This is a genomic window from Xenorhabdus sp. KJ12.1 (assembly GCF_963876495.1).
Classification (GTDB): domain Bacteria; phylum Pseudomonadota; class Gammaproteobacteria; order Enterobacterales; family Enterobacteriaceae; genus Xenorhabdus; species Xenorhabdus stockiae.
Genome location: NZ_CAWNQH010000127.1, coordinates 1 through 57,671 on the forward strand (window position 1 = coordinate 1; position 57,671 = coordinate 57,671).

Annotated in this window: 48 protein-coding genes, 6 tRNA genes and 1 rRNA gene; 41 read left to right on the top strand and 14 right to left on the bottom strand. The window is 44.7% G+C overall.

Translation table 11 applies throughout. The features are described 5' to 3' along the window. The 3 genes from rrf to AACS92_RS19960 all read left to right on the top strand — a co-directional run. A 5S ribosomal RNA gene (rrf, locus tag AACS92_RS19950) occupies positions 1 to 111 on the top strand; the annotation flags it as partial. Positions 112 to 163: 52 nt separating this feature from the next. Further along, positions 164 to 240, top strand: a tRNA-Asp gene (locus AACS92_RS19955). A 7-nt stretch (positions 241 to 247) separates the two neighbouring features. Continuing rightward, a tRNA-Trp gene (locus tag AACS92_RS19960) sits at positions 248 to 323 on the top strand. Between the two features lie 151 nt (positions 324 to 474). Here AACS92_RS19960 and hdfR read toward each other — a convergent pair. Further along, a complete protein-coding gene (gene hdfR, locus AACS92_RS19965; RefSeq protein WP_099109287.1) occupies positions 475 to 1,311 on the bottom strand; it encodes an HTH-type transcriptional regulator HdfR in 837 nt (278 codons plus the stop codon). A 116-nt stretch (positions 1,312 to 1,427) separates the two neighbouring features. Between hdfR and AACS92_RS19970 the strand changes: the two genes are divergently transcribed. After that, positions 1,428 to 1,766: a DUF413 domain-containing protein gene (locus tag AACS92_RS19970; protein ID WP_099109288.1), complete on the top strand. Its 339-nt coding sequence runs from the start codon at positions 1,428 to 1,430 to the stop codon at positions 1,764 to 1,766. Between the two features lie 56 nt (positions 1,767 to 1,822). On the opposite strand, the gene AACS92_RS19975 is transcribed toward AACS92_RS19970, so the two are convergent. Beyond that, positions 1,823 to 3,349 carry a YifB family Mg chelatase-like AAA ATPase gene (locus AACS92_RS19975; protein ID WP_099109289.1) on the bottom strand — a complete coding sequence of 509 codons (1,527 nt, stop codon included), beginning with the start codon at positions 3,347 to 3,349 and terminating at the stop codon, positions 1,823 to 1,825. 563 nt (positions 3,350 to 3,912) lie between these two features. On the opposite strand from AACS92_RS19975, the gene AACS92_RS19980 reads away from it, so the two are divergent. From AACS92_RS19980 to ilvA, 6 genes are all read left to right on the top strand, one after another. Beyond that, positions 3,913 to 4,005, top strand: coding sequence for an IlvGEDA operon leader peptide (locus AACS92_RS19980; RefSeq protein ID WP_099109290.1), 93 nt, complete (start codon positions 3,913 to 3,915; stop codon positions 4,003 to 4,005). A gap of 137 nt (positions 4,006 to 4,142) precedes the next feature. Then, on the top strand, positions 4,143 to 5,789 hold the full coding sequence (gene ilvG / locus AACS92_RS19985) for an acetolactate synthase 2 catalytic subunit (RefSeq protein WP_099109291.1): 1,647 nt from the start codon (positions 4,143 to 4,145) through the stop codon (positions 5,787 to 5,789). Continuing rightward, complete coding sequence (gene ilvM / locus AACS92_RS19990) at positions 5,786 to 6,043, top strand: acetolactate synthase 2 small subunit (protein ID WP_099109292.1); 258 nt, start codon at positions 5,786 to 5,788, stop codon at positions 6,041 to 6,043. The genes ilvG and ilvM overlap by 4 nt, the downstream gene beginning before the upstream one ends. 25 nt (positions 6,044 to 6,068) lie before the next feature. Then, complete coding sequence (locus tag AACS92_RS19995) at positions 6,069 to 6,995, top strand: branched-chain amino acid transaminase (protein WP_099109293.1); 927 nt, start codon at positions 6,069 to 6,071, stop codon at positions 6,993 to 6,995. Positions 6,996 to 7,091: 96 nt separating this feature from the next. Then, positions 7,092 to 8,942, top strand: a complete 1,851-nt coding sequence (ilvD, locus tag AACS92_RS20000; protein WP_099109294.1) for a dihydroxy-acid dehydratase — start codon at positions 7,092 to 7,094, stop codon at positions 8,940 to 8,942. Positions 8,943 to 8,944: 2 nt separating this feature from the next. Then, positions 8,945 to 10,492, top strand: a complete 1,548-nt coding sequence (ilvA, locus tag AACS92_RS20005; RefSeq protein ID WP_099109295.1) for a threonine ammonia-lyase, biosynthetic — start codon at positions 8,945 to 8,947, stop codon at positions 10,490 to 10,492. A gap of 83 nt (positions 10,493 to 10,575) precedes the next feature. Here the strand turns inward: ilvA and ilvY are convergent, their stop codons facing one another. Further along, positions 10,576 to 11,487 carry an HTH-type transcriptional activator IlvY gene (gene ilvY, locus AACS92_RS20010; RefSeq protein ID WP_099109296.1) on the bottom strand — a complete coding sequence of 304 codons (912 nt, stop codon included), beginning with the start codon at positions 11,485 to 11,487 and terminating at the stop codon, positions 10,576 to 10,578. Between the two features lie 166 nt (positions 11,488 to 11,653). Between ilvY and ilvC the strand changes: the two genes are divergently transcribed. Then, positions 11,654 to 13,132: a ketol-acid reductoisomerase gene (gene ilvC, locus AACS92_RS20015; RefSeq protein ID WP_099109297.1), complete on the top strand. Its 1,479-nt coding sequence runs from the start codon at positions 11,654 to 11,656 to the stop codon at positions 13,130 to 13,132. A gap of 182 nt (positions 13,133 to 13,314) precedes the next feature. Here the strand turns inward: ilvC and AACS92_RS20020 are convergent, their stop codons facing one another. Next, on the bottom strand, positions 13,315 to 14,430 hold the full coding sequence (locus tag AACS92_RS20020) for a class II histone deacetylase (RefSeq protein WP_099109298.1): 1,116 nt from the start codon (positions 14,428 to 14,430) through the stop codon (positions 13,315 to 13,317). 245 nt (positions 14,431 to 14,675) lie between these two features. On the opposite strand from AACS92_RS20020, the gene rep reads away from it, so the two are divergent. Next, on the top strand, positions 14,676 to 16,706 hold the full coding sequence (gene rep / locus AACS92_RS20025; RefSeq protein ID WP_099109299.1) for a DNA helicase Rep: 2,031 nt from the start codon (positions 14,676 to 14,678) through the stop codon (positions 16,704 to 16,706). Positions 16,707 to 16,800: 94 nt separating this feature from the next. On the opposite strand, the gene gppA is transcribed toward rep, so the two are convergent. Further along, entirely contained in the window at positions 16,801 to 18,309 is a 1,509-nt protein-coding gene (gene gppA, locus AACS92_RS20030) for a guanosine-5'-triphosphate,3'-diphosphate diphosphatase (protein WP_099109300.1), read from the bottom strand. A 37-nt stretch (positions 18,310 to 18,346) separates the two neighbouring features. Then, positions 18,347 to 19,630, bottom strand: coding sequence for an ATP-dependent RNA helicase RhlB (rhlB, locus tag AACS92_RS20035; protein WP_099109301.1), 1,284 nt, complete (start codon positions 19,628 to 19,630; stop codon positions 18,347 to 18,349). A 134-nt stretch (positions 19,631 to 19,764) separates the two neighbouring features. Here rhlB and trxA point away from each other — a divergent pair, with 134 nt between their 5' ends. From trxA to AACS92_RS20130, 19 genes are all read left to right on the top strand, one after another. Continuing rightward, positions 19,765 to 20,091, top strand: a complete 327-nt coding sequence (gene trxA, locus AACS92_RS20040; protein WP_369800383.1) for a thioredoxin TrxA — start codon at positions 19,765 to 19,767, stop codon at positions 20,089 to 20,091. Positions 20,092 to 20,796: 705 nt separating this feature from the next. Beyond that, positions 20,797 to 22,056, top strand: a complete 1,260-nt coding sequence (gene rho / locus AACS92_RS20045) for a transcription termination factor Rho (protein WP_010845326.1) — start codon at positions 20,797 to 20,799, stop codon at positions 22,054 to 22,056. 352 nt (positions 22,057 to 22,408) lie between these two features. Beyond that, positions 22,409 to 23,497, top strand: coding sequence for a UDP-N-acetylglucosamine--undecaprenyl-phosphate N-acetylglucosaminephosphotransferase (gene wecA / locus AACS92_RS20050; RefSeq protein WP_099109303.1), 1,089 nt, complete (start codon positions 22,409 to 22,411; stop codon positions 23,495 to 23,497). 33 nt (positions 23,498 to 23,530) lie between these two features. Beyond that, positions 23,531 to 24,586, top strand: a complete 1,056-nt coding sequence (gene wzzE / locus AACS92_RS20055) for an ECA polysaccharide chain length modulation protein (protein WP_099109304.1) — start codon at positions 23,531 to 23,533, stop codon at positions 24,584 to 24,586. 56 nt (positions 24,587 to 24,642) lie between these two features. After that, positions 24,643 to 25,773: a non-hydrolyzing UDP-N-acetylglucosamine 2-epimerase gene (gene wecB, locus AACS92_RS20060; protein WP_099109305.1), complete on the top strand. Its 1,131-nt coding sequence runs from the start codon at positions 24,643 to 24,645 to the stop codon at positions 25,771 to 25,773. Then, positions 25,770 to 27,032 (top strand): UDP-N-acetyl-D-mannosamine dehydrogenase, encoded by a 1,263-nt coding sequence (gene wecC / locus AACS92_RS20065; protein WP_099109306.1) that lies wholly within the window; start codon positions 25,770 to 25,772, stop codon positions 27,030 to 27,032. The genes wecB and wecC overlap by 4 nt, the downstream gene beginning before the upstream one ends. Then, positions 27,029 to 28,129, top strand: coding sequence for a dTDP-glucose 4,6-dehydratase (gene rffG / locus AACS92_RS20070; protein ID WP_099109307.1), 1,101 nt, complete (start codon positions 27,029 to 27,031; stop codon positions 28,127 to 28,129). Before wecC ends, rffG begins: the two co-directional genes overlap by 4 nt. Positions 28,130 to 28,147: 18 nt before the next feature. Continuing rightward, a complete protein-coding gene (gene rfbA / locus AACS92_RS20075) occupies positions 28,148 to 29,023 on the top strand; it encodes a glucose-1-phosphate thymidylyltransferase RfbA (RefSeq protein WP_099109308.1) in 876 nt (291 codons plus the stop codon). Then, on the top strand, positions 29,007 to 29,738 hold the full coding sequence (gene rffC / locus AACS92_RS20080) for a dTDP-4-amino-4,6-dideoxy-D-galactose acyltransferase (protein WP_099109309.1): 732 nt from the start codon (positions 29,007 to 29,009) through the stop codon (positions 29,736 to 29,738). Before rfbA ends, rffC begins: the two co-directional genes overlap by 17 nt. After that, complete coding sequence (gene rffA, locus AACS92_RS20085; RefSeq protein ID WP_099109310.1) at positions 29,725 to 30,891, top strand: dTDP-4-amino-4,6-dideoxygalactose transaminase; 1,167 nt, start codon at positions 29,725 to 29,727, stop codon at positions 30,889 to 30,891. The genes rffC and rffA overlap by 14 nt, the downstream gene beginning before the upstream one ends. Before the next feature lies 1 nt (position 30,892). Then, a complete protein-coding gene (gene wzxE, locus AACS92_RS20090) occupies positions 30,893 to 32,143 on the top strand; it encodes a lipid III flippase WzxE (protein WP_099109311.1) in 1,251 nt (416 codons plus the stop codon). Continuing rightward, the gene (locus tag AACS92_RS20095; protein ID WP_099109312.1) at positions 32,140 to 33,240 is read left to right on the top strand and encodes a TDP-N-acetylfucosamine:lipid II N-acetylfucosaminyltransferase; all 1,101 of its coding nucleotides are present in this window, start codon (positions 32,140 to 32,142) and stop codon (positions 33,238 to 33,240) included. The genes wzxE and AACS92_RS20095 overlap by 4 nt, the downstream gene beginning before the upstream one ends. Beyond that, positions 33,237 to 34,652 carry an ECA oligosaccharide polymerase gene (gene wzyE, locus AACS92_RS20100; protein WP_099109313.1) on the top strand — a complete coding sequence of 472 codons (1,416 nt, stop codon included), beginning with the start codon at positions 33,237 to 33,239 and terminating at the stop codon, positions 34,650 to 34,652. The genes AACS92_RS20095 and wzyE overlap by 4 nt, the downstream gene beginning before the upstream one ends. Beyond that, on the top strand, positions 34,639 to 35,376 hold the full coding sequence (gene wecG, locus AACS92_RS20105; RefSeq protein ID WP_099109314.1) for a lipopolysaccharide N-acetylmannosaminouronosyltransferase: 738 nt from the start codon (positions 34,639 to 34,641) through the stop codon (positions 35,374 to 35,376). The genes wzyE and wecG overlap by 14 nt, the downstream gene beginning before the upstream one ends. Before the next feature lie 256 nt (positions 35,377 to 35,632). Beyond that, positions 35,633 to 37,033, top strand: coding sequence for a bifunctional threonine/serine APC transporter ThrP (gene thrP / locus AACS92_RS20110; RefSeq protein WP_099109315.1), 1,401 nt, complete (start codon positions 35,633 to 35,635; stop codon positions 37,031 to 37,033). A gap of 148 nt (positions 37,034 to 37,181) precedes the next feature. Next, positions 37,182 to 37,258, top strand: a tRNA-Arg gene (locus AACS92_RS20115). A 75-nt stretch (positions 37,259 to 37,333) separates the two neighbouring features. After that, positions 37,334 to 37,409 (top strand) — tRNA-His (locus AACS92_RS20120). 16 nt (positions 37,410 to 37,425) lie between these two features. After that, positions 37,426 to 37,512, top strand: a tRNA-Leu gene (locus tag AACS92_RS20125). 39 nt (positions 37,513 to 37,551) lie between these two features. After that, positions 37,552 to 37,628, top strand: a tRNA-Pro gene (locus AACS92_RS20130). A 758-nt stretch (positions 37,629 to 38,386) separates the two neighbouring features. Here AACS92_RS20130 and hemY read toward each other — a convergent pair. The 4 genes from hemY to hemC are packed head-to-tail and all read right to left on the bottom strand — an operon-like array spanning position 38,387 to position 42,565. Then, entirely contained in the window at positions 38,387 to 39,595 is a 1,209-nt protein-coding gene (gene hemY, locus AACS92_RS20135; RefSeq protein ID WP_099109316.1) for a protoheme IX biogenesis protein HemY, read from the bottom strand. A 2-nt stretch (positions 39,596 to 39,597) separates the two neighbouring features. Next, complete coding sequence (hemX, locus tag AACS92_RS20140) at positions 39,598 to 40,779, bottom strand: uroporphyrinogen-III C-methyltransferase (RefSeq protein ID WP_099109317.1); 1,182 nt, start codon at positions 40,777 to 40,779, stop codon at positions 39,598 to 39,600. A 20-nt stretch (positions 40,780 to 40,799) separates the two neighbouring features. Beyond that, the gene (gene hemD, locus AACS92_RS20145) at positions 40,800 to 41,573 is read right to left on the bottom strand and encodes a uroporphyrinogen-III synthase (RefSeq protein ID WP_099109318.1); all 774 of its coding nucleotides are present in this window, start codon (positions 41,571 to 41,573) and stop codon (positions 40,800 to 40,802) included. Then, positions 41,570 to 42,565: a hydroxymethylbilane synthase gene (hemC, locus tag AACS92_RS20150; protein ID WP_099109319.1), complete on the bottom strand. Its 996-nt coding sequence runs from the start codon at positions 42,563 to 42,565 to the stop codon at positions 41,570 to 41,572. The genes hemD and hemC overlap by 4 nt, the downstream gene beginning before the upstream one ends. A gap of 659 nt (positions 42,566 to 43,224) precedes the next feature. Between hemC and AACS92_RS20155 the strand changes: the two genes are divergently transcribed. After that, the gene (locus AACS92_RS20155) at positions 43,225 to 45,810 is read left to right on the top strand and encodes a class I adenylate cyclase (protein ID WP_099109320.1); all 2,586 of its coding nucleotides are present in this window, start codon (positions 43,225 to 43,227) and stop codon (positions 45,808 to 45,810) included. A 130-nt stretch (positions 45,811 to 45,940) separates the two neighbouring features. Here the strand turns inward: AACS92_RS20155 and cyaY are convergent, their stop codons facing one another. Beyond that, positions 45,941 to 46,258, bottom strand: a complete 318-nt coding sequence (gene cyaY, locus AACS92_RS20160) for an iron donor protein CyaY (RefSeq protein ID WP_099109321.1) — start codon at positions 46,256 to 46,258, stop codon at positions 45,941 to 45,943. Between the two features lie 76 nt (positions 46,259 to 46,334). Here cyaY and lptM point away from each other — a divergent pair, with 76 nt between their 5' ends. The 8 genes from lptM (at position 46,335) to AACS92_RS20200 (ending at position 53,568) form a co-directional block, all read left to right on the top strand. Beyond that, complete coding sequence (gene lptM, locus AACS92_RS20165) at positions 46,335 to 46,550, top strand: LPS translocon maturation chaperone LptM (protein ID WP_241537915.1); 216 nt, start codon at positions 46,335 to 46,337, stop codon at positions 46,548 to 46,550. A gap of 36 nt (positions 46,551 to 46,586) precedes the next feature. Beyond that, a complete protein-coding gene (gene dapF / locus AACS92_RS20170) occupies positions 46,587 to 47,411 on the top strand; it encodes a diaminopimelate epimerase (RefSeq protein WP_099109322.1) in 825 nt (274 codons plus the stop codon). A 24-nt stretch (positions 47,412 to 47,435) separates the two neighbouring features. Continuing rightward, positions 47,436 to 48,140, top strand: a complete 705-nt coding sequence (locus tag AACS92_RS20175) for a DUF484 domain-containing protein (protein WP_099109323.1) — start codon at positions 47,436 to 47,438, stop codon at positions 48,138 to 48,140. Beyond that, positions 48,137 to 49,051 (top strand): tyrosine recombinase XerC, encoded by a 915-nt coding sequence (gene xerC / locus AACS92_RS20180; RefSeq protein ID WP_099109324.1) that lies wholly within the window; start codon positions 48,137 to 48,139, stop codon positions 49,049 to 49,051. Before AACS92_RS20175 ends, xerC begins: the two co-directional genes overlap by 4 nt. Next, a complete protein-coding gene (gene yigB, locus AACS92_RS20185; protein ID WP_099109325.1) occupies positions 49,051 to 49,767 on the top strand; it encodes a 5-amino-6-(5-phospho-D-ribitylamino)uracil phosphatase YigB in 717 nt (238 codons plus the stop codon). The genes xerC and yigB overlap by 1 nt, the downstream gene beginning before the upstream one ends. Positions 49,768 to 49,957: 190 nt before the next feature. Beyond that, the gene (gene uvrD / locus AACS92_RS20190) at positions 49,958 to 52,123 is read left to right on the top strand and encodes a DNA helicase II (RefSeq protein WP_445286140.1); all 2,166 of its coding nucleotides are present in this window, start codon (positions 49,958 to 49,960) and stop codon (positions 52,121 to 52,123) included. Positions 52,124 to 52,262: 139 nt separating this feature from the next. Continuing rightward, positions 52,263 to 53,213, top strand: coding sequence for a magnesium/cobalt transporter CorA (gene corA, locus AACS92_RS20195; protein ID WP_099109327.1), 951 nt, complete (start codon positions 52,263 to 52,265; stop codon positions 53,211 to 53,213). 157 nt (positions 53,214 to 53,370) lie between these two features. Beyond that, positions 53,371 to 53,568: an AbrB family transcriptional regulator gene (locus tag AACS92_RS20200; RefSeq protein ID WP_099109328.1), complete on the top strand. Its 198-nt coding sequence runs from the start codon at positions 53,371 to 53,373 to the stop codon at positions 53,566 to 53,568. Positions 53,569 to 53,622: 54 nt separating this feature from the next. Here AACS92_RS20200 and rarD read toward each other — a convergent pair whose 3' ends face one another. From rarD to AACS92_RS20215, 3 genes are all read right to left on the bottom strand, one after another. Beyond that, on the bottom strand, positions 53,623 to 54,513 hold the full coding sequence (rarD, locus tag AACS92_RS20205) for an EamA family transporter RarD (protein ID WP_099109329.1): 891 nt from the start codon (positions 54,511 to 54,513) through the stop codon (positions 53,623 to 53,625). Between the two features lie 302 nt (positions 54,514 to 54,815). Next, positions 54,816 to 55,601: a hypothetical protein gene (locus AACS92_RS20210; RefSeq protein ID WP_099109330.1), complete on the bottom strand. Its 786-nt coding sequence runs from the start codon at positions 55,599 to 55,601 to the stop codon at positions 54,816 to 54,818. Between the two features lie 460 nt (positions 55,602 to 56,061). Continuing rightward, positions 56,062 to 56,547: a thioesterase family protein gene (locus tag AACS92_RS20215; RefSeq protein ID WP_099109331.1), complete on the bottom strand. Its 486-nt coding sequence runs from the start codon at positions 56,545 to 56,547 to the stop codon at positions 56,062 to 56,064. Positions 56,548 to 56,805: 258 nt separating this feature from the next. On the opposite strand from AACS92_RS20215, the gene pldA reads away from it, so the two are divergent. Further along, the gene (gene pldA, locus AACS92_RS20220; RefSeq protein WP_099109332.1) at positions 56,806 to 57,666 is read left to right on the top strand and encodes a phospholipase A; all 861 of its coding nucleotides are present in this window, start codon (positions 56,806 to 56,808) and stop codon (positions 57,664 to 57,666) included. Positions 57,667 to 57,671: the final 5 nt, after the last annotated feature.

Below are 57,671 nucleotides of genomic sequence, written 5' to 3' on the forward strand. Positions count from 1 at the left end.
CGGCAATAGCGCGGTGGTCCCACCTGACCCCATGCCGAACTCAGCAGTGAAACGCCGTAGCGCCGATGGTAGTGTGGGGTCTCCCCATGTGAGAGTAGGACACTGCCAGACAACAATTTATCAGTGTTGCCAGCCCAAAAGGCAGCATGAAACAGTATTCGGTGGTGCGGTAGTTCAGTTGGTTAGAATACCGGCCTGTCACGCCGGGGGTCGCGGGTTCGAGTCCCGTCCGCACCGCCACCGATTTAGGGGCGTAGTTCAATTGGTAGAGCACCGGTCTCCAAAACCGGGTGTTGGGAGTTCGAGTCTCTCCGCCCCTGCCAGTTAATAACTAAGTAATAATTTATAGTTTTCAGATTAATAGCCCAGCTAATTTTAGCTGGGTTTTTTCTTTTTGTTTTTTTGCATTAATAATCCCTTCACAGCTCTTTTGCTTAGAGTTTTATACGATCTAAGACTCTAGACTGAATCTCATCAATTTGTCACTGGAGCTTTTTCAACAGGTATTTTTAATAATTGTTGGATAAGTGTATGTTGGTCGCTATTTTGTAACCACACGGCATATAGTGGTCGTTTAATTTGCTCATTATCTGGTGCTATAACAAGTTTTGAATACTCTTCAAGCCAGTGAACTGGTAGGAATGTCGCAGCATTGACACTTTCCAATAGCTCTCTGGCAATATGCGCTGAGGTAGTGGTTATGATAGGAGGGGGATCACTTTTTAGAATCAGTTGCTCTTGTTGGTGAAAATCTGCTCCCCATTCCAGCTTTATATAATTTTCTATACCTTGTTCAATATTATTTTGAGTAGTTAGTAAAACAAGCTGAATACTCCCGATCAGCTGACTCTGGAATTCATCCATTTTTGGTGGCTCTGTTGTGATTAAAAGATCTAATTCACGAGAGTGTAGCTGTTTAACAAGAGATTGCCGTGTGGAGACGCGTGATTCGATTCTGATTCCCTGATTATCGCAATAAAACATATTCAACCAAGGGGTTAGATAAGCTTCCCACAGAGATGCAGTAGCGCCGATAGAGAGCTCTGTATGTTGTGAGACATAGCTGATCTCCTTTTTCGCTAATTGCCAGGTATTCATTAACGATTCTGCATAGGGAACCAGACGTTCACCCGCAGCTGTCAGGCGAATATTATTGCGATGTCGTGTGAATAAATTAGCACCAAGTTGATTCTCCAGTTGTCGGATCCGAAAGCTAACGGCGGATTGTGTTAGATAGAGTGATTCAGCTGCCCGACCAAAGTGACGAGTCTTACTGACTTCCAAAAAGGTTTTCAGTAATTCGGTGTCCACATGCATCTCCAATAGTTTTTGTCGTTATGATTTAAATATTTTGTTTTACAGAATGTCAAGCCTCCCTAATACTCCGCGCCATAATTAGTATGACAGTAGAGTTAGGAGTGTGTCAGATGGCTGAAAGCTTCATCACGACTAATCGTTTTTTTGATAATAAACATTATCCACGCGGATTTTCCCGTCACGGTGATTTCACCATCAAAGAGGCCCAATTGCTAGAACGTCATGGCAATGCGTTCAATGAATTGGATCTTGGTAAACGTGAACCACAAACAGAAGAAGAAAAACTGTTTGTAGCAGTTTGCCGTGGTGAGCGTGCACCTGTAACAATAGCGGAAAAAGTATGGTTTAAGTATTTGGAGAAAATCAGACGTCCAAAACGTTTCCATACCCTTTCCGGCGGAAAACCACAGTTAGATCCTGCTGAGGATTTCACTGATAGTGATGATTAATATCATCATTGGGATGAAGGATCCATCAAGAGGGGCAAATATGCCCCTTTTCCACATTATCCAACCTGATTTTGTAGCTGAATAAGCAACCTATCCATGCTCCGGTAGCTGAGCGCTTCCATAATATCTGGCTTTTCTATTTTCTTTTGTTCTTTTAAGTCTGCAATAGTACGTGAAACTTTTAGGATTCGGTGCCATGCACGTACAGATAGTCCCAATTTTAGTAAAGTATTTTCCAGAAAGATGGCATCTTCCATCTTTAGTCTACAAACCTTTTCTGTTTGCTTACAGGTAAGATGGGCGTTTACATATCCATTGCGTTCTATTTGTATATTTCTGGCATTTTCTACTCTTTTTTTAACCTCGTGGCTACTTTCCCCATGTTTTGTTGATGATTTGCTGAGGATACCGGGAGGAAGCAGAGGAACGTCTATAGAAAGGTCAAAACGGTCTAAAAATGGACCTGATAGTTTGGCAAGGTAGCGTAATACTTGCTGTGGACTGCTGCGATTATGTAATCCCTGATGATATCCGGTCGGGCTTGGATTCATGGCAGCGATCAATTGAACCCGGGCAGGGAAACAAACTTTTGCTTTGGCTCGTGATATCACAATCTCGCCAGATTCTAATGGCTCACGCAATGCATCGAGAACAGTACGGTTAAATTCCGGTAATTCATCCAGAAATAAAACACCATTATGTGCAAGGGAGATTTCTCCGGGTTTAGGTATTGAGCCTCCTCCAACAAGAGCCGCCATTGATGAGCTATGGTGAGGCGCTCTAAATGGCCGTATATGCCATTTTTGAGGGTTAATTGACTGACCAGCCAGACTATTGATTGCCGCAACGTGTAACGCTTCCTGATGCGTTAGAGGTGGCAGTAGATCACATAGTCGGCTGGCCAGCATGGTTTTACCTGTACCGGGAGGTCCAAGTAACAAGAGATTATGACCTCCTGCGGCTGTTATCTCCAGAGCCCGTTTCGCTTGTTCCTGTCCAATAATGTCCTGTAGATCTAGAACAAGTGGCTCGGTTTTTAAAGTGATCGGAGCAGGAGAAAATAAGATGTTTTTTTCACCTCGCAGGAAGTGACAGACTTGCAGTAATCGGTTGGCTAATAACGTTTCATTTTGAGACAGAATAGCCAGTTCAGCCTGATTTTCTGTAGATAAAATTAACTGCCTGCCTGAATTTCTGGCACTAAGTGCGGCGGGAATTGCCCCCATAACCCTGCGTATCTCTCCTGAAAGCGCAAGCTCTCCTAAAAACTCATAATGATTTAACTCAGTTGACGGGATCTGTTCCGAAGCTGCCAGAATTGCAATGGCGATAGGTAAATCATATCTTCCCCCTTCTTTGGGAAGATCTGCTGGAGCCAGATTAACCGTGATCCTTTTTGCCGGGTAGGTAAAACCACTATTGATTAAGGCACTTCTGACACGATCTCTGGCCTCCTTGACAGTAGTTTCAGGTAAACCAACGAGAGTTAAACCGGGTAGGCCGTTACTGATATGTGCTTCTATTGTGACAAGCGGGGAATCGACACCGATAGTGGCTCGGGTGTAGATAATCGCAAGAGTCATAATGCTTTCCTTAGCCAAAAAATCCATCATGACTTATTGAAAAATAATAAAAAGCCACCTTTTGTTATTTTGCGAAGCCTTTCGAAAATATAATTATTGTTATTACCACACTGACATTTTTTAATTTTAGCTATTTTATGTTATTTGTTGATTCTATTATTAATTTATATTTTTTGAATGAATGGAGCTGATTTTATTCTGGATTGTTATTATGTTTATTAATATTTTATTTAGATAAATGGATTGTTTCCTGATTTATTATGATCAGTGTTTTTGCGATAAACCCTGCTTTTATAATCAAATGCATATGGTTTTCAGGTCATTAAGTTACATTTTGATAATTTACTTAATTAATTATTTTACTAAAACGGTAGATAATGATTTTTTTCTCATCATGAAATAGATAAAATCCAGAGGATTTGTCTGCTTTTGTTTTATCTTATTGAAAATAATAAGTAATATTATTTTTTCGTAAAAAAATAAAAATAATCATTGTCAACAATAATAGAAAGTGATAATTCTAAAATATATGTCGAACCTATAAAAAGTAAGAACGAACCTTTATGAAGAAATATGTTCTCGTGATTAGCCTAATTATTAGCGTGGTAGTGATTATTCTACCGTGCGGGGGCGCACTTGGACGAAGGAAGGCGTAGACATAAAATACAGCCAGATTTCACAAAGACCCCCGCCCTAAAAAATAGAGCGGGGGTTTTTTTTAGCACTTATAAACAAACATAAAACAACATCACAAGAAGCCACTGACAGAGTGAATACCGATAGGAGGATGGCTATGAATGGGGCGCAATGGGTTGTACAGGCACTACGGACACAGGGAGTGGAGAAAGTTTTCGGTTACCCCGGCGGAGCCATTATGCCAGTGTATGATGCTTTGTATGATGGTGGTATTGAACATTTGCTATGCCGCCACGAACAAGGGGCGGTAATGGCAGCCATTGGTTATGCAAGGGCAAGCGATAAACCGGGAGTTTGTATTGCCACATCGGGACCAGGAGCAACAAACCTAATTACAGGGCTGGCTGATGCGCTATTGGATTCTGTGCCTGTGGTTGCCATTACCGGTCAGGTAAGTTCTGAAGTTATCGGTACTGATGCTTTTCAGGAAATCGATATGTTGGGACTTTCTCTTGCCTGTACTAAACACAGTTTTCTGGTGGAGTCGCTGGAAAAATTACCTCAAATTATGGCGGAAGCTTTTTCCATCGCTATGGAAGGTCGCCCCGGTCCTGTTCTGATAGATTTACCAAAAGATATTCAGTTAAAACAGGGGGATTTTACACCTTATTTAAGCCCTGTTGTTACCCCATCTCCTCTTCCTGAGAACGCACTGACACAAGCCCGCAATATGATGGTTTATTCTCAAAAAGCTGTTTTATATGTAGGAGGAGGGGTTGGAATAGCTGGCGCAGTACCTGAATTACGTCGTCTGGTAGAAGAAACGGGAATACCGGTAGTTTCTACTCTTAAAGGATTAGGGGCTGCAGATGCCCAACATGAATGCTATTTGGGTATGTTAGGAATGCACGGAACAAAGGCGGCTAACTTAGCTGTTCAGTCCTGCGATTTACTGATTGCCGTTGGAGCGCGTTTTGACGACCGTGTGACAGGGAAATTAGATACCTTCGCCCCCCATGCCAAAGTCATCCATATAGATATTGATCCGGCTGAATTAAATAAATTACGTCAGGCACATATTTCATTAAAGGGTAATTTAAAAACATTATTACCTTATCTACAGCAGCCTTTATCGATCGAAGCATGGCAACAAGAAGTTAAGCAATTAAAAGAAATACACGCATGGCGTTATGACTATCAGGGCGAAAAAATTTATGCCCCAGCCCTATTGAAACTGATATCTGATCGCAAGCCACCTAATACTGTTATCACCACCGATGTTGGGCAGCACCAGATGTGGACAGCTCAGCATATGACGTTTGACAAACCGGAAAATTTTATTACTTCCAGTGGACTGGGAACGATGGGGTTTGGTATTCCAGCTGCAATTGGAGCGCAGATGGTGCGCCCGGGCGATATGGTTATTTGTATATCCGGTGATGGTTCTTTCATGATGAATGTTCAGGAGCTGGGAACGATTAAACGCAAGAAACTGCCAATCAAGATGGTTTTATTGGATAACCAGCGTTTGGGAATGGTAAAACAGTGGCAGGAGTTATTTTTTGACCGTCGTTATAGTGAAACAATCCTGACTGATAATCCTGACTTTATTACTTTAGCAAAAGCGTTTGATATTCCGGGCCAGCATATTACTGAAAAATCACAGATAGATGCTGCATTGGACGCCTTGTTCAATAGTGAAGGCCCTTATTTGTTACACGTATCCATTGATGAATTTGAAAATGTTTGGCCATTGGTTCCACCCGGTGCAAGCAATGCAAATATGTTGGAGAAGTTATTATGATGCAACATCAACTTGCTATTCAGGCTCGGTTTTGTCCTGAGATTCTTGAAAGAATTCTGAGGGTTACCCGTCATAGGGGTTTTCAAATATGCGCATTGAATATGGATCATACAGTAGATAGTGATAGTGTATGTATTGAACTCACTGTTGCCAGCCAGCGCCCTGTAAATTTACTTTTTGCTCAGTTGGTAAAGCTGGTTGATGTTGCCGGTGTTGAGATACAACATAATAAATCACAATTGATAAGCGCATAGTGCGCGATGGAAAGGAAACAAAAGAATGACAAAGCAAGCTGATTATATTTGGTTCAATGGCGAAATGGTTCCTTGGGCTGATGCAAAAGTACACGTTATGTCCCATGCCTTGCATTATGGAACATCAGTCTTTGAAGGTATTCGTTGTTATAACTCCCATAAAGGGCCTGTTGTTTTTCGCCACCGAGAGCATATGCAGCGTTTACGTGATTCAGCCAAAATTTACCGTATGCCAGTGAGCCAGAGTGTTGATGAGTTAATGGAAGCTTGTCGTGCAACACTTCGCAAAAACAAATTAGTCAGCGCTTACATTCGTCCATTAGTTTTTATTGGTGATGTGGGTATGGGGGTTAATCCTCCCGAAGGTTATCAAACAGATGTCATCATTGCTGCTTTCCCGTGGGGAGCCTATCTCGGCGAAGAAGCACTGGATCAGGGGATTGATGCAATGGTTTCTTCGTGGAATCGTATAGCAGCCAACACTATCCCGACAGCGGCAAAGGCGGGCGGAAATTATTTGTCTTCTTTGCTGGTGGGGAGTGAGGCAAGGCGTCATGGCTATCAGGAAGGGATTGCTTTGGATGTTCATGGTTATATTTCAGAAGGCGCAGGTGAAAATTTATTCGAAGTAAAAAATGGTATTTTGTTCACGCCGCCATTTTCTTCTTCTGCCCTACCGGGGATCACACGGGACGCTATCATCAGATTGGCACAGGACCTTGGTCTGGAAGTGCGTGAACAGACTCTTTCCCGCGAATCGCTTTATCTGGCTGATGAAGTTTTTATGACGGGTACAGCCGCAGAAATCACTCCGGTTCGTAGTGTAGATGGTATTCAGGTCGGGATTGGCCGGTGCGGGCCAGTTACCAAAAAGATCCAAAATGCATTCTTTGGCTTATTTGATGGCACGACAGAAGATAAATGGGGCTGGTTAGACCCTGTGAATCCTTAATAAAAAATAAAAAACTGACAGGCGGCTCGTTCCCCGCCTGTTTTCAGATGCTGATTAGATGCTATCAATATTAGACAGACACGGGAGTGAAAAATAATGCCTAAATATCGTTCTGCTACAACAACCCATGGCCGTAATATGGCAGGGGCGCGTGCTTTATGGCGTGCGACGGGGATGACTGATGAGGATTTTGGAAAACCTATCATTGCTGTTGTGAATTCATTTACTCAATTCGTACCCGGGCATGTTCATTTGCGGGATTTGGGCAAGCTGGTGGCAGAGCAGATTGAGGCTTCAGGAGGGGTTGCAAAGGAATTTAATACCATTGCTGTTGATGATGGTATCGCAATGGGGCACGGAGGAATGCTGTATTCATTGCCATCCCGTGAGCTGATTGCGGATTCTGTGGAATATATGGTGAATGCACATTGTGCGGATGCAATGGTGTGTATTTCGAACTGCGATAAGATCACCCCCGGTATGCTGATGGCATCTCTGCGCTTGAATATTCCGGTTATTTTCGTTTCCGGCGGCCCGATGGAAGCAGGAAAAACACGGTTATCGGATCAAATTATCAAGTTGGATCTGGTCGATGCCATGATTCAGGGAGCCAATCCGAATATCAGTGATGAACAAAGTGATCAGATTGAACGCTCTGCCTGCCCGACTTGCGGTTCCTGTTCCGGTATGTTTACCGCGAATTCAATGAACTGCCTGACGGAAGCTCTGGGGCTTTCTCAGCCGGGAAATGGTTCATTACTTGCTACACATGCCGATCGTAAGACTCTGTTTCTCAACGCGGGTAAGCGCATTGTTGAACTGACTAAACGTTACTACGAGCAAAATGATGACAGTGCGTTGCCACGTAATATTGCGACTAAAGCTGCATTTGAGAATGCTATGACGCTGGATATTGCAATGGGGGGATCGACAAACACTGTGCTGCATTTATTGGCCGCCGCGCAGGAGGGAGATGTTGATTTCACCATGACAGATATTGATCGTCTGTCTCGTCAGGTTCCCCATTTGTGTAAGGTAGCACCAAGTACCCAAAAATATCACATGGAAGATGCGCATCGTGCTGGTGGTGTGATTGGTATTCTCGGTGAACTGGATCGGGCAGGGCTTTTGCATCGCCATGTGAAGAATATTCTGGGGTTAGATTTACCACAAACGCTGGCCCAGTATGATGTTATGCAGACCGCCGATGAAGCTGTAAAAAGCATGTATGCAGCAGGCCCGGCAGGTATTAGAACTACTCAGGCTTTTTCTCAGAACTGTCGTTGGCCATCTTTGGATACAGATAGGAAAGAAGGCTGTATTCGTGAACTGTCCTATGCCTATAGTCAGGATGGGGGGCTTGCGGTGCTGTCCGGTAACATTGCTGTGGATGGCTGTATTGTGAAAACCGCAGGAGTGGATGAAAGTATTCTGACTTTCCGTGGCCCGGCTAAAGTTTATGAAAGTCAGGAAGATGCCGTAGATGCGATTCTGGGTGGAAAAGTCGTAGCAGGTGATGTGGTTGTCATTCGTTATGAAGGCCCGAAAGGTGGCCCCGGTATGCAGGAGATGCTTTATCCGACGACCTACCTGAAATCAATGGGATTAGGTAAAAGTTGTGCTTTGATTACGGATGGACGTTTCTCGGGGGGGACATCGGGATTGTCAATTGGCCATGTCTCTCCTGAAGCGGCTAATGGCGGTTTAATTGGTCTGGTACATGATGGCGATATCATCGACATTGATATTCCAAACCGCAAGATTCAATTGGATGTCAGTGAAAAAGAGCTTGCCGAGCGGGTGCAGAAAGAATTATCCCGTGGCGATAAAGCATGGACACCCAAATTCAGGGAACGTCAGGTTTCTTTTGCCCTGCGTGCTTATGCTTCACTAGCGACCAGCGCTGATAAAGGGGCTGTGCGTGATAAGACTAAACTGGGAGGGTAATTGTGGTCGTTTATCCTCTTAATCCTGAACCTAAAGGGGCGGAATATCTCAAAGCAGCCCTAAGTGCGCCCGTTTATGACGTTGCTCAGGTTACGCCATTACAGGAAATGAAAAAAATCTCCGCTCGTTTAAATAACACCATTTTGGTTAAACGGGAAGATCGTCAGTTGGTACACAGTTTCAAACTGCGTGGTGCCTACGCGATGATTGCCAGCCTGACGGAAGAACAAAAAGTCAGGGGAGTTATTACGGCATCAGCAGGCAATCATGCACAGGGCGTTGCCTTATCCGCCAGTAAAGTGGGTATCAGAGCGACTATTGTGATGCCGGTAGCGACAGCCGATATTAAAGTTGATGCTGTGCGCAGTCTGGGTGGTGAAGTGCTGTTACATGGCGCGAATTTCGATGAAGCAAAAGCCAAAGCTATCGAAATGGCAAAGGAACACAGGTATACATTTGTCCCTCCTTTTGATCACCCGGCAGTCATTGCCGGTCAGGCAACTTTGGCAATGGAATTGTTACAGCAGGATGTTCACCTTGATCGTATTTTTGTTCCGGTTGGTGGCGGCGGGTTAATTGCAGGTGTTGCTGTTCTGATTAAACAGCTTGTACCGGAAATGAAAATTATTGGAGTGGAAGCAGAGGATTCTGCCTGCCTGAAAGCAGCACTGGAAGCCGGGCATCCAGTCGATTTACCGAGAGTGGGTTTATTTGCGGAAGGTGTCGCCGTCAAGCGTATTGGGGATGAAACATTCCGCCTTTGTCAGAAATATGTTGATGATGTCATTACAGTTGATAGCGATGCTATTTGTGCTGCCATGAAAGATATTTTTGAAGACGTGCGTGCCATTGCTGAACCTTCTGGTGCTTTGGCACTGGCAGGATTGAAGAAATACGTCCAGCAGCATCAAATCAAGGGAGAAAGGCTCGCGCATATTCTTTCTGGTGCGAATGTGAACTTCCATGGTTTACGTTATGTTTCAGAGCGTTGCGAACTTGGAGAGCAGCGTGAGGCTTTGCTGGCAGTCACTATTCCTGAACAGAAAGGCAGTTTCCTGGCATTTTGTCAGATGCTGGGAAGCCGCTTTGTGACAGAATTCAGTTATCGTTATTCGGATTCTGCCGAACCAAATAAGGCTCGCGTTTTTGTCGGTATCAGACTGAGCCGTGGAAATGCAGAACGTATTGAAATTATTGAAGAGTTAAAAGCGGCAGGTTATCAGGTCGCTGATTTGACCGATGATGAAATGGCGAAACTGCATGTCCGCTATATGATTGGCGGCAGGCCATCCAAGCCGTTGCAGGAGCGATTATTCAGCTTTGCTTTCCCTGAATCGCCGGGCGCTTTGCTGAAATTTTTACAGACATTAGGGGCGCACTGGAATATCACGCTGTTTCATTATCGTAGTCATGGCACGGATTATGGACGAGTATTAACGGCTTTTGAACTTTCAGAGGAAGAACTCCGTTTTGACCGACATCTGGATGAGTTAGGCTACGAATATCATGATGAGACGAATAATCCCTCATTTAATTTGCTGTTGAGATAGGAATACTCGGGCCTGTGGGAAACAGAGATAGCGCCATAACAGGCGCTATTAGTTTAATGATGAAATTTCTTCTGTTCTTATCATCATCCAATGTTTGATGAATGACTATCAGACGATAGCAACCGCCAAAATGCTTTTATCAACGGCTCATTCAGCCGCTTGCTTAGTGCACAAACGCCTAATTCAAATGGTTCAACCAGCGAAATATTTTCCAGCAGCGATATACGGCTGCGTACCGGTTCAGGGCTGTTTTCAACGACAACCGCAGGAATGAGAGCGATACCGCAACCTAAAGCAACCATCGATACAATGGCTTCATGGCCTGAAACGGTTGCATAAATTTGTGGATGATTAATTTTGTGGCGGCGGAACCAAAGTTCAATACGTTTACGAGAGGGGCCATGTTCCGGCAGAATGAATGGGATCTCATTCCAGTCAGGATATTCTTGTGTGGCTAATGATCTCACCGCACAGGGTAAAGCCGGGGCGATTAGAACTAGCGGGATTTTGCCAATCTTGGTAAAACTGATGTTATCAGGCAGTTTCTCAGGTTTACCTGCAATACCCAAATCCGCTTCTTCAGACTGGATTTTATCAACGGCATCGGCGGCATCGCCTGTTGTCAGTTTGATCTCCACCAAAGGGTGTTCAGCCCGAAACTTATCCAGAACCTGAGGAAGGTGGCTATAAGCGGCTGTCACTGAACAGAAAAGGCGTAATTCTCCCGTTAATGACGGGCTTTGGTGATTCAGCGAGTGAAGCAGTTGCTGATATTGTAATAATGTATGTTGGGCAAATTGTTTTAGCTGTTCGCCCGCGATGGTTAGTTTTACTGTCCGGTTATCCCGCAGAAACAGTGGGTGAGCCAATTGATCTTCAAGACGCTGAATTTGGCGTGAAAGCGTAGAAGGGCTGACATGCATTGCTTTAGCCGTGCGGCCAAAATGGCAACTTTCTGCAAGATGTAAAAACAGTTTTAAATCACGTAGATCCATCGTTTCAGTGCCTTCTGCTGAAAGTTTTTTCTGTAAATTGTCTCAAAAAAGATATGTTGCGTAAACTGCAATATAGTCTTGTCAATATATCAATTTAAGCAATGTCTTTCATGGCATATATTGGCTGAATGCAAACAACATCACACCTAATTATATCGGAGTCACCATGGCTAACTATTTTGATACATTGAATTTACGCCAGCAGTTGGCGCAGCTGGGCAAATGCCGTTTTATGGCAAGAGAAGAATTCGCTGACGAGGCAGGGTATTTAAAAGGCAAGAAAGTGGTGATTGTCGGGTGTGGTGCACAAGGCCTGAATCAGGGGCTTAATATGCGTGATTCCGGTCTGGATATTGCCTATACCCTGCGTAAAGAAGCCATTGAAGAAAAACGGGCTTCGTGGCGCAAGGCAACTGAAAATGGTTTCAGAGTCGGTACCTATGAAGAGTTGATCCCACAGGCTGATTTGGTTATTAACCTGACGCCCGACAAACAACACTCTGCCGTTGTTCAGGCTGTTCAGCCATTGATGAAAGAAGGTGCTGCGCTGGGGTATTCCCACGGTTTTAATATTGTCGAAGTAGGTGAACAGGTTCGCAAAGATATTACTGTTGTGATGGTTGCTCCGAAGTGTCCGGGAACGGAAGTGCGTGAAGAATATAAGCGTGGTTTTGGTGTTCCGACTCTGCTTGCTGTACATCCGGAAAACGATGCAAAAGGCGAAGGGATGGCAATTGCGAAAGCATGGGCAGCAGCAACCGGAGGCCATCGGGCAGGCGTTCTGGAATCCTCATTTGTCGCAGAGGTAAAATCTGACTTGATGGGTGAGCAAACAATTCTGTGTGGCATGTTACAGGCAGGTTCTCTGCTGTGTTATGACAAGCTGCTGGCTGATGGCGCAGAGCTGGGTTATGCCGGTAAACTTATCCAGTTTGGCTGGGAAACTATCACTGAAGCCCTGAAACAGGGTGGGATTACTTTGATGATGGACAGGCTTTCCAATCCGGCAAAACTGAGGGCTTATGCGCTTTCGGAACAGTTGAAAGCTATTCTGACTCCGTTATTCCAGAAACATATGGATGATATTATTTCCGGCCAATTCTCTTCAGGCATGATGGCGGATTGGGCGAATGACGATAAGGATTTGTTGAACTGGAGAGCTGAAACCGGTCAGACACCATTTGAAAATTACCCTGATTACAGCGGTCATATCAGCGAACAGGAATACTTTGATCATGGCGTATTAATGATTGCCATGGTTAAAGCCGGGGTTGAGCTGGCATTTGAAACAATGGTGGATTCAGGCATCATCGAAGAGTCTGCTTATTATGAGTCACTGCATGAACTGCCATTGATTGCGAATACCATTGCTCGTAAACGTCTCTACGAAATGAACGTCGTCATCTCTGATACGGCTGAATACGGTAACTACCTGTTCTCTTATGTGGCAGTACCTCTGTTACAGAAAGAATTTATGTCATCTTTACAGGCAGGGGATTTAGGTAAAGCTGTTGCTGATAATGGTATCGATAATGCTCAGTTGCGTGATGTTAACGATGCGATTCGTAACCACCCGATTGAAACTATAGGCCGGACTTTGCGTGGTTATATGACTGATATGAAACGCATTGCTGTTGGCGGATAATTCTGATGATGCTATGCCCGATACATCGTATCGGGCATACTATACACTTCGTCTTTCAAGTTACCTCTTTGTTGGCTGCGATCGCTCACCTCAGTCACATAGTTATCTATGCTCCTGAGGATGGACTCCCTTGCCGCCTCGATGCATCTTGAAATCCATTGTGTATATTTTCCTCGTTCGGGCTACAAATGAAATCTCTGTTTCAGCGCATCAATTTCCTGACGCTGGAATGTGTTAAAATGTTCCCTTGGCTGTTGCCTCTGGACCATTTCCAGTAAAGGATCCTGAACTTCCGTGCGAACGCCGCTTAATTCTTCCAGCACAGCCAGACCACAGAAAGGTACATAGAGTTCTGAATAACCACCTTCATGGACAACAACCAGCTTACCATCACATAATTCATCTGCTGTCTGCTGTATTTTGCGCGTCATTTCCCGGAAGCTGTCACTGTGTAATTGCATGCGAGCCAGCGGGTCCATGGCATTGGCATCATAGCCACTGGCGACAATAATCAACTCAGGCTGGTAACGGTATAATGCGGGCAGGACGATTTGATCCATGGCATACATGTAGCTGTTGTGTCCGGCTCCGGCCATCAATGGAATATTGATATTGAAACCTTCTCCTTTACCCGCACCGATATCGTCTTCTCCACTATATCCTTCGGGATAGCAACCATCCTGATGCAGGGAAATAGTTAAAACGTCATCACGTTCGCAAAAAATATGTTGTGTTCCGTTACCGTGGTGAACATCCCAGTCAACGACTGCAACCCGCCCAAGCCCAAACTGCTTTTTGGCTCGTTCAATGGCGAGGGGAATATTGGCGAAATAACAAAAACCCATTGCTTGATCTGGCAGGCAATGGTGTCCGGGAGGTCGGGAAAGGCTATAGGCGTTATCGAGTTCACCATGCAGGACGGCCTCTACCGCAGCACAGGTCAGTCCGGCAGACAGTTTAGCTATTTCATAGCTGCCAGCCCCTACAGGTGCTGCGTGCCCAAGCAAACCGGTTCCATTATCGCTCATAGACTTAAAACGTTGTAAATACTCGGTTGGGTGGATGAGTTTTAAGGTCGCTTCATCAAGAGGATCAGCACCTGATAGCTGCAATGAACGGCTTAAACCAGAAACATCCATTAAATTTTTCATTCTGCGTTTGGTTTCTGGTGATTCAGCATGCCCCGACCCAGAAGGAGGTTGTATCCATCCTCCAACAGGAAGCATGACAACATGCTGTATGCCGGAATTGTGCCAGAAGCAGCTTTCATCAAAGAAAAAACCGGTTTTTCGTAACATATTGCATCCTATTTGACAGGTTTTATGACATTGTTATTTATTACATATAGAAAAGTAGTAAATCTATTACGGATTAGGAATTTTAAGATCGATAAAATAATAATTTTTGATTGTTGAGTATTAGATTCACTCAAGAATAAATCACCGTAGTGGCCTGACTGGTGAAGAAAAACGCCTTATTACACGGCTTTCTGCTACAATTTCGTTCCTTACTTTTTTCATCCTGATATAACTTTCAAAACAGTATGCGATTAAATCCCAGCCAACAACAAGCGGTTGAATTTGTGACAGGGCCTTGTCTGGTTCTGGCAGGTGCAGGCTCCGGTAAGACCAGAGTTATCACCAATAAAATAGCCCATCTGATACGTGCCTGCGGTTATCAAGCCCGCCATATTGCGGCGGTGACCTTTACCAACAAAGCTGCACGAGAAATGAAAGAACGTGTGGCACAGACATTAGGACGTAAGGAAACCAGAGGCCTGATGATTTCCACTTTTCATACGTTGGGATTGGAAATCATTAAGCGTGAATATAAAGCGTTGGGCATGAAGAGTAATTTCTCTTTGTTCGACGATCAGGATCAAATGGCTTTGCTGAAAGATTTGACGGCGGATTTACTGGAGGAAGACAAAGATCTATTACAAAAACTGATCTCAAGTATTTCTGGCTGGAAAAATGATCTGATGTCACCGGAGCAGGTAATCAGGCAGGCTCGCTCAGAACAGGAACATTACTTTGCTGAGTGTTATCGGCGTTATGATTTACACTTGAACAGTTGTAATGTGCTCGACTTTGATGATCTGATCACTAAACCAACGTTACTGTTAATGCGGGATGAAGAAGTCAGGGAGCGCTGGCAGAATAGAATTCGTTATCTGCTGGTGGATGAATATCAGGACACCAACACCAGCCAGTATCAGTTGGTAAAATTGTTGGTTGGCAACCGGGCACGTTTTACGGTGGTTGGTGATGATGATCAATCAATTTATTCTTGGCGCGGTGCCCGTCCACAAAACCTGATCCTGTTAAAAGAAGATTTTCCTCAGCTTAATGTGATCAAGCTGGAGCAGAATTACCGCTCATCAGGGAGAATACTGAAATCGGCAAATATTCTGATTGCAAATAATCCCCACGTTTTCGAGAAAAAACTGTTTTCTGAATTGGGCTATGGTGATCCTCTTCGTGTGATCGAAGCCAATAATGAAGATCATGAAGCTGAACGCGTAGTCGGTGAGTTGATCGCACATCACTTTATCAATAAAACCGATTATAAGGATTACGCAATCCTGTATCGCGGTAATCATCAATCCCGCATTTTTGAAAAAATGCTGATGCAAAGCCGTATACCGTATCGTATTTCTGGTGGAACTTCATTTTTTTCCCGGCCGGAAATTAAGGACTTACTTTCTTATTTGCGCGTACTGACTAATCCTGATGATGACAGCGCTTTTCTACGGGTTGTCAATACACCGCGTAGAGAAATAGGTGCGGTGACGGTTCAGAAGCTAGGCGAATGGGCCAAGCAGCGTAACAAAAGTCTGTATCATGCCAGTTTCGATCTTGGTCTGGAGCAGAATCTCTCTGGTCGTGGATTGGCAGCCTTACAGCGCTTTACCCACTGGATGAATGAAATTTCACATCAGGCAGAACGAGATCCATTGTTAGCTGTAAGGGATTTATTGCATGGCATGGATTACGAAAGTTGGTTGCATGAAACTTCCCCCAGCCCTAAAGCGGCTGAAATGAGGATGAAGAATGTTAACCAGCTTTTTACCTGGATGAGTGAGATGTTCGAAGGGGATGACCTGAATGAACCGATGACACTTTCTCAGGTCGTAGCCCGCTTCACTCTGCGGGATATGTTGGAGCGCGGAGAGGAAAGTGAAGAGTCGGATCAGGTACAGCTTATGACGCTGCATGCTTCCAAAGGGCTCGAATTCCCTTATGTTTTTATGGTGGGTATGGAAGAAGGATTATTACCACATCAGAGCAGTATTGATGAAGATAATCTCGAGGAAGAACGACGTTTGGCGTATGTCGGTATTACCCGCGCCCAGCGTGAACTCTTTCTCACTCTGAGTAAAGAGCGCCGTCAGTACGGGGAGTTGATACGCCCGGAACCGAGTCGGTTTCTGTTAGAGTTGCCTCAGGATGATCTGGACTGGCCGCAAGGCAAGAAAGTGGTCAGTGCAGAAGAACGCATGAAACGGGGGCAATCACGTCTTGCTGATATCAAATCCCGTTTTGGCCTTGGACAGAAAACGGGCGGTGACTGATCTCGTTAGGAAAACCTGCCGTAATCCCTTGCCCCAGCTGTATTTTCAGGCATATATCTGGGGTGAGGGATTCATTTTTTATAAGGTGCCGGGTTTATCCCAAATGGGTGTTGTTCTGCTCTTCAATAAAAAGTGGCCAATGGACATAATGTTGCCATGTGCTTTCCTGATGCAGGATTTCAGCCCTGAGAGGATGGTGGGCTTGCCACTGATATGGAAGCGTGATGGTAAGCGTTTCATTTTCAGCTTGTAAGCGCAGAGCGGACAAAGAGTCATCCTGCCGTCGGCTGGCGAAAATAATGGCGAGACGCAGTAAACGACACAATCGTAGTGCCAGCTGTGCCGGTAAGGCATTTTGCTGATTCAGTGATGCTAAATCGATAGCTCCGCTCTGATTTTGCAATAATGTCGCTAGCAGGCGTTTTTGAGCAGGGGTGTAACCGGGTAGATCTAAATGACTAATCAGATAAGCAGAATGAGCCGGCCCCTGACGGAAATCGATACACAGGCCGATTTCATGCAGTAAACAAACACTGACTAACAGTTCCCGGCATCGCTCATCCAATTCCCATGTTTTAGCAACTTGCTGAAAGAAATGTTCTGCCAGTTGCCTGACGCGCAGTGCCTGTTCTGCATCAATTTGAAAACGCTGTTGAATATTCTGTAGGGTTCTGGCCCGGACATCCTGCTCGACAGGTAATTCCAGCATTCCGTAAACCAGACCTTCTCGCAACGCGCCTCCTGCCAGAATCATGCTCTCAATTTCTAATGCCTGAAAGATAGCAATCAGGATTGCGAGGCCACTTGGAAAAACCAGTGCCCGCTCCAGAGTCAGGCCATTTATTTCCAGCTCTTCCAGCTTCCCGCATTCAATCGCTTTAGATTTGAGTTGTTGCAGTTTGGGCAGAGTGATAAGTTCATCCATGCCCTGAGCAATCATTATCTCCTGAAGCGCCTGAACGGTGCCGGATGCTCCGACACAAATCTGCCAGCCCTGTTTCAGCAGTGTCGTGGTGACCGGAGCAAGGATCTGGTGAGCTGCCGCCTCTGCTTTAGCAAAGTTTGCTTCTGTCAGGCTGCGATCATTGAAATAACGTTCGAGCCAGGTAACACAACCCATCTCAAGGCTGAATAACTGTGTGGCATTTGCGCCCGTACCTGTAACCAGCTCTGTACTGCCCCCGCCAATATCCACCACCAGACGCTCCTCCGGACCGCCTGTGGTGTGAGCAACGCCCTGATAAATCAGCCGGGCTTCTTCTTCCCCTCTGATAACTTTGACCGGGGAACCTAAGATTTCAGAGGCTTTCCCGACAAACTCACCGGAATTTTCAGCAAGTCGCAGTGTAGCTGTCGCGACAACGCGGATCTGTGGAGCAGGAATATCCTGCAAATATTCCGCAAAAAGGCGAAGGCATTGCCATCCTCGTTCCATTGCCTGCTGTGATAAGTGGTTATTTTTATCTAATCCAGCGGCCAGCCTGACCTTACGCTTGATTCGGGCAACCACCTGAATACTATCGGATACTCTGCGGACAACCAGCATATGAAAGCTGTTTGAGCCTAAATCGATAGCGGCATAGAGCGAAGAAGAACTCAGCATTTTGTTATTCCAGAATTACATTAATCAGCCTGAACATTTATGGATTGCGTTTACGATTACGAACAGTGTTTCCACGGCGTGGCATATTAGTGCGGCGTGGATGTCCCCCTGAACGCGAACGGTTACGGCGTTTGGGCACTGGTAAATCTTTCAGCAATGCATCACTGTTATATTTGCTTACAGGGATCTGGTGCTGAATATATTCTTCAATAGCTGGCAGATTCAGCGCATACTCTTCACAAGCCAAACTGATTGAATGACCACTTTCGCCTGCCCGACCGGTTCGGCCAATGCGATGGACGTAGTCTTCACAGTCATCCGGCAAATCATAGTTAAATACGTGTGTTACTGATGGAATATGCAGCCCGCGTGCAGCAACATCGGTAGCAACCAGAATATCCACATTCCCCAGACTGAACTCTTCCAGTATGCGCAGGCGTTTTTTCTGTGCGACATCACCGGTCAGCAGGCCGACACGATGACCATCGGCAGCCAGATGTGCCCAGATATCTTCACAGCGATGTTTGGTATTAGCAAAAATAATACAGCGGTCTGGCCACTCTTCTTCCAACAGGGTCTGTAGCAGACTCATTTTCTCTTCATTGGAAGGATAAAACAGTTCTTCCTGAATGCGGTGCCCTGTTTTCTGTAATGGTTCGACTTCGACATACTCAGGATTGTTCATCTGCTCAAAAGCTAACTCACGTACCCGATAAGAGAGTGTAGCGGAAAACAGCAGCGTCATACGCTGAGTCGCAGAAGGAATACGACGGAATAGCCAGCGGATATCCTTGATAAAACCAAGGTCATACATCCGATCCGCTTCATCCAGTACAACAACCTGAATAGCGCTGAGATTAATATATCCCTGCTTAGCATAATCAATCAGGCGGCCTGTAGTACCAATGATGATATCAACACCGGCTTCCAGTACTTTTAGCTGCTTATCATAGCCATCTCCGCCATAAGCAAGCCCCATTTTTAGCCCGGTGGCTTCAGCCAGTTCTTCTGCATCAGAATAAATCTGGACAGCCAGTTCGCGGGTCGGAGCCATAATCAGCGCGCGTGGCTGATTGGTTTTATGATCCGCCGCAGCGGGGTGGCTTAGTAAATAATGAAAAGTAGACGTCAGAAATGCCAGCGTCTTACCCGTTCCTGTTTGTGCTTGCCCCGCAACATCTTGGCCTTCGACAGTAAAAGGCAATGTTAGCGCCTGTATTGGCGTACAGTTTGAAAAGCCCTTTTTATCAAGGGCTTCAATGACCTTGGGGTGCAATGCGAAGTCGGAAAACTTCTTTTCTGTCAAATGTGTTTTGCTCATAGTGTGGTAGAATATCAGCTAACTATTGCTTTAAGAAAGTGTATCCGCTGAAATAAAGACACCTTATGTTGGTTAATGTAGACTGATAACCTAAAAGATTTTACTTTGGAGTCCAATTAATGAGTGAAAAGATTGTGAGTGCTGGCGTTATTCATCTGGCAGACAGTGACTTTAATGAAGATAAACTGCAATCAGAAGGTATTGTTCTGGTTGATTTTTGGGCAGAATGGTGTGGTCCTTGCAAAATGGTCGCTCCTATTCTGGATGAAATCGCGGCAGAATATGCAGGTAAGCTGACTGTTGCTAAACTGAATGTTGATGATCACACTGAAACCGCACCAAAATTTGGTATCCGTGGCATCCCGACACTGATTCTGTTTAAAGACGGTGAGAAAGTCGCAGTAAAAGTGGGAGCTTTGTCAAAAACTCAACTGAAAGAGTTTTTGGAGCCATACCTCTAACTTAGAGTTTGCTCACAGTAATTAAGGACGTTTAGCGGATAAGGTGATTTATCTTACTGACAGCTAGACGTCCGCTACGAAGCATGGTAAGTTAGCGACCACGTGCTTATATGGAACATGCATAGAAAAATTTTCATCATCTGCATGAATAATTGACAACGGACATGTTACATACTAAACAATCTGTAGTGTCTGATAAATCTGTTATCTCTGACACCTTGAAATATCTGATGGCATATCGTATTTAGTACAGTATCTAAAAGCATATAGTATCTAAAAGCATATATAGTGAGTCATTCAGTATATAGCCTGATGCTGAAGACGTCTTTATGCTAACATCCCAATGATGTTTTCGTTCCAGCGTCTATGTTGAAGCCTTCTTTTACTGAACCTCTTTTGCTGAGATAATATTTGCTAAAACAGTATTTGTTGAAACGGTACTTACGCTGAGATAGCTTTTCACTGAGATAGTTTTTAGTTCTGAACTTAATCACATTTTGTTATTACCATCTCAGCCGTGCATTCACAGTTTGTTAGCCTTATTTTGAAATCAATTAGAGTACTTCAGACTATTACCTTGTAATATAAATTTATATGTTAAAAGGTTGTATTTGTTTTGGGTACAAATAAACAGGCACCGATAACGCTGCCATACCATTCACGTTCATAGTTCGAGATATACCCCGAGTTAAAGAACCCACCATTATGAATCTTACCGAATTAAAAAATACGCCGGTATCAGAGTTAATTACTCTCGGCGAAAATATGGGGCTGGAAAATCTGGCTCGTATGCGCAAGCAAGACATTATTTTCTCTATCCTCAAACAGCATGCGAAGAGCGGAGAGGATATTTTCGGAGATGGTGTGCTGGAGATATTGCAGGATGGATTCGGTTTCCTCCGCTCAGCAGACAGCTCCTACCTTGCAGGCCCCGATGATATCTACGTTTCTCCTAGTCAAATCCGCCGCTTTAACCTCCGTACCGGTGACACCATTTCAGGTAAAATCCGCCCACCGAAAGAAGGTGAACGTTATTTTGCCCTGTTAAAAGTTAATGAAGTTAACTTTGATAAGCCAGAAAATGCCCGCAGCAAGATCCTGTTTGAAAACCTCACTCCACTTCATGCTAATAACCGTTTGCGTATGGAGCGTGGTAATGGTTCTACAGAAGACCTGACAGCCCGGGTTCTGGATTTGGCTGCACCTATCGGTCGTGGTCAGCGTGGTCTGATTGTTGCACCACCAAAAGCGGGTAAGACCATGTTGCTGCAAAACATTGCGGCGAACATTGCACATAACTATCCAGACTGCGTATTGATGGTATTGCTGATTGATGAGCGTCCGGAAGAAGTGACCGAAATGCAGCGTCTGGTCAAAGGTGAAGTTATCGCTTCTACTTTTGATGAGCCTGCTTCCCGCCACGTTCAAGTGGCTGAAATGGTCATCGAAAAAGCCAAACGTCTGGTTGAACATAAAAAAGACGTTATTATCCTGTTGGATTCCATTACCCGCCTTGCTCGTGCATATAACACCGTTGTTCCGGCTTCTGGTAAAGTGCTGACCGGTGGTGTGGATGCCAATGCTCTGCATCGTCCAAAGCGTTTCTTTGGTGCAGCACGTAATGTTGAAGAAGGTGGTAGCCTGACCATCATCGCTACAGCGCTGGTTGATACCGGTTCTAAAATGGATGAGGTCATTTACGAAGAATTTAAAGGTACAGGTAATATGGAATTGCACCTGTCCCGTAAGATTGCAGAAAAACGTGTTTTCCCTGCGATTGATTACAACCGTTCTGGTACGCGTAAAGAAGAGTTGCTCACGACTCAGGATGAGCTACAGAAGATGTGGATATTGCGTAAGATTATTCACCCTATGGGTGAAATTGATGCAATGGAATTCCTTATCAATAAACTGGCTATGACAAAAACAAACGAAGAATTTTTCGACTTTATGAAACGTTCGTAGTCTGCAAATAACAATTAATAGTCCATAAACAAAAAGTAATTAAGCGATCACTTCTTCAAAAAAACGCCACTCTTCTGTGGCGTTTTTTATAGGTGTGTTAAATTATCCGTTGAAATGGTACATGTTTTGCATGTTTTTCGTTTGATTGGATGAGTGTTTCTTGGACGGAAATTTTATAGAAGTTCTATAAATAACTATTAATCATTACTTGTAATCTGCATTATTTTTTTGATTTTCATTTATACATAGCAGGATGTCTTCTTGAACAGGGAGCTTATGGGCAGGCTATTAAATCCATAAGTTAATGAATAATAGATGACCATCATTATTATTTTTACAGAGAGTTGTTATTGTGAATATACCCAGCATGAGTGCCGAAGTTTTTTGCATCTTTATATTTTCATTAGTTTTTTTGTTCATGGCAAGGAAGGTAGCAAAAAAGGTTGGTCTTGTTGATAAGCCGAATTACCGTAAACGTCACCATGGTTTAATTCCTTTGGTGGGGGGTATATCTGTTTTTGTGAGTGTCTGTTTTGCTTTTGTTATAACAAAAGAGTTTATACCACATAAGTGGCTGTATTTATTTTGTGCAGGAATACTGGTTTTTATTGGTGCATTGGATGATCGGTTTGATATCAGTGTAAAAATTCGTGCAACAATTCAGGCTCTAGTCGGTATCAGTATGATGTATTTCGCTGACCTGAGACTTGAAAGCTTGGGTAACACTTTTGGTCCGTGGGAAATGACGCTGGGGCCATTTAGTTATGTCGTTACTCTATTTGCGGTCTGGGCGGCTATAAACGCCTTCAATATGGTGGATGGTATTGATGGCCTGTTAGGCGGCCTGTCCTGTGTCTCTTTCGGGGCTTTGGGTATCCTGCTGTATGAGAGCGGCAATACAGCTTTAGCATTCTGGTGCTTTGCATTTATCGCCGGGATACTGCCTTATATTTTTCTTAATCTGGGGCTGTTGGGTAAACGCTTTAAAGTCTTTATGGGAGATGCCGGGAGTACATTAATTGGCTTTACCATTATCTGGTTGCTGACTGAAGCGACTCAGGGTGGAAATCGTTCTATCAATCCTGTGACGGCTTTATGGATCATTGCCATTCCGTTGATGGATATGGTTGCAATTATGTATCGCCGATTACGTAAGGGAATGAGCCCGTTTTCACCAGATCGCCAGCATATTCATCACTTAATCATGCGTGCTGGTTTCACGTCCCGTCAGGCCTTTGTCTTAATCACGATGGCTGCAGCGTTGTTAGCGGGGATTGGTATTATTGGCGAACGACTGGATTTTGTTCCTCAATGGGTAATGTTGGCATTATTTTTGCTTGCATTTATGTTGTATGGTTATTGCATCAAAAGAGCATGGCGTGTAGCCCGTTTTATTAAGCGGTGGAAACGCCGGATGCGTCGGGTTGCAAGCCATCACTAAAAAAACATCGGCTTATCAAAGAGGTTTTGCGCAGTGGAAAACTCAGAAACGAAATCTAATCAGGATCAAACGGTTACAGAGCATGAACTGGATATTCGTGCGCTATGTTGTGCTCTGTGGCGTGGAAAGATATGGATTATCGCACTGGCAATAATTTTCGCTGCTGTTGCTCTGGCTGCATCGTATCTGATGCAGCAAAAATGGAGCGCAACCGCTATTGTGGATTTACCGACAACTAATAATCTGGGGAGTTATTACTCACAACAGCAATTTTTGCGCAATCTGGATACGCATATTAATGCTTCACCGGAAGCTCAACTGCCGACCATTCCCGATGGGGCTTACAAAGAGTTCATGATACAGGCTGAAGCTTATGATACTCGTCGTGAATTCTGGCTGCACTCCAATTATTACAAACAGCGTCATGACGGTAAAAGCAAAGCTGATGCGGTGTTACTGGAAGAATTAATCAACAATATTCAGGTGACACGTCGCGGTGAAAAAAATGCCCAGAATGAAAGTATCAAACTGACGGCAGAGACAGCCGCTGATGCTAACCGGCTTTTGCGGGAGTACATTGCTTTTGCTAACCAACGTGCGAGTACTCATCTGAATGACGAAATAAAAGGCGCATGGGCAACACGGACTCAGTCAATGAAAGCGCTGGTCAAACGGCAGGAACTCGTCGCCAAGGCCATGTATAACCGTGAGTTGAACGTATTGCAGCAATCATTAAAAGTTGCTGAAAAACAGGGTATTCAGCGTAACCAGACAAACATTCCCATCGGCGAATTACCTGAATCCAAAATGTTTATGCTGGGAGTCCCATTACTACAGGCTCAGCTTGAAACATTGGAGGCTACAGGCCCTAATTACAGTATCGATTATGATCAAAATATAGCGATGCTATCGACACTCAGTGTCGGCCCTACTTTGCAGAACACTTTTCAGACCTACCGTTATCTTAGAACGCCAGAAGAACCCGTTAATAGAGACAGTCCTCGCCGTGTATTTATGATGGTTTTGTGGGGAGGTGTAGGTCTGTTGATTGGTGCTGGAGTCGCATTAGCGAGGCGTTCACGCACATAATTTTATATTCCTTTGTGGAACTACCCAGCAATGATTAACAAAATAAGAGAGCCACTGTGAAAGTGTTAACTGTGTTTGGTACTCGCCCGGAAGCCATCAAAATGGCGCCGCTGGTACACGCTTTAGCCGAGGATAGTGATTTTGAGGCAAAAGTTTGTGTGACCGCACAGCATAGGGAAATGTTGGATCAGGTACTGAACTTATTTGGGATCAAGCCGGATTTTGATCTCAATATTATGAAGAAAGGGCAGGATCTGACGGATATTACCTGCCGGATACTTGAATCCATAAAGCCGGTATTAAATGAGTTCAAGCCAGATGTAGTACTGGTACATGGTGATACCACCACTACAATGGCGACCAGCCTGGCGGCTTTTTATCAGAGAATACCGGTAGGACATGTTGAGGCAGGGCTGAGAACAGGCGATCTTTACTCTCCATGGCCGGAAGAGGCCAACCGTAAAATTGCAGGTCATCTGGCAACGTATCATTTTGCTCCGACAGAAAACTCCCGCAGTAACCTCTTACAGGAATCTATAGCAGACAACGCTGTTTTCGTTACGGGAAACACCGTTATTGATGCTTTGCTCTGGGTGCGTGATCGCATTATGCATGATGACAGATTAAGGGGACAGCTTGCTGAGCTTTACCCTTTTATTGATCCTGCTAAAAAGATGATTTTGGTAACAGGTCATCGTCGAGAGAATTTTGGTGGTGGTTTTGAGCGAATCTGTGAAGCACTGGCGCAAATCGCCAGAATGCATCCAGATGTGCAGGTTGTGTATCCTGTACACCTGAATCCCAATGTATGCGAACCGGTAAAACGTATTTTGCATGGCATTGATAATATTATTCTTATCAGCCCACAGGATTACCTGCCCTTTGTTTATCTGATGGATCATGCCTATTTGATCCTGACTGATTCAGGCGGGATTCAGGAGGAAGCTCCCTCACTCGGTAAGCCCGTTTTGGTCATGCGTAATACTACAGAGCGACCGGAAGCGGCTGATGCGGGTACTGTGCGGCTGGTAGGAACAAAAACCCAAACTATTGTTGATGAAGTCACGCGTTTGTTGACGGATGACTCCGCTTATCAACAGATGAGCCGGGCCCATAATCCTTACGGGGATGGCAAAGCTTGCCAGAAAATTCTGGAAATATTGAAGAAAAATCAGGTGACATTATGAGTTTTGAAACAATTTCTGTGATCGGTCTTGGTTATATCGGTTTACCTACTGCGGCAGCATTCGCTTCCTGCCAGAAAACGGTTATTGGTGTTGATGTTAACCAGCATGCAGTGGAGACGATTAATCGTGGAGAGATTCACATTGTTGAGCCTGATTTGGATCAAGTTGTAAAAACAGCTGTTGAAGGTGGTTATCTGAGAGCGGTAACTTCGCCTCAGCCAGCGGATGCATTTTTGATTGCGGTTCCTACGCCTTTTAAGGGCGATCATGAGCCTGATATGGCTTATGTTCATTCAGCAGCAGAATCCATTGCACCTGTTTTGAAAAAAGGCGATCTGATTATTCTGGAATCAACCTCGCCTGTCGGTGCGACGGAACAAATGGCCGAGAGGCTGGCAGAAGCCCGACCGGATCTCTCCTTTCCGCAACAGGCAGGGGAAAATTCAGATATTGATATCGCTTATTGTCCTGAACGGGTATTGCCGGGTCAGGTCATGGTGGAGTTAATCAAAAACGACCGAGTTGTGGGAGGAATGACTCCAAAATCCTCTTCCAGAGCAAGCGATCTATATAAAATTTTCCTTGAAGGTGAATGTGTTGTCACCAACGCCAGAACGGCAGAAATGTGTAAGCTGACTGAGAACAGCTTCCGGGATGTTAACATCGCCTTTGCCAATGAACTCTCACTTATCTGCGCTGAACAGGGAATTAATGTCTGGGAATTAATCCGTCTGGCAAACCGACATCCTCGTGTCAATATCCTGCAACCGGGGCCGGGAGTTGGGGGGCACTGCATTGCAGTCGATCCGTGGTTTATTGTGTCACAAAATCCTACTCAGTCTCGCCTGATCCGCACCGCCCGCCTTGTTAACGACGACAAACCACTTTGGGTGGTTGATCAGGTGAAAGCCGCAGTCGCGGATTGTCTGGCTGAAAGCGACAAGCGAGCCAGTGAAATTAAGATTGCCTGCTTTGGTCTGGCATTTAAATCAAACATTGATGATTTACGTGAAAGTCCGGCCGTTCATATCACCAAAATGATCGCGCAGTGGCACGCTGGTCCTACTCTGGCTGTTGAACCGAATATTCACGAACTGCCTCATTCACTGGAAGGTGTGGTGGAGCTGGTCAGTCTGCAACAGGCACTGGAAGAGGCTGATGTTGTCTTGATGCTGGTGGATCATCGTCAGTTTAAGGCTATCAATGGCAGCCAGATAAAACAAAAATGGGTTGTAGATAGCAAAGGAGTCTGGCGTTGAAACGTATTCTAATTACTGGTGGAGCAGGGTTTATTGGTTCTGCGGTGGTTCGCCACATAATCAACCACACTGAAGACAGTGTGGTTGTGGTTGATAGCCTGACTTATGCCGGAAATCTTGAGTCACTGACCCCGGTCGCTGATCATCCTCGTTATGCGTTTGAGCAGGCGGATATCTGTCATCGTGATGCTTTGGAACGTATTTTTCAACAATATCAGCCTGATGCGGTGATGCATCTGGCGGCGGAAAGCCATGTTGATCGTTCCATTGACGGGCCTGCGGCGTTCATTGAAACCAATATCATTGGTACTTACACCCTATTAGAAGTGGCTCGTGCATTCTGGCAGCAGTTAGATCAGCAAAAACAGGCAACATTCCGTTTTCACCATATTTCAACGGATGAAGTTTATGGTGATCTGCATGGCGAAGAGGGCTTTTTCACAGAAACGACACCTTATGCACCGAGCAGCCCTTATTCAGCATCCAAAGCATCCAGCGATCATCTGGTCAGGGCATGGCGACGCACTTATGGTTTACCAACCGTGATCACGAACTGCTCGAATAACTATGGCCCTTACCATTTTCCGGAAAAGTTGATCCCTCTGGTGATTCTGAATGCATTGGCGGGTAAACCTTTACCTGTTTACGGTAAGGGAGAGCAGATCCGTGACTGGCTGTATGTGGAAGATCACGCACGGGCACTGCATCTGGTAGTGACTCAGGCTGTACCGGGCGAGACATATAATATTGGCGGCCATAACGAGCGCCGTAATATTGATGTGGTCGAGACTATTTGCGAGTTGCTGGAAGAATTTAAGCCGGAAAAACCAGCCGGTGTGGCGCATTACCGAGAGCTGATTACCTACGTTACAGATCGTCCGGGGCATGATATGCGTTATGCCATTGATGCCGCAAAAATTGAGCGTGAATTAGGTTGGAAACCACAGGAAACGTTTGAATCCGGTATTCGTAAGACAGTGCAGTGGTATCTGGCAAACGAAAATTGGTGGCGCAGGGTGCAGGATGGCTCTTATGCGGGAGAACGTCTTGGCTTGTCTGAACATGATGGACAGTTTGATCATTGCGGAAATAAATAAACCCATCAGGGGGATGACATGAAAGGAATTATCCTGGCAGGTGGCTCCGGCACACGCCTGTACCCGATAACACGCGGCGTCTCAAAGCAGTTATTGCCTATTTATGACAAGCCAATGATCTACTATCCGTTGTCAGTCTTAATGCTGGCAGGGATACGCGATATCCTGATTATTTCCACTCAGGAAGACTTACCTGCCTTTAAACGTTTACTGGGTGATGGTGAGCGTTTTGGCATTCATCTGAGCTATGCAGTACAGCCTTCGCCGGATGGTCTGGCGCAGGCATTCCTGATTGGTGAAGAGTTTATTGGTGATAATCCTTGTTGTCTGGTGCTGGGTGACAATATTTACTTTGGTCAGGCATTCAGTCCGAAACTACAAAGTGTTGCGGCCCGTAGTCATGGCGCTACCGTATTTGGCTATCAGGTTATGGACCCTGAGCGGTTCGGTGTTGTGGAGTTTGACGAACAATATCGCGTACTTTCTATTGAAGAGAAGCCAGCACAGCCAAAATCCAATTGGGCGGTGACCGGGCTTTACTTTTATGACAACAACGTTGTGGATTTCGCTAAGCGGGTAAAACCATCCATTCGCGGAGAGCTGGAAATTACCAGTATCAATCAGATGTATCTGGAGCGGGGCGAGCTGAATGTTGAATTACTCGGGCGTGGCTTTGCCTGGCTGGACACCGGTACCCACGACAGCCTGATTGAAGCCAGTATGTTTGTGCAGACTGTCGAAAAACGGCAGGGCTTCAAAATTGCCTGTCTGGAAGAGATCGCATGGCGTAATGGCTGGATGAGCGATGAGCAGGTCAGAGCTTCTGCGGCAGAGTTAACTAAAACAGGCTATGGCCAATATTTGCTGGATTTACTCAATGTCTATTCACGCTGATATTGAACCTCTGGCATGGGACAGCCAATTTTTTGGTCTGTCCACTGCCCGTCTGAATATCATAACGGCCTCTTCACCGCCTGCTGTACCAGTCACTGCGGCTAAACTGGATGAGTATGCCTTAGTACAGGCAAAAGTACCGGCTCAGCAGGTTTATCTGATTGATCAATTATCGGCACTGGGCTTTTCTCTTGTGGAAGGTGAAGCAGATTTACGGTTATCCATTAGCCCAGAAAAAGCAGGCAGGGATCAGGCATTAATAATCGCGACCTCACAGGATATTCCGTTACTTAAAGCGGCGGCTGCCAGCGTATTTTCAACCAGTCGCTTTCGTACACCCTGGTATCAGGTGAATGATAGTGGCCGTTTTTATGCTGCATGGGTTGAGAAGGCGGTTTTGGGCACCTTTGACCATGAGTGCCTGCTTGTTAATGATGAGTGTGGCAATCCTGCTGGTTTTGTCACCATGAGAAAGATAGGAAGTCATGAAGCACGGATAGGTTTGCTGGCGGCAATGCCGGGCAAATTGCAGCAGGGGATCGGAAAAAAATTAATGTCAGCGGCGCAACAATGGTGCCATAACCATGAGATACAATGCCTGAGAATTGCAACGCAAATCAGCAACATCACGGCTTTGCGCCTTTATACACGTAGTGGTGCAACAATCGAAAGCACTGCATATTGGTTATACAGAGGACGAAATGATTCCATTTAACAAACCCCCGGTTGTCGGCACTGAACTGGAATATATGCAACAGGCGATGGCCAGTGGAAAATTGTGTGGTGATGGTGGTTTTACCAAACGTTGTGAAGAGTGGATGGAAAAACGCTTTAGTTGTCCGGATACTTTGCATAAAACCGATGCTTTTCATAAAACAAAGGTGTTGTTAACGCCTTCTTGTACCGCTTCCTTAGAAATGGCGGCAATACTGTTGAATATCCAGCCGGGTGATGAAGTCATCATGCCGAGCTACACCTTTGTTTCGACTTCCAATGCCTTTGTTCTGCGTGGGGCAACCATTGTTTTCGTGGATATTCACCCGGACACGATGAATATTGATGAAACCAAAATTGAAGCAGCCATCACGGATAAAACCCGCGCTATTGTGCCAGTGCATTATGCGGGGGTAGCTTGTGAAATGGATAGCATTATGGCATTGGCAGAAAAATACAATCTGTATGTCGTCGAAGATGCTGCACAGGGCGTGATGTCAACCTATAAAGGGCGTGCGCTGGGGACGATTGGTCATATTGGTTGTTTCAGCTTTCATGAAACTAAAAACTACTCAGCCGGAGGCGAAGGTGGAGCGACACTAATCAATGATCAATCCATGCTTGCCCGTGCCGAAGTTATCCGTGAAAAAGGGACTAACCGTGCTCAGTTTTTCCGGGGGCAGGTAGACAAATATACCTGGCGTGACATTGGTTCCAGCTATCTGCTTTCTGACTTACAGGCGGCATTTCTGTGGGCACAACTGGAAGTCGCGGATAAAATTAATCATCGCCGCCTGACGCTATGGAATAACTATTATCAGGCGCTGAAACCATTGGCTGATAAAGGGCTGCTGACTTTACCTGTTGTGCCAGAAAATATGGAACACAATGCCCACATGTTTTATATCAAACTGAAAGATGTGGCAGAACGTAGTGAATTTAATCGCTTTATGAAAGAAGCGGATATCCTGACGGTATTCCATTATGTTGCTTTGCATACCAGCCCGGCTGGTGAGAAATGTGGCCGTTTTCATGGTGAAGACCGCTTTACTACCCGTGAAAGTGAGCGTCTAGTGCGTTTACCTATGTTTTACAATATTACTGATGAAGAACAACAGGTTGTCATCAGTCGCATCAAGGAATTTTTTGCCTGATATGTCACTTGCCAAAGCCTCAGTCTGGACGGCTGGCTCCACACTAATCAAAATTGGTGTGGGGTTACTGGTCGTTAAACTTCTGGCCGTCTCCTTTGGCCCGGCAGGGGTGGGGCAGGCGGGAAATTTCCGCCAGCTCATTACTGTCTTGGGAGTATTGTCTGGCGCCGGGATTTTCAATGGAGTGACCAAATATGTAGCGGAGCACCACTCTCAGCCGGAAAAGCTCAAGGCTGTACTGGGAACGTCATCCTCAATTATTCTGGGGTTTTCTACCCTGCTGGCGGTAGTGTTCCTGTTATTCAGTGAAGCTATCAGCATTGGCCTGTTTGGTCACAACCATTACAAAACTGTTGTGCAGGCGCTCGCATTTATTCAAATGGGAATCGCTTATGCCAACTATTTTCTGGCTATTTTGAAAGGGTTCCGCGATGCTCAGGGAAATGCACTGGCAATTATACTCGGCAGCCTGACAGGGGTGATTGCTTATGGCCTGTGTTATTGGCTGGGGGGTTATGAAGGCGCACTGGCTGGGTTGGCTTTAGTTCCTGCTTTGGTGGTTTTGCCGGCAGGAATGATGCTACTGCAACACAAAACGATAGTATTGTCAGCACTGAAACCTGCATGGGATCGCGCCATTGCCAGCCATTTGGGGAAATTTACGCTGATGGCTTTGCTGACTTCCATTACACTACCCGTTGCTTACATCATGATGCGAAACTTAATGGCTGAGCGTTATAGCTGGGAAGAAGTGGGGATTTGGCAGGGTGTAAGCAGTATTTCCGATGCTTATTTACAATTTATCACAGCTTCTTTCACCGTTTATTTGCTACCGACTCTTTCTCGACTGGAAAGTAAAAATAAGATCACCAGTGAGATCGTAAAGGCGCTGAAGTTTGTATTACCCGCAGTGGCTGTTGCCAGTTTTTCCGTCTGGTTACTGCGTGACTTTGTTATCTGGCTATTGTTTTCAGATAAATTTACCGCAATGCGGGATCTATTCGCGTGGCAGCTGGTGGGAGATGTTCTGAAAGTTTGTGCCTATGTTTTTGGCTATCTGGTGATAGCAAAAGCCGCCTTACGCTTTTATATATTGGCGGAAGTCAGCCAGTTTCTGTTGCTGACCGGCTTTTCTCACTGGCTGATCCCGATAAATGGAGCGCTTGGGGCAGCACAATCTTATATGGCGACCTATGTCGTTTATTTTAGCCTTTGTTGTAGCGTATTTATTATTTATTGCAGACGAGCATGACAACCTTAATCCACGTTCTGGGATCGGATATCCCACATCACAATCAAACGTTACTGCGTTTTTTTAATGACGTACTGGCACAGGAAACTAAGCCTTCAGCCAAGCCGTGTTTTATGGTGGTGGCTAAAGATGCTTCATGGCAAGACCCTTTATGGATAGCTGAAAATTATCCTGCTTTAACTATCACAACTTATGAAAACAAAGCAGTATTATCGCAGGCAGTCATCGCAATGGCACAGGAAGACCGGGCTAACCGCTTCTTTTTTCATGGTCAGTTCAATGCAGGCTTGTGGCTGGCTTTATTAGCCGGAAAAATCAAAAGTCACCAATTCTGGTGGCATGTGTGGGGGGCTGATTTGTACGAGGATTCCCGCCAGCTTAAATTTCGTATGTTCTATCTGTTGCGCCGTCTGGCTCAGAAGCGGGTAGGGAGAGTATTTGCGACACGGGGGGATCTTAACTATTTCGCGAAATCGCATCCACGAGTACCGGCTTCTCTGCTCTATTTCCCAACACGCATGACGCCTTCGCTGACAGTGAAAGACAAATTATTTTCACCTGAAGGGATCACCATTTTACTGGGGAATTCAGGTGATCAATCTAATCGACATATTGAAGCACTACACAAAATTCATCGTCAGTTTGGTTCAGAAGCCCGGGTTATCCTGCCAATGGGTTATCCCGATAATAATCAGGCTTATATCCAGAATGTAGAACAGGCCGCATTATCGTTATTCCGGGCTGAAAATATCCGAATACTGAAAGAAAAAATGACATTTGATGATTATTTATCATTACTGCGTCAATGTGATTTGGGCTATTTTATTTTTCAGCGTCAGCAGGGAATAGGAACGCTTTGCCTGCTGATTCAACAAGGGATCCCTTTTGTTCTGAGTCGCCAGAATCCATTCTGGCAGGACTTAGCCGAACAGCAAATACCGGTTCTGTTTGATGGTGACGAACTGAATAAGCATTGGGTGCAGGAAGCGCAGCGTCAGATGCTGTCTCTCGATAAGAAGGCAATCGCTTTTTTTGATCCTAACTTTGTCAAAGGGTGGAAAGTTGCCCTGCTGGAAGCATCTGGAGAGTTGCAATGACGTTGGTGCAATTTGGTGGGTTGTTTGTTGTTTATGCAATCTCGTTGATTTTTATTCTGACACTGACGTATCAAGAATTTCAGCGCGTTCGTTTTAATTTTAATATTTTTTTCTCACTGCTTTATCTGCTGACTTTTTATTTTGGTTTTCCACTGACAAGCATACTGGTTTTTCAGTTTGATGTGCAGGTTGTACCGGTGAGTTCACTGTTGTATGCAATATTGGCATCAACTTGTTTCTATGCCATTTATTATGTCAGTTATAAAGTACGTCTCAGGTATCGGGTATCGGAGAAGGAGAGCGCAACAAGTGGTCTTGTTCCGCGTAAGCCATTGTTCACCATGAACCGGGTGGAGACTAATCTGGCGTGGCTTTTGTTGGCGGGCATAGCTATTTTCTCTGTCGGCTCTTTCTTCCTGCAAAATGGTTTTCTGTTATTTAAGCTACAGTCGTACAGCCAGATCTTTTCCAGTAAGGTTTCCGGGGTAGCGCTTAAGCGCTTTTTCTACTTCTTTATCCCCGCCATGCTGGTGGTATTTTTCCTGAAACCGACCAAAACGCGTTGGCTGTTATTTTTAGTGGGAACCGTTGGGTTCGGCATTCTGACTTATGTGATTGTCGGAGGGACACGTGCCAATATCATTATTGCGTTTGCACTGTTTCTGTTCATCGGTATTGTCCGGGGTTGGATTACATTGTGGATGCTGCTTATGGCCGGTGTTTTCGGGATCGTCGGTATGTTCTGGCTGGCCCTGAAGCGTTATAGCCTTGATGTGAGCGGAGCAGAAGCGTTTTATACATTCCTGTACCTCACCCGTGATACTTTTTCTCCGTGGGAAAATCTGGCTTTGCTGTTGGATAACTACAGCAAAATTGACTTTCAGGGATTGGCCCCGATTATCCGGGATTTCTATGTTTTTATTCCGAGCTGGGTCTGGCCGGACAGGCCGAATCTGGTCTGGAACACAGCTAATTATTTTACCTGGGATGTGTTGAATAACCACTCTGGTTTAGCGATTTCCCCGACGTTGATAGGCTCGCTGGTTATTATGGGGGGCGTGTTTTTTATACCACTTGGGGCAGTTGTTGTTGGCATGATTATCAAGTGGTTTGACTGGATTTATGAAGCCGGGAAACAGGAAAAAAATCGTTATAAAGCAGCTATATTACAGGCATTCTGCTTTGGCGCGATTTTTAACATGATAGTCCTTGCCCGTGAAGGTATGGATTCTTTTGTTTCTCGTGTTGTATTTTTTGGTGCTGTTTTTGGTCTGTGCCTGATAGTAGCCAAATTATTGTACTGGTTATTCGATAGTGCCGGGCTTGTTCGGAAGTTTGTCATCACCAATATGTCTGTATCATCAGAAACACCTGCTCGGGTGGATTTAAGGAGCAAAAATGGCGCTGAATGATATTCGTAAATATCGTATCCGTGGTCTGGATCTGTGGGGATTTCAGGGAATGTCCCATTTCCTCGATCATCTTTTCCAGGATGGGCAGGTCAAGACAGGGACACTGGTGGCTATCAACGCAGAGAAAGTGCTTACTGCTGAGAAAGATAAGGCATTGAGTACATTGCTGGATGAAGCGGAATATCTTTATGCAGATGGCATCAGTATTGTGCGTGCCATTCGGCGTAAATATCCGGATGCGCAGGTATCACGCATTGCAGGCGCGGATTTATGGGAAGTCCTGATGGAACGCGCTGGACGTGAAGGTACTCCGGTCTTTTTGGTGGGAGGAAAACCGGAAATTCTGACGCAGACAGTAAACAAACTTCGTAAACAGTGGAACGTCAATATCGTAGGCAGTCAGGATGGTTATTTTACCACTGATGAGCGCAACGCCGTATTTGAACGTATCCGTGCCAGTGGTGCAAAGATTGTTACGGTTGCAATGGGCTCGCCAAGGCAGGAAATTTTTATGCGTGACTGCCGAAAAGTGCATTCTGGCTCACTGTATATGGGGGTTGGAGGAACGTATGATGTTTTCACTGGGCATGTGAAGCGTGCACCGAAAGTCTGGCAGAACTTAGGTCTGGAATGGCTTTATCGTCTGTTGTCGCAGCCTAGCCGTATCCGCCGGCAAATCAAGCTGTTGAGGTTTTTGGGTTATTACTACAGCGGCAAGCTGTAGGTGATATTTTAATTGCGGTTAACCCACTGTGTCTGTCTTAACGTTACGTATGGCGCAGTGGGCGGCCTTACCTTAGTCCACTTCATTTAACTATCTTCGTTGACTCGATTTTACAATTTTTTATTTCACTGATAAGCAAAACGTGCTTTGATCCCTGCCTTTTTACAACTTATCTTCACAACCATTGATTATTAATTCCTGTATTTTTTCTGTTTGCAAATAAATATAGACACCATAAAAATGGATAGGGAGTTTTATGAGTGATTCGAAACAAGATCTGCCCGAGCAGGGGCTGCAAAGAGGACTTGAAGCGCGACATATTGAGCTGATTGCGTTAGGTGGCACAATCGGTGTCGGGCTGTTCATGGGCTCTGCCAGTACCCTGAAATGGGCTGGCCCCTCAGTTTTACTGGCTTACATTATTGCCGGTCTTTTTGTCTTTTTCATTATGCGGTCAATGGGCGAAATGCTATTTCTTGAGCCTGTTACCGGTTCATTTGCTGCTTTTGGTCATAAATACCTCAGTCCCTACTGGGGATGCCTGACCGCTTGGGGTTACTGGTTCATGTGGGTTTCTGTCGGGATTTCAGAAATTACCGCTGTGGGAGTCTATGCTGAGTTCTGGTTCCCTGATTTACCACAATGGGTAGCAGCTTTGGTGGCGGTTGGTCTGGTGGCACTGGCTAATCTGGCAGCTGTGCGGCTGTATGGAGAGCTGGAATTCTGGTTTGCAATGATCAAAGTCACCACGATTATTGTGATGATTTTGGTGGGTATCGGGCTGATATTTTTTGGGTTAGGTAATGACTGGCAAGCCATCGGTCTTGATAATCTGACGACTCATGGTGGTTTCTTCGCTGGTGGTTGGAAAGGATTTTTGTTTGCATTGTGTATTGTGGTTGCATCCTATCAGGGCGTCGAGTTGGTTGGTATTACCGCTGGTGAAGCCAAAAACCCACAGGTTACCCTGAAAAAAGCAATCAACAATATTCTGTGGCGTATTCTGATTTTCTATGTCGGGGCGATTTTCATTGTTGTAACCCTGTTTCCATGGACTGAGATAGGCAGCCATGGCAGCCCGTTCGTCATGACTTTTGCTAAAGTGGGCATTGCCTCTGCAGCGGCAGTGATTAACTTTGTGGTACTGACTGCGGCCCTTTCCGGATGTAATAGCGGCATGTACAGCGGAGGCAGGATGTTGTATGCGCTGGCTGAAAATCGTCAGTTGCCGGCTTCCTTGCGTAAACTATCAAAAAATGGGGTACCGGTCAGATGTGTTGCAATCACTATTGGGTGTCTGATTGCAGGTTCCAGCCTGAATTATTTGATCCCGAATCCACAGTCTGTTTTTGTGTATGTTTATAGCGCCAGTGTCTTGCCGGGAATGGTACCGTGGTTTGTAATTCTGGTGAGCCAGTTACGTTTCCGTCAGCATCATCAGGAAGCCCTGAAACAGCACCCGTTTAAATCGATACTTTTCCCTTATATCAATTACCTGACTCTGATTTTCTTGTCTTGTGTATTGATTGGGATGGCGATTAATCCGGATACGCGTTTTTCACTCATGGTGGGTGGTGCCTTCCTGCTGATTGTGTCACTGATTTATTGGGTAATAAAATTTATCCGGGAACAAAAACAGGTAGAAAATGTAGAGTAAATTTTCATCTGAAAAACAATTTGCGGTGGGAAAGTGCTGCCTTTATCAACGAAATGAATAAAGCATAATCAAACGCACCATTTCTTTAAAAAAAGCACTGGACAGTTGGAGATTAAATCCGTACTATCCTCCACCGCAACGGCGTTAAGCGCCCGTAGCTCAGCTGGATAGAGCGCTGCCCTCCGGAGGCAGAGGTCTCAGGTTCGAATCCTGTCGGGCGCGCCATTTAAAGCGTGCAAGAGCAGTGACAATGGGTTATCGTGGTACGGCGTTGTAAGCAGTAATAAAAGATATGTTATGGTGGCTATAGCTCAGTTGGTAGAGCCCTGGATTGTGATTCCAGTCGTCGCGAGTTCGAGTCTCGTTAGCCACCCCATCTTTTTTATGACATTGCGAGGGTGGCGGAATTGGTAGACGCGCTAGCTTCAGGTGTTAGTGTCCTAACGGACGTGGGGGTTCAAGTCCCCCCCTTCGCACCATAAAAAAGAAAACGAGTATCTTAGCTTTAAAAAATATTTCGGCGAGTAGCGCAGCTTGGTAGCGCAACTGGTTTGGGACCAGTGGGTCGGAGGTTCGAATCCTCTCTCGCCGACCAGATTCTTAAGAAAAGCCCTGCTTTAAGCAGGGCTTTTCTTATTGTATTTAAGGAAAATAAAAAATATTTTCCTTTCCCTAAATCTCCTTTACTTTTCTGATACTCGATTCTTTTGAAACAGATTGTTTTTATGAGTTTGCAATTTTATTAACTTTTTGTTTTTAAAATTGTTTTAATCTCAGTGTTATATTTCAACGACAAACGATACCCTTTACTGTCTCTAATTGGAGACGTGTAACTATTTGATTATATTTGAGTGTAATTTAGATGCTGAATTGGTGTCTCAAATGAGAGACGGTATTTGGCGTACTTTGTGGAAAGCCAGCTTATTTATTTTGTCTCTTATGCTGTTTTTTCATCGAGTGAACTTTAGATTTAGGCCATAGAGTTATTTATGCGCCCAGAATTGGGTGAGGAGAAAATCTGGCATGAAAAATGCATTAGTAAAATCGTAGATGCTCATCCCACTCCTTATGACAGCATAGCTTCATAAACCTCGGGATGATGTAGAGCTGATGCTGGTGCCTATGGTCCATGTTATAGATGAGTAAGCAATTGTCTTTTCATCACGAACCGGACATAACGTTGAGTGAGGCACTATCCGTCTGTAGACCTGATTGTATTTATGCACCTGTCTTTTATTGTGACAGGTGTTTTTTTTGCCTGTTATTTTCTCTTCGTCATCTTGATCCGTATTTTTGCCATGATTAACGGTGATATCCCTGTCTTAATTGTTAATCATGACAAATTTCTAAAGGTTAAGCTTCTTCCGAGGTACTTTCTCGTTTCAGTGTCAGCATAAAGCCTTTAGTACGTATTTGAGCTGCTTCTTCACGTTTATGCAGCCTATCCAGCGCATCAGCAAGCCAGGCGTAATCATGGGCATCAGGACGCTGCTCAAGGGCTGCTTTAAATGCTGTTTCTGCTTTAGCCCACTCGCCGTGACGTAATGCTACTTGCCCCAATGTACTGTTAAGCAGAGGTGTTTCACCATGTTGCTTCAGTAAATGTGACAGTGATTTTTGCACGACCTCGGAATTGCCCGCTTTTAAGTGAGGAAGCAGCAGTAACAGACGCTCATCATATTGTTGCTTTAATCCGTCGAGAATAATTCGCTGTGCAGTTTCATGATCATTACACTCGATCAGATGTTCAGCCATCGCAACCTGTAGCGCTGTTTCATTGCGGATCTTGCGGTGTTGATCTTTCCACCATGCTTTTAATCCGGCATTGCCTTTTTCTGCCATGACCTGATTCATCAGCCCGATATACGCTTGCTGATGCAATTGAGACATTTGTTCTTCGTCATGCAGGCCCACTTTCTTGATCGCCGGTAAAATATCAATCAGCGACTGGTAGGCTCCTGAGCGCATATATGCCTGTTCAGCCAGCCGTAACACTTCCGGATGTCTCGGTGCGGTATCCAGTAACTTATCTACACTGTTACGTGCTGCATGGGTTTCCCCTTGTGCTAACTGGATACGTGTGCGGGTAATATCGACAGGCAGTTGGTCTTTATCCGCAACTTCGGCGGCACGCTCGATATATTGATTGGTGCGGAAATAATCCCCTCGTTGCTGCGCCGCTTCTGCAGCAAGCAGGTAGTTAACGACAGGGTCTTCAGCATGATCAGCATTACGTGTCATTAAATGTTCAACCTGTTTGAAGTCCCCTTCAGCCAGCTTGAGTAATGCTTGTCTGGTTTGTAAACGGGCGCGCTTACGCTTATACCCGCCAAAAATCCAGCTATGGGTAAAAGTGCTGGTGCGTTTTAATCTACGGTAGCACCAGCCGATAAAAATCAGCAGGAATTGCAGCAGAAGGAACATGATCACTAAACCGGTCACGCTGGTAGTGATATCGTAATTGTCGGTCTGGATAAGAACGTATCCCTGATGCCCGGACAGGAAAGGGCCGAGAACAACACCGATAATAAGAATGACAAACAATAATAATATTTTCAGCATATTCAGCCCTCCTGAGCAGGTGTTTCCGCCTGAACGGGGGCATCTTCAGGTTTTGTCTGATGCTGGGCTTCCGGCAGAGGTTGAGAAGCCGGCTGATAGATACGCTTACGTACTAAATCGGCCAGAATGGGCTGGCTGCTTAATTGTTCAGGCATTTCAATGGAAAGAGGCTGTTTTTCCAGCGTTTTCACTTCTTCCAGAAAGGTAATTGTGTCTGGCAATGAGGTATCAAAATAAGCATTCACCCAGGTTGAAACAGATTCTAGTGAGTCTCGATAAGTATCAATTTGTCGGCGGGGAACCGCCTGGGCTGCAATTAACAGTTTAGAGCGAATATTTTCTCGCAGGTAGATTTCCTGCTTTGGTGCTAACAAAGGCTCTTTGGAGCCATCACGCGGTCTGATAGTGATGAAGTTATCCATAAAACTGTGCCAGCTTTTGCTCAGGTTCTGACGCCAGTCAGAGAGTGAAGCACTGATCTCTTTACCGTCTTCATCCATGGGTTTACCCTGTTCCACTTTATCAACCAACGGTAAGTTATCTACCTGATTTGATAAGTTATTCAGGTTCAGGATGATACCATCCAGATCGACTTGTTTAATTTTGGACAGCGTATCCATATCTGTCTTAATCGCTGAACGGGCAGGCATTAAGCTGGAGTCATTCATATCCGCAAGACTGTTGTCAGCATCTTTTAGCAATGCAATGGCGGTGGCGATATCCTGATCACCCCATATCTTGCGGCTGGCCATTTTCACAAGAAAATTGGCTTGTGCCAGACGCCAGTTCTCAACGTCAGAATTCGTAACAGCAGAAACTCTATCTCGAAGTTCTGCCATGTGGCTGTCTACTTGTTGGATTTGTTGCTGGTTTTTCGTCCCTTCTTTCTGCAAGCCCTGTTTTAACTGTTCAATTTTGCTATCAGCATCCTGCTTATCGACAGATTGCTGTTGTATGAGGGAAGCAACCTGAGTTTGCAGATTGAGGTTTGCGGTTCTTAATGCCTCGTTCTGTTGTTTATTGTGATAATAAAGATAAAGCCCACCGGTGCCTACTGCCAAGGCAATGGCAATTGAGATAGCACTGCCCACCCATCCATAATTTCTGGATTTGCGAGGAGCCTTTTCAGGCTGCTGAGGGTGTTGTGTCTCAACCGCATTAGTGGATTTCTTTTGTTCCGTCATAATGGACATCCCATATTGGTTTATTCCAGCGCCTGCATTAAGGCGTCATTATCTGCACTCTTGGCTACTTTTATTACTTGCCAGCCCAGTGTACGGGCGATACTGGCGAGGCGCTCACTGACCACAATCAATCGGCAATTTAATAACCACGCTTTGCTATTACTACTATCATTAGCGTTACCTTCAGTGCTATCACCTTCAATAACTAAGTTATATAACAGTCGTAACATTTCGCCACTGGTAACAACGAGGGTTTTTATACCACACCGCTGCCAGTAATGACTGAACTCAGCTGAGTGATATTTGACAGCTCGACGTGCATAGCATTCACAGTAGTCGACTTCTGCTCCTCTTGCCCGCAGGGTTGAAGAGATCACTTCACGGCCACCATTACCCCGGAGTAATAAAACTTTTTTATTCTCCACCTGCTGCAAGGAGGGGAGTTGCAGTAAATCTTCACTTGTTTCTCCCTGCTCTGGCCAGAGAATGTTTTTCCCTGTTTTTTGATGAAAAAACTGGGAAGTTGATTTACCGATACCATAATAAGATAGTCTGTCAGACCATGACAGGCTATCTTGTCCAAGCTGCTCACAGGCATAATGAACGGCATTTTTGGATAGCAGAAAAACAAAATCACCTGCCGTTAGCCTTTGCAGTTTATGAGACAGCAAGGGCAAATCCGCCCCCGGGTGAATTGAAATAAGTGGCGCACTGAATGCCGTTTTACCAGCAGCTGTCAACCGATTAACCAATTCTTCTCCTGCGGGGGCAGGGCGGGTGATTAAGATACTCATGCAGGTAGATCTCTCTGATAAACGTCAGCCAGAATCTGGCGGGCACCTTTCTCCAATAATTCTTCGGCCAGTGAAATACCCGCCTGACAAGCTTCTTCGGATGATATTGCTTTATCACTGCTGATGGTGCTTTTACTACAGCTAGTTCTTTCACTACAAATAGTTCTTTCGCCCCGGATGATGTTACTGCCATCAGGTGCGCCAACAAGCGCTCGTAGCCAGATATTATCGCCCTGCCAGATGGCATAACTACCAATAGGAACCTGACATCCCCCTTCCAGACGGGTATTCATGGCTCGTTCAGCGAGGACACAAATTTCCGTGTTTTTATGATTTAAAGGCGCAAGTAACTCACGAGTCTGCATGTCATCCAGACGGCACTCGATACCAACGGCACCTTGCCCGACAGCCGGAAGCAGTAATTCCGGCGCGAGTGGCATCCGGATGCGATCTTCCAGCCCTAATCTTTTCAGCCCGGCAGCCGCAAGGATAATTGCATCATAATCACCCTTGTCCAGTTTGCTTAAACGGGTGCCAACGTTGCCACGTAAGTCACGGATCACAAGGTCAGGACGAAGCTGGCGTAGCTGACACTGGCGGCGCAAACTGGATGTGCCGACGATACTGCCGATTGGGAGGTCATCGAGTGAGGCGTATTCTACTGAAACAAAAGCATCTCGTGGATCTTCCCTTTCACAGATTGTGACCAATCCCAAACCATCAGGAAATTCGACTGGGACATCTTTCATGGAATGAACGGCAATATCAGCGCGATTTTCAAGCATTGCCAGTTCCAGCTCTTTTACAAATAACCCTTTGCCACCAACCTTGGCGAGAGGGGTATCAAGAATTATATCTCCACGGGTGGTCATAGGAATTAATTCAACCTGCAAATCAGGATGAAAATGTTTTAGTTGTTTTTGAACATATCGAGCTTGCCACATAGCCAGAGGGCTTTGGCGAGTCGCAATGCGAATGGTTTTCATTGTCATGGATAATAGTATTGGATAATTGTATTAATTAACGGCAATTGGAGGTTTTTAACCTCAGAAGTGAAAAGTAGAACCGTAAAAATAGATCTCTTTTAACACTTCGATAATGTTTTTTCCAGTTAAGAAAAACTCGAATAGTATATAAATATACAGTCTTAATTGGTAAAAATAATTTTAAATATTAAAATAATATTTTAACTAAATAGAGAAAATAAACAAAAAGATTGATTTAAAATCAAATTCCTATTTGTCATTTATCTGTTGTGAAAAAATATAAAGATGTTTATCAATTAAAATTAATCAAATGGTTATCTAAAATTCACTGTTTACAATATGTTATCTGAGCAATATAGAAATTAGATGAATATAAAATCTATTTCAAAAAACATATTTTAGTCTCAAATTTGTGATTAACTTAATATTTTACAAAGGGTTAATTGATTATTTGGGGTTGTAGGACAGGCGAAAAAGTGGTATTGCGGGCTTTACGCTTTAGCTGCAAGGTGTTAAATTGATCACGTTTCCGACAAATAAGTTAGTAAAGAAATCTAAAAATAATTTTTGTAAATTGCACGTTAACAGGAATAAAGCGTTAGCGGGCGCTGGGCCTTAGTGGAAACTGGCGATTGTAAGCACTGAAACTGAAGCAGGCAAAACACTTGTATCTTTATATTGAAACGCTGAAGCAGCGGCTGGATGCAATTAATCAGCTTAGGTTAGAGCGTGCGACTGACTCGATGAGTGCCACGTTTAAGCAGGTTTATAATTTAATTCCAGTATTATTACATTATCATCACCCAATGATGCCGGGTTATATCGAAAACGACGTTCCTCATGGCGTTTGTTTTTTTAAACCTGATGAAACCCAGCTATTTTGGATTAACGATATGGAATACCAGCCAGCTGGTGTTTTATCTCATTCCTCTAATGGTGAATTGCCAATTGCGGGTATTTACTCGATGGGCAGCACCTCTTCTATCGGGCAAAGCTGCTCTTCTGACTTAGATATTTGGGTTTGCCACCAATCATGGCTGGATAATAGCGAAAAAGATTCATTGGAACAAAAATGCAGTTTAATACAACAGTGGGCCGCTTCACTGGGTATTGAGGTTACATTTTTTCTGATAGATGAGAATCGTTTTCGCCATAATACCAGTGGCAGTCTGAATGGCGAAGATTGTGGTTCAACTCAGTATATTCTTCTACTGGATGAGTTTTATCGCACTGCGGTTCGGATGGCAGGTAAACGCTTGCTATGGGCGATGGTCCCTGTAGAAGAAGAAGCGAATTACGATGATTATGTCACCTCTTTATATGCTCAGGGGGTTTTAACACCTAATGAGTGGCTGGATCTCGGAGGGTTGGCGGAATTATCGGCGGAAGAGTATTTTGGTGCCAGTTTATGGCAGCTTTATAAAAGTGTCGATTCTCCTTATAAAGCCGTATTGAAAAGTCTGTTGCTGGAAGCTTATTCCTGGGAATACCCCAACAGTAAATTGCTGGCGACAGAAATGAAGCAACATTTCCATGAAGGCTTGATTATCTCTTATGGTCTTGATGCTTATTGCATGATGCTTGACCGTGTTACCCATTACCTGACGGCGACTAACGATATGACGCGTCTGGATTTAGCCCGGCGCTGCTTTTATCTGAAAGTTTGTGAAAAAATTGAGAGTAGTGACGGTGCTCAGGGATGTACTGGATGGCGGCGGCAGGTTATTGCTCAGTTAGTACAGGAATGGGGATGGGATACTGATAAACTGGCGATACTGAATAACCGCAATTCATGGAAAATTGAGCAGGTACGTACAGCGCATAATGAGTTGCTGGATACCATGATGCAAAGTTATCGCAACCTTATCCGTTTTGCCCGGCGTAACAATTTAAGTGTGAGTGCTAGCCCGCAGGACATCGGCGTATTGACTCGTAAGTTGTATGCTGCGTTTGAAGCACTGCCCGGCAAAATCACATTAGTTAATCCACAAATTTCACCGGATCTGTCAGAACAGGATCTGACATTTATTTATGTTCCCCCGGGGCGGGCAAATCGCAGTGGCTGGTATCTTTACAATCGTGCTCCGACAATAGAATCTATCATTGGTCATCAGCCGCTGGAATATAATCGTTATTTAAATAAGCTGGTGTCATGGACCTATTTCAACGGGTTGTTGACGGAAAAAACCCGCCTTTATATTCGCAATGGTGATTCTCAGGCAGATAAGAAGAATTTGGCTGATTTAGTCAATGATATTTCCACTCATTTCCCGATTCGTTTGCCTGCTCCGACACCAAAAGCACTATACAGTCCCTGTGAGATCCGCCATCTGGCAATTATTGTTAATTTAGAAACTGATCCAACTACCCGGTTTTCCGATCAGATTGTGCATTTTGATTTCAGAAAATTAGATATCCTGAGTTTTGGTGAATCACAACAGTGTATGGTGAGCAGCATTGATCTGCTTTACCGTAATTCATGGAATGAAGTGAGAACGCTGCATTTTAATGGTGAACAATCCATGCTGGAAGCGCTGAAAACCATTCTGGGCAAAATGCATCGTGACGCCGCACCTCCAGCGAGCGTTGAAGTCTTTTGTTACAGTCGGCACTTGCGTGGGTTGATTTGTACCCGTGTCAGGCAATTGGTTTCAGAGTGTATCGAATTACGTCTTTCCAGTAACCGTCAGGATCTTGATCGCTGTAAGGTATTACGTATTTCCGGTCAAACTTGGGGGCTGTTTTTTGAACGGTTGAATGTCTCAGTACAAAAACTGGAAAATGCGGTTGAGTTTTACAATGCAATTTCAAATACCAAGCTGCATGGTTTACCGATTAGAGTTGATAACAAAGACAAACAGCTACCTTCTATTATTGATGGGTTTGCCTGCGAGGGAATAATTCAGTTTTTCTTTGAGAATATTGAGGGCACTCAGGGTTTTAACATTTATATTCTTGATGAATCAAATAAGGTAGAGATCTACCCTCATTGTGAAGGAAGTAAAGAAGAGCTGGTACGTGATGTCAGCCGTTTTTATTCTTCATCCCATGATCGATTCACTTATGGTTCCAGTTTTATCAATTTTAACCTGCCACAGTTCTATCAGATCATAAAGAAGGGTGAACGTACTCATGTAGCTCCATTTATGGATGGGCAGTCACTGCTGGATCATGAGACAGATAGTGTTACCGTGCTGGAGACGGGTGAAGCTATCAGGGCGAATAGTCAGTACCATTCTTGCCACTATTGAATTCAATGAGCTATCGCTGGAATAGCCGGGCGTTTGTCATACATATTTGTCATAAAAGTGCCGTATTTTCGATACGGCACAAATGCCGATAATTGCAGCTCTATATAAAAGCTAGCTAAATAGCAACGAGCTAAAACAGGAAAGGCTCGCCGCTCTGCTCGGTGATTGCTTGTCCCAACATAGAAAGAAAGTCGTTGCCACTACGGTCGCAAATCCATTGGTTATCGCGATAATCGAAGTGATAACCTCCATTTTTAGTTGCCAGCCAGATTTGATGAAAAGGTTCCTGTCGATTGATAATGATTTTGCTACCATTATCAAAACTCAGCGTCATGACACCGCCATTGGTTTCACAGTCAATATCTGCATCACCTTCATAATTATCCAATTGTTCTTCAATGTGTGACATCAATTGATCGGCCAATTGATGAAATTCGCTATCGTTCATATTCATTTCCTATTTGCTTTTCAGGGCCTAACTGCGATTATAGAGAGTATTGGCGTATGAATCACAGGCATTAATTATGATGAACAAACAATTCCGTTGGTCACTTGCTATCATAACATTACTCTCTGTTACAGGTTGTGGCCTGAAAGGTCCTCTCTACTTCCCTCCGGCAGAGCCAGCGGCACCTCAGGTTTCAGTTAATAAAACACAGCCTGCGGGTCATGTTTCTCAGGACAGCACGTCTAATAAAAACGATACTTCTAAAAACAATATCTCAGCGAGTGCCCAATAAGCGTGAGCTGGTAATGGGCTTTCATTGGAGTGGTATATGCAATTCTCCAAAATGCATGGTCTTGGCAATGATTTCATGGTTGTTGATGCAGTAACCCAGAATGTTTATTTTTCACCGGAATTAATCTGCCGGTTGTCAGATAGACATACTGGCGTAGGATTTGATCAACTGCTGGTTGTTGAAGCACCCTATGATCCTGATTTAGATTTTCATTATCGTATTTTTAACGCGGATGGCAGTGAAGTATCTCAATGTGGCAATGGGGCGCGTTGTTTTGCCCGTTTTGTTCGTTTACGGGGATTGACGAATAAGCGTGATATTAAAGTCAGTACACAGGCAGGCCAAATGGTACTGAGCATCAATCATGATGATCAGGTCTGTGTCAATATGGGGGAACCGGTCTTTGAGCCTCAGTCTGTTCCCTTTCGCGCGAATAAAGCCGAGAAAACTTATATCATCCGGGTCATGGAGCGCACTGTGCTCTGCGGTGTCGTATCAATGGGGAATCCCCACTGTGTTATTCAGGTTGATAATGTGGACACGGCAGATGTTGAGGTACTCGGCCCTGTTCTGGAACGTCATGAACGTTTTCCTGAGAGAGTAAACGTTGGTTTTATGCAGGTCGTAAATCGTAACCATATCCGTTTACGTGTATTTGAACGGGGTGCCGGAGAAACCCGGGCATGCGGCAGTGGCGCGTGTGCGGCTGTTGCGATTGGTATTCAGCAAGGTCTGCTGGATAAACAGGTCCGTGTTGATTTGCCCGGTGGTTCTTTGCAAATTCGTTGGGATGGGCCGGGGCAGCCACTTTATAAGACCGGGCCTGCAACTCACGTTTATGACGGTACAATTCACTTGTAATTGTGAAATATAAGGCATTGGAAAATGGGTAAAGAAAACGAACCATTACATACTGAAAGCATGTTGGATGATCAGATGGTGGTGGATTATCTGCTGAATAACCCCAATTTTTTTATCCGTAATGCTAATGCAGTTGACAGGATACAGGTTCCTCATCCGGTACGTGAATGTGTTTCTCTGATGGAATGGCATATGAACCGTCAGAGAAAACGGATCGGTTATCTGGAAGACGATCTGGTACATCTGGTGGAGCAGGCAAAACAGAATGAGATCCTGTTTAACCGCCTGCTGCAATTGCTTGCTGAACTTTCTGCTGCCGAAAGTTTGCAGGGTTTTCTTTCCCATTTGAGTGCCTGGGCTAAAACACTGGGTCTGAGTAACTGCTATATCCGGCTTTTTTCTGATAAGTGGTTGCTTGGTGCTCCTCTGAATGCACCGGATTTGCCAATATCCCGTAATGCTTTTGAGTCTGTCCGTATTCAACGATTCGGCGACAGTAACCATTATCTTGGGCGGTTACATGGCCCGGAAATTTTACTGTTGATGCCTCAGGCCCGTCATGTCGGTTCTGTCGCAGTGTCTCTTTTAGGAATGCAGGGAGAGCTGGGCATGGTGATCTTCAATAGTCATGACAAGCAACATTATTACGAGGGCATGGGAACGGATCTGCTGGATCAGTTAGCTAAACTATTACCGGGGTTGCTGTCCCGTTGGATCGAGCGAGCATGAGCCAACCAATTGATTCACTCCTTGAGCCAGTAGAGGCTTTCCTGCATTACCTGCGGGTTGAGCGCCGTTTAAGCCCGATAACAATAATCAACTATCGTCGGCATTTGGCGGTGCTGGCCGAAATGTCGCTGGAAATGGGAATAACCGAGTGGCAGGCACTTGATGTTACCAAAGTCAGAATGTTCGCTACCCGTAGTCGTCGGGCTGGATTACAGTCTGCCAGCCTTGCCTTGCGTCTTTCTTCCTTGCGCAGTTTTCTTGACTGGATGGTAACGCAGGGAAAAATGGAAGCTAACCCGGCTAAAGTTGTTAGCACGCCACGTAAAAAACAGCATCTACCTAAGAACATGGATGTCGATGAGGTAAATCAGCTCCTCAATATTGACCTGAATGATCCGTTGTCCGTGCGTGACAGAACAATGATGGAAGTCATGTATGGGGCGGGCTTACGTTTGTCAGAGCTGGTTGGGCTGGATTGCCGGCATCTGGATTTGGAAAACGGTGAAGTCTGGGTATATGGTAAGGGCAGTAAGGAGCGTAAAGTCCCTGTCGGCAGAACTGCACTGGAATGGCTGCAACGCTGGCTGGTAATGCGGGAATTGTTTGAACCGGAAGATAATGCTGTTTTCATTTCTACCCAAAGTGGTAAACGGATGTCTACTCGCAATGTGCAAAAGCGATTTGAACAATGGGGAATTCGTCAGGGAGTAAACAGCCATATTCATCCCCATAAACTGCGTCATTCGTTTGCGACACATATTCTGGAATCCAGTGGTGATCTCCGAGCAGTGCAGGAGCTGTTGGGCCATGCAAATTTATCGACTACCCAAATATACACCCATCTGGATTTTCAACACTTAGCCAAAGTTTATGATGTGGCTCACCCCAGAGCAAAAAGAGGGAAATCATAATGCGTTTTTATCGGCCTCTCACGCCGTTTGCGGCGATGACATTCGATCTGGATGATACACTTTACGATAATCATCCCGTTATCGACAGAACCGAAAAAGAAGTATTGTGTTTTATCAGGCAGTACGATAGCAAATTCAGCCATTTTTGCCGTGAAGATCTGTATGTATACCGTCAGGCGGTGCTTGAGATGGAGCCTGAAATATACCACGATGTGACATTATGGCGTCGACAATCTGCCGAGCTGATGTTCAGCTACCATGGTTTTAATCGTGAAGAAGCAGTACGTGGTGCGGATGAGATTATGTCCTGTTTCACTTATTGGCGTAATCAGATTACAGTACCGGAATCCACGCATAACACTTTATCGGTACTGGCAGAAAAAATACCGCTGGTGGCGATCACGAATGGTAATGCAGAACCCGCTGAATGTGGTCTGGCCCCTTATTTCAAATTTGTACTCAAAGCCGGCGTGGACGGGCGTTCTAAACCTTACCCGGATATGTACCATCTGGCGGCTGAACGGCTGGCATTGCCGGCAAATCAAATCCTGCATGTTGGTGATAATTTGCAGACAGACGTTGAAGGCGCGATTCGCAGTGGTATGCAGGCTTGCTGGATCAATATTGAAAATAAAAATCTCATGCAGGAACCGGAAGGGCGACTGGTTCCACATGTTGAGATTTCTGACTTGGATTCTCTGATCGCACTGATATAATTTCAGACTGTAAATCTATATATACCCAATGGATTTCGAGTTGCATCGCGGCGGCAAGGGAGAGAGCCCCCAGGAGCATAAATAACTATGTGACTGGGGTGAACGAGCGTAGCCAACAAAGAGGCAGCTTGAAAGACGAAGGGTATAGAAAAACAGTGACAGCGGTCATTGCTAACAACTGATGGTAATTATGGACGTCTCTTATCTGCTCGAAAGCCTGAATGATAAACAACGTGAAGCCGTTGCAGCACCCCGTACCAATATGCTGGTACTGGCGGGAGCCGGTAGTGGTAAAACCCGCGTATTGGTGCACCGGATCGCCTGGTTACTGTCAGTTGAACATGCCTCACCTTTTTCCATTATGGCGGTGACATTTACCAATAAAGCCGCAGCGGAAATGCGCCATCGTATTGAAAACCTGATCGGCACCAGTCAGGGCGGTATGTGGATTGGAACATTCCATAGTCTGGCTCATCGTTTACTGCGGGCCCATCATTTAGATGCCAATCTGCCTCAGGACTTTCAGATTCTTGACAGTGATGATCAGCTGCGTCTGATCAAGCGGATCATTAAGGCGATGAATCTGGATGACAAACAGTGGCCTGCACGTCAGGGCATGTGGTACATCAACGGTAAAAAAGATGAAGGCCTGCGTCCTCGCCACATTGAAAGCTACGGCAATCCGGTAGAAGTTACATGGCTGAAAATATATCAGGCCTATCAGGAAGCCTGCGATCGGGCCGGTTTAGTGGATTTTGCTGAGCTGCTGTTACGCGCTCATGAGCTGTGGCTGAATAAACCGCAAATATTGCAACATTATCGCGATCGTTTTACTAATATTCTGGTAGACGAATTTCAGGATACCAACAGTATTCAATACGCATGGATACGCCTGTTAGCAGGCGATTTAGGCAGAGTCATGATCGTGGGTGATGATGATCAGTCTATTTATGGCTGGAGAGGGGCGCAGGTCGAAAACATCCAGCGTTTCCTGAAGGATTTTCCCGCTGCGCAAACTATTCGTCTGGAACAAAATTACCGTTCTACCAGTAACATACTTAAAGCCGCTAATGCCCTGATTGCACATAACAGCGATCGTCTGGGTAAAAATCTGTGGACAGAAGGCAGTGAAGGAGAACCTATCTCACTTTACTCGGCTTTTAATGAATTAGATGAGGCACGTTATGTGGTCAGTCGCCTGAAGAACTGGCTGGATAACGGAGGTGCTTTGAAAGAGTGCGCTATCCTGTATCGCAGTAATGCTCAGTCCCGTGTATTGGAAGAAGCATTGTTACAGGCTTCCATGCCTTACCGGATCTATGGTGGCCAGCGCTTCTTCGAACGGCAGGAAATCAAAGATGCGTTGTCTTATCTGCGCTTAGTGGCAAACCGTAATGATGACGCGGCTTTTGAGAGAGTAGTGAATACGCCGACCCGGGGAATTGGCGACAGAACCCTTGATGTTGTGCGCCAGATGGCGCGGGATCAGCAGAAGACACTCTGGGAAAGCAGTCAATTGTTGATTCAGGAAAAGGTACTGGCAGGCCGGGCGGCATCAGCTTTACAGCGTTTTATCGAATTAATTAACGCACTGGAAACGGAAACACAGGAAATGTCGCTGCATGTGCAGACTGATCGGGTTATCCGGGATTCTGGCCTGTGGGCAATGTACCAACAGGAAAAAGGTGAGAAAGCACAGGCGCGTATCGAAAACCTTGAGGAGCTGGTTACTGCGACCCGTCAGTTCAGCTATCAGGATGAAGACGAAGATATGATGCCGTTGCAGGCTTTTCTGTCTCACGCGGCGCTTGAAGCAGGTGAAGGGCAGGCTGATGCCTATCAGGATTCTGTCCAGCTGATGACCCTGCATTCGGCAAAAGGGCTCGAATTCAGGCAGGTCTTTATTGTTGGCATGGAAGAGGGGATGTTTCCAAGCCAAATGTCCATTGATGAAGGAGGGCGTCTGGAAGAAGAGCGCCGTCTGGCTTATGTCGGTGTGACAAGGGCAATGGAAAAACTGACGCTGACTTATGCTGAAAGTCGCCGTTTATATGGTAAAGAGGTGTACCATCGCCCATCGCGTTTTGTCGGTGAGTTACCGACAGAATGTGTCACTGAAGTTCGTCTGAGGGCAACAGTATCCCGACCGGTTAGCCATAAGCGGCTGGGAACACCGATCAGTGCCAATGATAGTGGCTACGCTTTAGGGCAACGAGTCCGCCATCCTAAATTCGGTGAAGGAACGATTGTTAATATTGAAGGCAGTGGGGAGCATTGCCGTTTGCAGATCGCGTTTCAGGGTGAAGGCATCAAGTGGCTGGTCGCCGCTTATGCCAGACTTGAAACCGGCCAATAATAATCCGGTCGAATGTTGACAGGCTTTTTCTTCTAGACCCTATGGATTTCAACAAAGAGGCAGTTTGAAATACGACGGGTATAAGCGTAACATTCGCGCCTTACGATGAACGTAGGGAGTATAAGGAGACTTATGGTACATGCTGAACGCATTTAAATTAGAGAATAATCGCCTGCTCCGTCTTGAACTTGAAGAAGGTGATACATTATCCGACTCCATGTGGGTAGATTTGGTTGGGCTGGGAGACGATGATCGACTCCGGGTTCAGAACGAATTAGGACAAATCCTGGCGACCCGCACTGAGCTGGATGATATCGAGGCTTCGGCGCGTTTTTTTGAAGATGAAGATGGCCTGCACGTCCACTCATTCTTCTATTTTGAAGACGCCGAAGACCATGCTGGCAACTCGACAGTCGCATTTACCATTCGTGACGGTCGTCTCTACACATTGCGAGAGCGTGAACTCCCTGCATTCCGATTATACCGAATGCGCGCCCGCAACCAGACTATGGTTGACGGGAATGCTTATGAATTACTGCTGGACTTATTCGAAACCAAGATCGAACAGTTGGCAGATGTCATTGAAAATATCTACAGTGTGCTGGAATCCCTGAGCCGGGTCATTATGAACGGTAAACAAGGGGATGAATTTGATTCAGCTCTGTCTAACCTTGCTGAGCAGGAAGACATTGGCTGGAAAGTGCGCCTTTGTCTGATGGATAGCCAGCGCGCTCTTAACTTCCTTGTGCGCCGTGCCCGTTTGCCTGCTAACCAGTTAGAACAGGCGCGTGAAATCCTGCGGGATATCGAATCCCTGTTGCCACATAACGAATCCCTGTTCCAGAAAGTTAACTTCCTGATGCAGGCGGCGATGGGCTTTATTAACATCGAACAGAGCCGGATTATTAAGATATTCTCCGTTGTTTCTGTCGTGTTCCTGCCCCCGACGCTGGTGGCTTCCAGCTACGGTATGAACTTCGAGTTTATGCCGGAATTACACTGGACATTTGGTTATCCGGCTGCGATTGGTGTGATGATCGCTGCGGGACTGGCACCTTACCTCTACTTTAAGCGGAAAAACTGGCTGTAATCTTTCCGGCTTTCACTTTTTAAGTCGCTCTTTTGGCGGCTTCTACTGCCTCCAGTTACATAGTCAGCTATGTTTCTGGGGGAGTTTATCTTTATACTGTGACTCGAAGTTTATTAGAGGCTCAGGCTCACCTGTCACTTAATACCGGAGATTTACGTTGAAAATCTTGGGTTCTGTTAAAGATGATAATAATCGTATTATCTGCTTATATGAAAGGCGGACAAATAAACCGGCAACTGTTGAGATAAAAGTGTTACGTTCATTCAAATCTGACTGGAATTCATTTTTATCTGAGGATAAAGCAGATGGTAATTTTCTATCTGAACGTCCAGATATTATTGAAGAAGGGCAATAGGAACTGACCCTATTTATCAGGATGATTTCGGGTCAGTTCAGTAATAATGTCGATTTACTTCCGCAAACGGCGTTGGGTATAAAGCGCATCCAGCGTAAACAAAATCAGGGCTGCCCAGATAAAACCAAACGTGACCAGACGGTCTGACCCAATTTTCTCACCATAAACCAGTGTCGCCAGCAGGAACATCAACGTTGGTGCAAGATACTGGAAAAAGCCCAGCGTGGATAAGCGCAGGTGAGCCGCCGCAGCGGTGAAAAACAACAATGGGATTGTCGTAATGATCCCCGCTGCAACCAACAATAGATTCAGGGAAATCGTGTTATTCAGCATATTGCTAGTCGGGGTATGAGTGAAAAACAGCAGGTAAGTCAGTGCGACCGGGAGTACCCAAATAGTTTCAATCAACATGCCGGTTTGTGCGTCCACGCCCAGCTTTTTACGGATCAGGCCATACAGGGCAAATGTTGTTGCCAGATACAGGCCAATCACAGGCACAGAGCCAAATTGCCATAGTTGAATAAAGACACCGGTGAATGCCAGCCCTACCGCAATCCACTGCATACGACGGAAACGCTCACCGAGGAATATCATTGCAAACAGCACACTGACCAGTGGATTGATAAAATAACCAAGACTTGCTTCCAGCATGTGATTATTGTTGACTGCCCAGATATAAACCAGCCAGTTACTGGCAATAGTAAAGGCGGTGATACCTAATATCAGCAGATTCTTTGGTTGCTTTATTACAGTCAAAACCTGACGCCAGTGACGAGTTATTGTCAGCATCAGTACCATAAAGAAAACCGACCAGATAACACGATGCGATACGATTTCATCGGGTGGCACGTACTGTATTTCTTTGAAATAGATGGGAGCCAACCCCCAAATCAAGTAAGCACCTAAGGCATATAAAATACCTTTGGCTGTCTGTGGTTCGTTCATAATATCCTTGAATGTTCAGAGAGTGTTCAGAAAAAAATGAGAAGAGCTTATTAGATGTTAGCCCATAGAGCCATACAATGTGTCACTGGGTTAACCAATTTACAAGGGGTTAATAGTATGAATGATAAATAAAAAATTACACCCTGTATAATTGGTGTTTAACTCTGAATTTATTTAATTATTTAGGATGATAATCCAGTGAAGTGTAATGAATTGACTTTTTTAATCAATCTCTAGCATTGTGGGTGGAATATAAGAACTAGCAGGGTGGTCATTAAAGTTTACATCTTTACACTATCAAATTACCTGAACCCTGTCATTGTTCTAATCGGCAAGCCAAATTTATCAGGGCAGTCTAACCCTCGCACTTTGACAGCAAAATCATTATTTCTTAATTGATTACATAACTGTGCAATATCTTTCGGTGTCCAGTAGATATTTTTTCCGTATCCTATTTTCTGAATGTTTGTTAATAAACTGTCTACATCTCCTGCTTTTAATATTCTGGCGACCATTACAGCACAATTTTTGTTAACAAGATTATAGCTATGGCTGATTTGATGATTACCATATGTTTTTCCACTATAGATTTCATTTTTTTTAGCCTGCATTTTTTCAACATCTAAGCCAATGAGGTAATACTCCAAATGAGGCTGTACTGCGAAATCATCCTGAGTATTCCCGAATACTCCTGCCTTGGATACAATTCCCCTGAGTATATTGGCATCACCAGCGAAACTCACATAGTTATTACCTGTTGTTCGTGATGGATGTTGTACAGATGCTGAAGGCCAGTCTCTTTCGGTCACATTGTAAGGCGCTGGAGGGCTGGAATCTCGTGAAAAAACAGACTCTCTTGACGGGTGCCTTTCAACTCTAGATAAAATAGAAGAGGCAGAACGCCTTCTTTCACTTTGTGGCGTTGGATTGTCAGGGAAATCCGATGGCCAGGGATATTTGGGTACTCCACCAACATAAATAGCGGTGTGTCCCAGTTTCCATCTTTGACACGGATACCAGATATAGACAACAGCAGAGATGGGTTTCCCAGAGAGGATTTCTTGTTCTGCTTTTGTTCTTGGGTTCATGGTTTGCTCCTTGTTATCTTTATTAATTGATATTTCAGTAAATAATTTCCTGAGATTTTTTGGGTATTACAAAAGTTAACAAATATTAACGTGAATTCTGTGTAACAGCGATATAACATGCTTTTTTGACAATATCCAAAATAGCGGCCAGATATGTTTGCGTAAAGTAAATTATGGCGGGGTATTATTAAATCATTTAACTTGGGCAATATAATGGGTTGATTAAAAAAACATTAATCCTTGCTATTTAATCAATTATTTTTTCTGCATGACGATTTATTGAAGATAATTACTCAATTTTCATCGGATAAAACGTAGCAGAGTAATAAGCAGAATAAATATAAAGAGTTTCTGATATAGAATAATTCAGTTTTAATAAAATTCATGGGCTTATAAGTGAATTTTTCTGAAAAAAGGAATGTATTCCTTATCACATTCCTTTATTTAACAATATTAAACATCATCCAACCAAATAAGTCCCTGTTGCACTTGCAATATGCACTTGTTTTTCATTGTGTAATTCTATTCTGGCAACAGATACTTTATTGCCGGCACGGATAATATTACTGCTGGCCGTAAATATTTCTCCACGACCGGGACGCAGGTAGTCAACACGCAGGTCTATCGTACCTAAAGTGGGTAGACGCTTTTTTATTTCCTCAAGCGTGATTGTTTTCATCATGTTCAGCGCACCGCCGGCACAGACTAAACCACCTGCAACATCAAGGATTGAAGCTATGGCTCCGCCGTGTAGGATCTTTTGAGCCATATTGCCCAATAGTTTATCCTGATTGCAAAATTGAAGCTCTGCGTAGTCCTGCTCAAAACGAATCAATTCAAGTCCTAAAAGTTGGTTGAATGGCATCTGATAAATAAAAACCTCACCTATAATTTTACGTGCTTCTTCTTGTGTTAAAGGTTGAGTCGGGTGCTGTATCGTTTCCATGTTGAACTTCCTGATAATTAGAAAAATAAATTTAATATCATTAGAGTGTTATCTTTGGTTAATAACTTGTTAATTTTATGCTTTTATTTATCATCTTGCCAGTCTGAGAAGTGCTTCGAAAAAACAATCTATTGAGGAAAAAGTTACTATAAAAAATCCCCGTTTCGAGTTTAGAATATCCAAGTGATTTTTTTGCTCTTAATATTCTTATCTTCTTACTTCTTTATCTTTGAACTATCACGATTAGGAAAACCAGAAATGCAATTGCGGTGGAAAATACTGGTTATTACCTGTTTGTTATCAACATTAGCTTATGGCTCAGATAAACAGGCTGACGCAGTTAGAGGCAGTGTAATTTCGGCAATGCTGCAAGAATATGATTCGCCTTTTATGCTCTATCCTTATGATACAAATTATATTCTTTACACTTACAGCTCCCGGATAAATAAACAGGCAATTAGCAGTTATGATTGGGTTGATCATGCCCGTAAAGATGAAGTTCACTTTCAGGTCAGTTTTGGTTTTCCAATATGGCGAGGTATTGTTGGTGAAAATTCATTGCTGGGGGCTTCTTATACACAGCGTTCATGGTGGCAGCTCAGTAATAAAAGAGAATCTTCTCCATTTCGTGAGACGAATTATGAACCGCAGTTATTTCTGGCATGGCTGACCGATTATGAACTGGCCGGCTGGCACCTGCGGGAAATTGAAGCGGGTATTAATCACCAGTCTAATGGTCGTCCGGAATCCACTTCCCGTAGCTGGAACCGGGTTTATGCTCGGCTGATGGCACAAAAAGGAAACTGGCAGGTCGATTTGAAACCGTGGTATCGCCTGACTGAAAGTAACAAGCGTGATGATAACCCGGATATGAACCGTTATATGGGGTATTATCGCCTGAAAGTCGGCTATCACTATGGTGAAAATGTATTTACCATGCAGGGGCGCTATAACTGGAACAGTGGCTATAGTGGCGGAGAGCTGGGCTGGAGTTATCCTCTATCTAAACATGTCCGTTTTTACGCACAACTCTTTAGCGGATATGGCGAATCAATGATTGACTACAATTTCAGACAGACCCGATTTGGTATCGGTGTTATGCTGAATGATATGCTGTAATTAGT

What these genes read in the sequence shown, in the direction of transcription:
- AACS92_RS19970 (WP_099109288.1), top strand. Translation starts at nt 1,428, where the DNA reads ATGGCTGAAAGCTTCATCACGACTAATCGTTTTTTTGATAATAAACAT.
- AACS92_RS19975 (WP_099109289.1), bottom strand. Translation starts at nt 3,349, where the DNA reads ATGACTCTTGCGATTATCTACACCCGAGCCACTATCGGTGTCGATTCC.
- AACS92_RS19980 (WP_099109290.1), top strand. Translation starts at nt 3,913, where the DNA reads ATGAAGAAATATGTTCTCGTGATTAGCCTAATTATTAGCGTGGTAGTG.
- ilvG (WP_099109291.1), top strand. Translation starts at nt 4,143, where the DNA reads ATGAATGGGGCGCAATGGGTTGTACAGGCACTACGGACACAGGGAGTG.
- ilvM (WP_099109292.1), top strand. Translation starts at nt 5,786, where the DNA reads ATGATGCAACATCAACTTGCTATTCAGGCTCGGTTTTGTCCTGAGATT.
- AACS92_RS19995 (WP_099109293.1), top strand. Translation starts at nt 6,069, where the DNA reads ATGACAAAGCAAGCTGATTATATTTGGTTCAATGGCGAAATGGTTCCT.
- ilvD (WP_099109294.1), top strand. Translation starts at nt 7,092, where the DNA reads ATGCCTAAATATCGTTCTGCTACAACAACCCATGGCCGTAATATGGCA.
- ilvY (WP_099109296.1), bottom strand. Translation starts at nt 11,487, where the DNA reads ATGGATCTACGTGATTTAAAACTGTTTTTACATCTTGCAGAAAGTTGC.
- ilvC (WP_099109297.1), top strand. Translation starts at nt 11,654, where the DNA reads ATGGCTAACTATTTTGATACATTGAATTTACGCCAGCAGTTGGCGCAG.
- AACS92_RS20020 (WP_099109298.1), bottom strand. Translation starts at nt 14,430, where the DNA reads ATGTTACGAAAAACCGGTTTTTTCTTTGATGAAAGCTGCTTCTGGCAC.
- rep (WP_099109299.1), top strand. Translation starts at nt 14,676, where the DNA reads ATGCGATTAAATCCCAGCCAACAACAAGCGGTTGAATTTGTGACAGGG.
- gppA (WP_099109300.1), bottom strand. Translation starts at nt 18,309, where the DNA reads ATGCTGAGTTCTTCTTCGCTCTATGCCGCTATCGATTTAGGCTCAAAC.
- rhlB (WP_099109301.1), bottom strand. Translation starts at nt 19,630, where the DNA reads ATGAGCAAAACACATTTGACAGAAAAGAAGTTTTCCGACTTCGCATTG.
- rho (WP_010845326.1), top strand. Translation starts at nt 20,797, where the DNA reads ATGAATCTTACCGAATTAAAAAATACGCCGGTATCAGAGTTAATTACT.
- wecC (WP_099109306.1), top strand. Translation starts at nt 25,770, where the DNA reads ATGAGTTTTGAAACAATTTCTGTGATCGGTCTTGGTTATATCGGTTTA.
- rfbA (WP_099109308.1), top strand. Translation starts at nt 28,148, where the DNA reads ATGAAAGGAATTATCCTGGCAGGTGGCTCCGGCACACGCCTGTACCCG.
- rffC (WP_099109309.1), top strand. Translation starts at nt 29,007, where the DNA reads ATGTCTATTCACGCTGATATTGAACCTCTGGCATGGGACAGCCAATTT.
- rffA (WP_099109310.1), top strand. Translation starts at nt 29,725, where the DNA reads ATGATTCCATTTAACAAACCCCCGGTTGTCGGCACTGAACTGGAATAT.
- wzxE (WP_099109311.1), top strand. Translation starts at nt 30,893, where the DNA reads ATGTCACTTGCCAAAGCCTCAGTCTGGACGGCTGGCTCCACACTAATC.
- AACS92_RS20095 (WP_099109312.1), top strand. Translation starts at nt 32,140, where the DNA reads ATGACAACCTTAATCCACGTTCTGGGATCGGATATCCCACATCACAAT.
- wzyE (WP_099109313.1), top strand. Translation starts at nt 33,237, where the DNA reads ATGACGTTGGTGCAATTTGGTGGGTTGTTTGTTGTTTATGCAATCTCG.
- wecG (WP_099109314.1), top strand. Translation starts at nt 34,639, where the DNA reads ATGGCGCTGAATGATATTCGTAAATATCGTATCCGTGGTCTGGATCTG.
- thrP (WP_099109315.1), top strand. Translation starts at nt 35,633, where the DNA reads ATGAGTGATTCGAAACAAGATCTGCCCGAGCAGGGGCTGCAAAGAGGA.
- hemY (WP_099109316.1), bottom strand. Translation starts at nt 39,595, where the DNA reads ATGCTGAAAATATTATTATTGTTTGTCATTCTTATTATCGGTGTTGTT.
- hemX (WP_099109317.1), bottom strand. Translation starts at nt 40,779, where the DNA reads ATGACGGAACAAAAGAAATCCACTAATGCGGTTGAGACACAACACCCT.
- hemD (WP_099109318.1), bottom strand. Translation starts at nt 41,573, where the DNA reads ATGAGTATCTTAATCACCCGCCCTGCCCCCGCAGGAGAAGAATTGGTT.
- hemC (WP_099109319.1), bottom strand. Translation starts at nt 42,565, where the DNA reads ATGACAATGAAAACCATTCGCATTGCGACTCGCCAAAGCCCTCTGGCT.
- cyaY (WP_099109321.1), bottom strand. Translation starts at nt 46,258, where the DNA reads ATGAACGATAGCGAATTTCATCAATTGGCCGATCAATTGATGTCACAC.
- lptM (WP_241537915.1), top strand. Translation starts at nt 46,335, where the DNA reads ATGATGAACAAACAATTCCGTTGGTCACTTGCTATCATAACATTACTC.
- dapF (WP_099109322.1), top strand. Translation starts at nt 46,587, where the DNA reads ATGCAATTCTCCAAAATGCATGGTCTTGGCAATGATTTCATGGTTGTT.
- AACS92_RS20175 (WP_099109323.1), top strand. Translation starts at nt 47,436, where the DNA reads ATGGGTAAAGAAAACGAACCATTACATACTGAAAGCATGTTGGATGAT.
- xerC (WP_099109324.1), top strand. Translation starts at nt 48,137, where the DNA reads ATGAGCCAACCAATTGATTCACTCCTTGAGCCAGTAGAGGCTTTCCTG.
- yigB (WP_099109325.1), top strand. Translation starts at nt 49,051, where the DNA reads ATGCGTTTTTATCGGCCTCTCACGCCGTTTGCGGCGATGACATTCGAT.
- uvrD (WP_445286140.1), top strand. Translation starts at nt 49,958, where the DNA reads ATGGACGTCTCTTATCTGCTCGAAAGCCTGAATGATAAACAACGTGAA.
- corA (WP_099109327.1), top strand. Translation starts at nt 52,263, where the DNA reads ATGCTGAACGCATTTAAATTAGAGAATAATCGCCTGCTCCGTCTTGAA.
- rarD (WP_099109329.1), bottom strand. Translation starts at nt 54,513, where the DNA reads ATGAACGAACCACAGACAGCCAAAGGTATTTTATATGCCTTAGGTGCT.
- AACS92_RS20210 (WP_099109330.1), bottom strand. Translation starts at nt 55,601, where the DNA reads ATGAACCCAAGAACAAAAGCAGAACAAGAAATCCTCTCTGGGAAACCC.
- AACS92_RS20215 (WP_099109331.1), bottom strand. Translation starts at nt 56,547, where the DNA reads ATGGAAACGATACAGCACCCGACTCAACCTTTAACACAAGAAGAAGCA.
- pldA (WP_099109332.1), top strand. Translation starts at nt 56,806, where the DNA reads ATGCAATTGCGGTGGAAAATACTGGTTATTACCTGTTTGTTATCAACA.